The following is a 57,671-nucleotide window of genomic DNA, read 5'->3' on the forward strand; positions in this document are numbered from 1 at the left end:
GGTTGATGCGGTTGACCAGTTGCAGCATGAGCCAGCCGCCGCCCAGGCCGATGACGCCACCGATACCGAATTCGCGCAGCAGGTGAGTCAACAGGCTCCAGTGCAGGCCGGTCTGGCCGCTGGCGAGCATGTCGATCAGGGTCACGGTGAGGAACACCGCCATCGGGTCGTTGCTGCCGGATTCGATTTCCAGACTCGCCGTGACCCGTTCGTTCAGGCCTTTGCCACCCAGCAGCGAGAACACCGCCGCGGCGTCGGTGGAGCCGACAATGGCGCCGATCAGCAGGCCCTGGATCAGGTTCAGGTCGAACAGCCAGGCCGCGGCCATGCCGGTCAGCCCGGTGGTAATCAGTACCCCGACCGTGGCCAGCGACAGCGCGGGCCATAACGCCACCCGGAAGCTCGACACCCGTGTGCGCAAGCCACCGTCGAGCAGGATCACTGCCAATGCCAGGTTGCCGACCAGATAAGCCGTGGGGTAGTTGTTGAAGATGATGCCGCCGCCATCGACGCCGGCGGCCATGCCCACGGCCAGGATGATCACCAGAATCGGGATGCCGAGGCGGGACGAAAGTGAGCTCACCAGAATGCTCGCACCTACCAGCAACGCGCCGATCAAGAACAGGCTGTTGATGGTCGTCGCATTCAAAGGCAGTACTCCAGAAAGCTGAAAGACGGGCACAAACTGACCATGCAGTCTGCGTGCCAGCGATTCTAACCTGTTGAAATGTGATGCTGTCAAAAAGCTTTTTGGTTGCCTCTTACCCTTGTAGGAGCGAGCCTGCTCGCGATGGTCGTGAACGATAACGAGGGCTGCCGGAAAGCACACGGTGCCTGTGCCACCATCGCGAGCAGGCTCGCTCCTACAAAGGGCGGGCGACGAAGTGCAGGAACCAGATCGGTCAATCACAGTCTCTAAAGTTCGCGAGAAAGGTCACTCGCCAGCAAAATCAAGGCTTTGCGCCTGTTAAACCCTGGCATCCACAGTGACTTTTCTTTATCGTACGCGCCCTTTGAAAATGCCTGGAAAATCAAAATGTTGGAAGCATCCCTAAGCCAATTGGAACAACTGGTCAGCGACCTGGTGCAACAGAACCAGACTTTGCTCGGCACCAATCAGACCCTGAGCGCAGAACTGGCCCAGGCCAAGGATGAAAACGAAAGCCTGCAACTGAGCCTGATGGAACAGGAAGAGAAACAAGGCGCCACCGCCGCACGCATCCAGGCCCTGGTTGAGCGCGTGAGCGCAGGCCCTGTCAGCGCATGAGTTACGGTGCCGGAGTAAAAGTCGTCTCGATCCTGGGGGAGGACTATTCGATCAAGGCGCCGGAAGGTGAAGAGCAGACGTTGCTGGACGCGGCGTTGATGCTCAAGGCCGCCCTGACGGAAACCAAAAAGAAGTACCCTGCCCTGATCGGCGACCGCCTGTTGGTGCTGGCTGCGATGAACCTGTGTTCGCAGCAGATCGAAATGCAAAAGCAGCACAAGCTCGAACTCGACCGTTACCAAGAGCAAGTCAGCGCCACGGTTGAAGTGATTTCCAAGACGATCAATCAGGCCTGATCGGCTTTGCGCACAACCAAAGAATAAATTGTCGAACACGTTGTATACGATCGGCATGGCTGTTGCAGTGTTTCAGCCTCTTATTCTTTGGGGGTGCTCCATGCAGTTCTGGCGACGCAGTATTCAATGGCAGTTGATCCTCAGCATGGGCACCGCCCTGCTGGTCAGCGTGCTGATCGTGGTTGGCATTTATACCCTCGTGGTCAACCGCCTCGCCCAGAGCTATCTGGTCGAACAAGCGCTGCCGTCGAGCATCGAAGCGATGCGCAACGACATCGAGCGCATCCTCGTCCAACCCCTGACCGCCGCCAAGGACATCGCCAGCAACAGCATGGTGCGCGACTGGCTGGCCGAAGGTGAGAGCACTGCCCAGACCCCCGCATTTGCGCAGTATCTGGAAGGCATTCGCGCCGAGCACAAGGCCTTCACCGCGCTGATCATCGGCACCGCTTCCAATCACTACATCACCGAGAAAGGCCTGGACCGCACCCTGAGCCGTTCCAACCCCAAGGACGCCTGGTTCTACTCGTTCCTCGACAGCAACCAGCCGCGCACCCTCAATATCGACAACGACACGGCCACCGGAGAATTGGCGCTTTTCATCGACATCAAGGTGGAAAAAGCCGGAAAAGTCGTTGGCGTCGCCGGGCTCGGGCTGAGCATGAAAGAGCTGTCGGAGCTGATCCACAACTTCAGCTTCGGGGCGCGCGGCAAGGTCTATCTCGTGCGTTCCGACGGTTTGATCCAGGTGCACCCCGAGGCGCAATACAGCGGCAAGCGCACCCTGAGCGAACAGATTGGCCCGTCGGCGGCGCAAGCCGTCATGGGTCAAAAAAATGCCGCCGCCAGCAGCAGCTTCGTCCGCGATGGCGAGGACTATCTGGCATTGAGCCTGCCGTTGCGTGATCTGGGTTGGACCCTGGTGGCCGAAGTGCCACAGGCACAGATCTACGCCGAGGCGCGCCGCGCGATGTGGATGAGCAGCGGCATCGGCCTGGCGGTGGCGTTGGTGTGCCTGTTGCTGGTGGTGTTGCTGGCCCGTGGGCTGGTGCGACCGATCCGTCAGGTAACAGCCGCACTGGTAGCCATCGGTAGCGGTGGTGGCGATTTGACCCACCGATTGGACGCCAGCCGCGCCGATGAGCTTGGCGACCTGGCGCGCGGTTTCAATCGTTTCCTCGACAGCCAGCGCGACATGATTGGTGAAGTCTTGACCACCAGCGAACGCCTGCGTACGGCGGTCGGTCAGGTGGCGCGGGTGGTGGATAACACCGCCGAGCGTTCCGGGCGTCAGCAGGAGATGACCGACATGGTCGCCACTGCTGTCCATGAAATGGGCCTGACCGTGCAGGACATTGCGCAAAACGCCGGAAACGCGGCAGTGGCTTCGCAAAATGCCCGGGATGAAGCTATCCAGGCGCGGGAAGTGGTGGGCGGTTCGATTCGTCATATCGAAAGCATGTCCGATGAAATCGGCGTTGCCGCCAGCGCCGTGGGCGAGCTGGCGGATCAGGTGGCGTCGATCGATCAGGTGCTGGCGGTGATTCGCGGGATTTCCGAGCAGACCAACCTCCTGGCGCTGAATGCGGCCATCGAAGCGGCGCGGGCCGGGGACATGGGGCGTGGCTTTGCCGTGGTGGCCGACGAAGTGCGGACCCTGGCCCGACGCACACAATCGTCCACCGACGAGATCCAGCAGATGATCGGCAGCCTCAAGCAAGGAGCGGAGAACGCCGTGTCGTCGATGCACAGCGGGCAGGCGGCCACCGGAACCGGTGTCGAATCGAGCCAGCGCACCGGGGCGTCGTTGACGGCGATTACCGGGCAGGTCGAGCGCATCAGCGATATGAACCATCAGGTGGCGACGGCGACGGAAGAGCAGTCGGCGGTGACCGAGGAGATCAACCGCAACGTTCAGGGGATTTCCGATCTGGCGCGGGCGACGGCGGGGGAGGTCAGGGCTTGCCGCGAGGACTGCCAGACGTTGCAGCGGTTGGCGGATGATTTGGCGCGGCAGATGGGTGGGTTCAAGCTGGGTTGATGCATATTTTTCGCTGACGTCATCGCGAGCAGCTACACCACAAATGCAGGGTCAGAACCACTCATCCTGCATGTTCAAACACACTTCATCGCGAGCCTCAAGAATCGCCAGTTCATGGTGGCAAGCCGGAATTTCCCAGGTCAGGAAATACCGCGCCGCCTGCAACTTGCCTTTATAGAAGCTCACATCCGCCGCATTCCCCTTGGCCAACCCTTGCTCGGCACGAATCGCCTGTTCCAGCCAGCGCCAGCCAATCACGGTGTGCCCAAACACTTTCAGATACAGCGCCGAGTTCGCCAGGCTGCTGTTGACCTTGCCTTGCGCCAGGTCCGTCAGCAGGCCGATGGTCACGGTCTGCAACCGGGCCACCAACTTCTCCAAAGGCTCACGCAACGGTGAAAGCGAATCGAACGCTTGCGCACGCTCGGCGGTATCGGCAATCAGGCGGATCAACTGCTTGAGCCCGGCACCGCCGTTCTGCGCCAGCTTGCGACCCAGCAGGTCCAACGACTGAATGCCGTGGGTGCCTTCGTGGATCGGGTTCAGGCGGTTGTCGCGGTAGTACTGCTCCACCGGGTATTCGCGGGTGTAGCCATGGCCGCCGAGGATCTGGATCGCCAGTTCGTTGGCCTTCAGGCAGAACTCCGACGGCCAGGATTTGACGATCGGCGTCAGCAAATCCAGAAGCTCATGGGCCTGTTTGCGCTCGGCTTCGGTTTCAAGGGTGGTGGTGTCGTCGAACAGCCGCGCGGCGTACAGCCCGAGGTCGAAGGAGCCTTCGACGTAGGCCTTCTGGGTCAGCAACATGCGCTTGACGTCGGCGTGCTGGATGATCGCCACCGGTGCGGTGTTCGGGTCCTTGCTGTCGGGCACGCGGCCTTGTGGACGTTCGCGGGCGTATTCCAGCGAATACAGATAGCCCGCGTAGCCGAGCATCACCGCGCCCATGCCGACGCCGATCCGCGCTTCGTTCATCATCTGGAACATGTAGCTCAAGCCATGGTGCGGCTTGCCCACCAGATAACCGACGCAGTCACCGTTATCGCCGAAGTTCAGCGCGGTGGAGGTGGTACCGCGCCAGCCCATCTTGTGGAACAGGCCGGCCAGCAGCACATCGTTGCGCTTGCCCAGGCTGCCGTCATCGTTGACCAGGAACTTGGGCACGATGAACAGCGAAATGCCCTTCACTCCGGGGGGCGCATCCGGCAGCTTGGCCAGGACCATGTGCACGATGTTTTCCGACAGCGGGTGATCGCCGCCGGAGATGAAGATCTTGTTGCCCTTGAGGCGATAAGTGCCGTCGGACGCCGGCTCGGCCCGTGTACGAATATCCGACAGGGATGAGCCGGCGTGGGGCTCGGTCAGGGCCATGGTGCCGAAGAAGCGGCCGTCGATCATCGGTTGCAGGAAGCGGCGTTTCTGCTCCTCGGTGCCGAAGCTTTCGATCAGGTTCGCCGCGCCCATGGTCAGGAACGGGTACGAAGTCGATGCCGCGTTGGCCGATTGAAAGTGGGCGAAGCAGGCCTGGGACAGCAGCGTAGGAAGTTGCATGCCACCGGCGTCGAAACTGCGCGCGGCGTTGAGGAAGCCGGCCTCGAGGAAGGCGTCCACCGCCGGTTTCACTTCCGGAATCAGAATCGCCCGGCCGTCCTCATAGCGCGGCTCGTTCTCATCGCCCTTGCGGTTGTGCGGGGCGAAGAACTTCTCGGCAATGCTGCGGGCGGTGCCGAGGGCGGCATCGAAGGTTTCGCGGTTGTGCTCGGCGAAACGCTCACGCTGGGTCAGGCCCTCGGCATCGAGGACTTCATACAGCTCGAAAGCCAGATTGCGGGAACTGAGCAACGTCTCGGACATGGCGGCCTACCTTTTATTGGGATGGGCCGAGTCTAGGTGGGGGAATAGTGGTTGAACAGGATGATTGATCTGCGTGATGGTGAGGCAGAGCGACGACTTAGCGGGCGCCCCAAAACAACTGTAGGAGCGAGCCTGCTCGCGATAACGGCGGTACATCCAAAACAGATGTGACTGACAGACCGTTATCGCGAGCAGGCTCGCTCCTACAGGGTATTGCGTACCGGGCGACAATAGCGGTCGTCCGGCTTATCGGTTTTAGCCGATCGTCATCAAGCTCGCATTACCACCCGCCGCCGCGGTGTTGACGCTCAACGCCCGCTCGATCACCAGACGCTCCAGCGCAATGTTGGATTCACCTTGCGACAGGCCCTGCACACCAACGATGGCACCGGCACGCTTGGCCACCTGCTGGCAAACCGCCTGCAACTGATCGGAATGGCCGTGATGCAGAACCGCATCAAACACCACTTCGTCCTTGTTCCAGTCGGCGACCAGCTTGATGCGCGCCTGAATGTCCTTCGGCAGGCGTGCGAACAGCGCCTTGCTCAGGTCGGATTCCGGCCACACCGCCGAACCGCCGACCGCCAATACCGCCGCCAGTTGGGTCAGCAGATCGCCTTCGACTTCCGCCAGGCACAGCACGTGTTCACGCGGCAGGATCGCATAGCTGTTGCGCTCGCCGGTCGGGCCGGCCAGGACGCGGGTGATACCGCTTTGCGATTGACCGGCGAACTGCACGCACAGGGTACTCAGGTCGGCGAACTTGTTGCTGTCGGCCCAGGTTTTCAGGGCGGTCAGCGGCTTGCTCATGGCGTCACGCAGGCGAACATCCGGTGCCGCGGCAGCATCGGCGCGGGCGAAGGATTGTTCGATGGCATCCGTAGGACGCGTCGACAGCAGGCGGTACAGGTACAACGGACCACCGGCTTTCGGACCGGTACCCGACAGGCCTTCGCCGCCGAATGGCTGCACGCCGACCACGGCACCGACGATGTTGCGGTTCACATAGACGTTACCGGCGTTGACGGTGTCGATCACCTTGGCGATGGTCTCGTCGATGCGGGTGTGCACGCCCAGGGTCAGACCGTAGCCGGACGCATTGATCTGAGCGATCAACTGGTCGATGTCCTTGCGCTTGTAGCGAACCACGTGCAGCACCGGGCCGAAGATCTCCCGCTGCAGTTCGTCGAAGCTTTCCAGTTCGATCAGGGTCGGCATCACGAAAGTGCCGCGTTTGACTTCCTCGGCATCGGCGATGGCCACCTGGTACACGCTGCGGCCTTTGTCGCGCATGGCCTGGATGTGCTTCTCGATGCCGGCCTTGGCTTCGGCGTCGATCACCGGGCCGATGTCCACGGACAGGCGCTCCGGGTTGCCCAGACGGCTTTCGGCCATGGCGCCCTTGAGCATTTCGATGACGCGGTCGGCGGAGTCTTCCTGCAGGCACAGTACCCGCAGGGCCGAGCAACGCTGGCCGGCGCTGTCGAAGGCCGAAGACACGACGTCGATGACGACTTGTTCGGTCAGCGCCGAGGAGTCGACGATCATTGCGTTCTGGCCACCGGTTTCGGCGATCAGCGGGATCGGACGACCCTGGCTGTCCAGACGGCCGGCGATGTTGCGTTGCAGCAGGCGAGCGACTTCGGTGGAGCCAGTGAACATCACGCCCTTGACGCGATCGTCGCCGACCAGGCCGGCACCGACGGTTTCACCACGGCCCGGCAGCAGTTGCAGCACGCCTTCCGGAATCCCGGCTTCGAGCAGCAAACGCACGGCCTGGGCAGCCACCAGTGGCGTCTGTTCCGCAGGTTTGGCCAGTACCGGGTTACCGGCGGCCAGCGCAGCGGCGACCTGACCGCTGAAGATTGCCAGCGGGAAGTTCCACGGGCTGATGCACACCACCGGGCCCAATGGGCGGTGGGCGTCATTGGTGAAGTCGTTGCGTGCCTGCACTGCGTAGTAACGCAGGAAGTCCACGGCTTCGCGCACTTCGGCGATGGCGTTGGCGAAGGTCTTGCCGGCTTCACGGGCCAGCAGGCCCATCAGCGGCTGGATCTCGCCTTCCATCAAGTCAGCGGCACGTTCCAGGATCGCGGCGCGCTCGGCGGGCGGGGTGGCCTGCCAGATCGGTGCGGCGTTCAGGGCGCATTGAATGGCGTTGTCGACGTCATCGACCGTGGCTTCCTGCACGTGGCCGACCACATCACGCAGATCGGACGGGTTGAGCACCGGCGCAGGGGTTTCAGTGCTGGAGGCGCAACCGAGCATCGGCGCGGCTTTCCAGTTGTTGTGCGCGGTGGCGAGCAGGGCGCAGGACAGCGAGGCCAGGCGATGTTCGTTGGCCATGTCGATGCCGCTGGAGTTGGCGCGCTCGGAACCATAGAGGTCACGCGGCAGTGGAATGCGCGGGTGCGGCAGGCCGAAGCCGCCTTCCAGGGTTGCCATTTGCTCGATGCTCGCGACCGGATCGGCCACCAGTTCCTGAATCGAAATCGACTGGTCGGCAATGCGATTGACGAACGAGGTGTTCGCGCCGTTTTCCAGCAGGCGACGCACCAGGTAGGCCAGCAGGGTTTCGTGAGTACCGACCGGAGCGTACACACGGCACGGACGGTTCAGCTTGCCTTCGGAAACTTTGCCTACGACCTGTTCGTACAGCGGTTCACCCATGCCGTGCAGGCACTGGAACTCGTACTGGCCCGGGTAATAGTTCTGACCGGCGATGTGGTAGATGGCCGACAGGGTGTGGGCGTTGTGCGTGGCGAATTGCGGGTAGATGACTTCCGGCACCGACAGCAGCTTGCGTGCGCAGGCGATATAGGAAACGTCGGTGTACACCTTGCGGGTGTAGACCGGATAGCCTTCCAGTCCTTCGACCTGGGCGCGCTTGATTTCGCTGTCCCAGTACGCGCCTTTCACCAGGCGGATCATCAGGCGATGACGGCTGCGACGAGCCAGGTCGATCACGTAGTCGATCACGTACGGGCAACGCTTCTGGTAAGCCTGGATCACGAAACCGATACCGTTCCAGCCGGTCAGTTGCGGCTCGAAGCACAGGCGCTCCAGCAGATCCAGCGACAGCTCGAGGCGGTCGGCTTCTTCGGCGTCGATGTTCAGGCCGATGTCGTATTGTTTGGCCAGCAGGGTCAGCGACAGCAGGCGCGGGTACAGCTCGTCCATCACGCGCTCGTACTGGGCGCGGCTGTAACGCGGATGCAGGGCGGACAGTTTGATGGAAATGCCCGGGCCTTCATAAATCCCGCGACCGTGGGAGGCTTTGCCGATCGAGTGGATGGCTTGTTCGTACGAGGCCAGGTATTTCTGCGCGTCGTGTTCGGTCAGCGCTGCTTCACCGAGCATGTCGTAGGAGTAGCGGAAGCCTTTGGCTTCGAACTTGCTCGCGTTGGCCAGGGCTTCGGCGATGGTTTCGCCGGTAACGAACTGCTCACCCATCAGGCGCATCGCCATGTCGACGCCCTTGCGGATCATCGGCTCGCCGCTCTTGCCGATGATGCGGCTCAGGGACGAAGTCAGGCCGGCTTCGTTGTGGGTGGACACCAGCTTGCCAGTCAGCAGCAGGCCCCAGGTGGCGGCGTTGACGAACAGCGATGGGCTGTTGCCCAGGTGCGGCTGCCAGTTACCGGTGCTGATCTTGTCGCGGATCAGTGCGTCACGGGTGCCTTTGTCCGGGATGCGCAGCAGCGCTTCGGCCAGGCACATCAGTGCCACTCCTTCCTGGGACGACAGGGAGAATTCCTGCAGCAGGCCCTGAACGATACCGGCACGGCCGCCGGCGCTCTTCTGATTACGCAGTTTTTCGGCGATGGACGCGGCGAGCTTGTTGGTGGCCTCGGCCATCGGCGCCGGCAGGCGTGCCTGCTCGATCAGCATCGGCACCACTTCCGGTTCCGGGCGACGGTAGGCGGCGGTGATCGAGGCGCGCAGTACCGATTGCGGCAGGATGCTTTCGGCGAATTCGAGGAAGCACTGGTGGGCGTGATCGGCGTGGACTTCGCCGGCGTCGTCAGCAGTAGCGGTGGTCAAACCGTTCAGCTCGGTCAGGGTTGCACCACCCTCGAGTTTTTCCAGGTAATTGAAAATTGCCTGCTTGATCAGCCAGTGCGGCGTGCGATCAATCGAGGTCGCGGCAGCCTTCAGGCGCTCGCGGGTCGGGTCGTCAAGCTTGACGCCAAGGGTGGTGGTAGCCATGTTTTTTGTCCTCATGTTTGCCACGACTGCGTGGCATCAGCTGGCGGCAAGATTAGCCGTGCGCTGGCAGAGGTGCAACCGGGTGCAACCCTTTTTTGTCGGAAATTTCCGAGCTTGTTCAGGAATTAAATTCTGGTACGAAAGTACCGGTCCTGCTGGGTGCCTTTTACTTTTTGAAAACTCTAGGCGTTGAAGAAAACGCGTTAAAAAACAGTTGTTTGCGAATTAAGGCTACATAGGTGCAACTAATTCTCAATAAAAGGTTGCACCTTCTTTGCTTTGTTGACTAGCATTCGCGCCCCAAGGTGCAACCCGTCTGGATCGAGGGTGCGCCGGCTGATGGCTTTCCTGGGGAAACATCAGTCATAAATGCGCGGCGTTCCGAATCGTCTCCCAAGCATCATGGGTTGCGAGCGGTTCAGCAGCCGCCGCTACATAAAAACAAAGCCAGGGCGTCACTTAATGAGCGTAACGAATCCAACCCTGATCACCTTCGTGATCTACATCGCTGCCATGGTGCTGATCGGCTTCATGGCCTATCGCTCCACCAACAACCTCTCCGACTACATTCTGGGCGGCCGTAGCCTGGGTAGCGTCGTGACCGCGCTGTCCGCCGGTGCCTCCGACATGAGTGGCTGGTTGTTGATGGGTCTGCCGGGCGCCATCTACATGTCCGGTCTTTCCGAGAGCTGGATCGCCATCGGCCTGATCGTCGGTGCCTACCTGAACTGGTTGTTCGTCGCCGGTCGCCTGCGGGTGCAGACCGAGCACAACGGTGACGCGCTGACCCTGCCGGACTACTTCGCCAGCCGTTTCGAAGACAAAAGCGGCCTGCTGCGAATCATCTCCGCGGTCGTGATCCTGGTGTTCTTCACCATTTACTGCGCCTCCGGCATCGTGGCCGGTGCCCGTCTGTTTGAAAGCACCTTCGGCATGTCCTACGAGACGGCGCTGTGGGCCGGTGCTGCGGCGACCATTGCCTACACCTTCGTCGGCGGTTTCCTGGCAGTGAGCTGGACCGATACCGTACAAGCCACGCTGATGATTTTCGCCCTGATCCTCACGCCGATCATCGTGCTGCTGGCCACCGGCGGCGTCGACACCACCTTCCTGGCTATCGAAGCGCAGGATCCGGCCAACTTCGACATGCTCAAGGGCACCACCTTCATCGGCATCATTTCGCTGATGGGCTGGGGTCTGGGTTACTTCGGCCAACCGCACATCCTGGCGCGCTTCATGGCGGCGGATTCGGTCAAGTCGATCGCCAAGGCCCGTCGCATCTCCATGACCTGGATGATCCTGTGCCTGGGCGGCACCGTCGCTGTCGGCTTCTTCGGCATCGCCTACTTCTCGGCCAACCCGGACGTGGCCCTGCCGGTGAGCGAGAACCACGAGCGCGTGTTCATCGAGCTGGCGAAAATCCTCTTCAACCCGTGGATTGCCGGTGTCCTGCTGTCGGCCATTCTGGCCGCCGTCATGAGTACCCTGAGCTGCCAGTTGCTGGTGTGCTCCAGTGCCCTGACCGAAGACTTCTACAAGACCTTCCTGCGTAAATCCGCTTCCCAGCTGGAACTGGTCTGGGTCGGTCGCGCCATGGTGCTGCTGGTGGCCCTGGTGGCTATCGCATTGGCGGCCAATCCGGAAAACCGCGTGCTGGGTCTGGTCAGCTACGCCTGGGCCGGCTTCGGTGCCGCGTTCGGTCCGGTGGTGCTGATCTCCGTGATCTGGAAAGACATGACCCGCAATGGCGCGCTGGCCGGCATCCTGGTCGGCGCGATCACCGTGATCGTGTGGAAGCACTTCGAACTGCTGGGTCTGTACGAAATCATCCCGGGCTTCATCTTCGCCAGCCTGGCGATCTACATCGTCAGCAAGTTGGGCGCCCCGACTGCCGGCATGTTGCAGCGCTTCGCTGCTGCAGAGAGTGATTTTCGCCTGAACAAGTGATGGGTGAGCGCATACGCCGAGCCAATGCTTGAATGAAAACGGCCCGCTTCCTTTGGAAGCGGGCCGTTTTTTTATGCCTTTAGTGACCCCGTGGGAGCGAGCCTGCTCGCGATAGCGTCAGGTCAGCCGCATCGATTTTGAATGTGAGACCGTCATCGCGAGCAGGCTCGCTCCCACAGGGGGCTTGGTCAGGGAGATAAAGCCGCTCGGCCGCGAACCCCTGACTTGCCGGCCGGTAAAAGGTAAACTCGCCGGCCTTCGCAGGAGCAACCATGAATTATCGTCACGCCTTCCATGCCGGCAATCACGCCGATGTGTTCAAACACCTGACCTTGACCCGTCTCATCGCCCTGATGTCGCGCAAGGAGCAGCCGTTTGCCTATCTCGATACGCACGCCGGCATCGGCCTGTATGACCTGCAGGGCGATCAGGCCAGTCGTACCGGCGAGTACCTGGAAGGCATCGCGCGTTTATGGGATCAGCCGGATCTGCCGATCCTGACCGCCGACTACATGCAGGTGCTGCACGAGATGAACCCGGATGGTCAGTTGCGCTACTACCCGGGCTCGCCGGAACTGGCGCGACGCCTGACCCGTCCGCAGGATCGCGTGCTGATCAACGAGAAACACCCTGAGGACGGCTTGCTGCTCAAGGAAAACATGGCCGGTGATCGTCGGGTCAAGGTGCACCTGGGCGAAGGCTGGCACGTGCCGCGAGCCTTGCTGCCGGTTCCGGAAAAACGCGCGGTGATGCTGATCGATCCGCCGTTCGAAAAGCTCGATGAGATGCAGCGCTGCGCACTGGCAATGAAGGAAGCGATTGGCCGGATGCGCCAGACCGTCGCGGCGATCTGGTACCCGGTGAAGGATCAGCGAGCGTTGCGTCGTTTCTATCAGGACTTGGCCGGCACCGGTGCGCCGAAGTTGCTGCGTGTGGAGTTGCTGGTGCATCCGCTGGACACGCCGAACAGTCTGAACGGTTCCGGTCTGGCGATTGCCAATCCGCCGTGGGGGCTGGAGGAAGAATTGCGTGAGCTGCTGCCGTGGTTGTCCGAGAAGCTTGGACAGACCCAGGGTGGGTGGAAGATGGATTGGCTGATCGCCGAGAGCTGATCTGTTGCATTTGTGGCGTCTGATCGGACGCCTTCGCGGGCAAGCCCGCTCCCACAGGGTATGTGTAAGTCCTGTGGGAGCGGGCTTGCCCGCGATGCTTTTCAGGGCGTGAAAATCAGATTGGGCAGGTGACGCCGGTGCCGCCAATCCCGCAGTAGCCTTCCGGGTTCTTCGCCAGGTATTGCTGGTGATAAGCCTCGGCAAAGTACACGGTCGGTGCCTGCTCGACTTCGGTGGTGATTTCGCCGAAACCGGACTTGCTCAGTTCAGCCTGGAAGGCTTGCTTGCTGGCCAGGGCTTTATCGAGGTGCTCCGGGCTGGTGCAGTAGATCGTCGAGCGATACTGGGTGCCGATGTCGTTGCCCTGGCGCATGCCCTGGGTCGGGTTGTGCAGCTCCCAGAACATCTTCAGCAGCTCGTCGTAGCTGACTTTGTCCTTGTCATACACCACCAGCACCACTTCAGCGTGACCGGTCAGGCCCGAGCAGACTTCTTCGTAGGTCGGGTTCGGGGTGAAGCCGCCGGCGTAGCCGACCACGGTGCTGACCACGCCTTCACGCTGCCAGAACCGCCGCTCGGCGCCCCAGAAGCAACCCAGGCCGAAGATGGCGAAATCGACGTCCTGAAAGAAGGGGCCCAGCAGTGGGGTCTCTTCGAAAACGTAGTGTTTCTCGGGCAGAACCATCGGGGTTTCGCGGCCAGGCAGAGCTTGTTCTTTGGTAGGAAGCACGTTTTTGTTCACCAGAATTTCCGAGCGCAGAACCATTATCAGTCCTCAGTCAGGATGGAATGTAAATAGACAGACTATCAGTGTGCCGAATGCCGACGAGTTAAGCACTACCCCCCTGTGGGAGCGAGCCTGCTCGCGAAGGCGGTGGGCCAGCCATGGGTGATATTGATTGGACTGACGCTTTCGCGAGCAGGCTCGCTCCCACAGGGTTGAATGCAGTAATGGGTCAGGCGATCGGGCCGCGCGGGTAGCGCTTGAGCTTCTCGATCAGGTCGGAGCCCGGGATCGGTTGGTCGAACAGGTAGCCCTGGCCGACGTCACAGCGGTGGCGACGCAGGAAGGACAGCTGATCGGCGGTTTCGATGCCTTCAGCCACGACCTTGAGTTTCAGGTTGTGGGCCATGGCGATCACCGCGGAAGTGATCTCCATGTCGTCCTGGTTGTCCGGGATTTCGTGGATGAAGCTTCGATCGATCTTAATGATGTCGATCGGGAATTTTTTCAAGTAACTGAGCGACGAGTAACCGGTGCCGAAGTCGTCCATGGCCAGGGTCAGGCCCAGGCGCTTGAGTTGGTCGAGTTGCAGGTGGGTGTCTTCGGTGGCCTCGAGCAGCAGGCCTTCCGTCAGCTCAAGTTCCAGCAGGTGCGCCGGCAGGGCTTCTTCCTTGAGGATGTTGGTGATCGAGGCCACCAGATCCGGATCGGAGAACTGCTTGGGTGAGAGGTTGATCGCCACCTGCAGATTGCCCAGCCCCGCGGCAGTCAGCGCCTTGCTCATGCGACACGCCTGGCGGGCGATCCATTTGCCGATCGGAATGATCAGGCCGGTTTCTTCGGCAACGCTGATGAACTGGTCCGGACGAATCATGCCCTTTTCCGGGTGATCCCAGCGCAGCAAGGCTTCCATGCCCAGCAGGCGGCCGCTGCGCAGGCAGAGCTTGGGCTGATAGAACACATCCAGTTCGTTCTGGGTCAGGGCGCGACGCAGGTTGTTCTCGACGAACAGCTTGTAGCTGGCCTCGGCGTTCAGTGCCTCGGTGAAGACCTGCACCTGATGTTTGCCGTTGGCCTTGGCCTTGTGCAGCGCAAGGCCAGCGTTGCGCATCAGGGTCTGCGGGTCGCGGCCATGCAGCGGGGCGCAGGCCAGGCCCACGGAGCCGGTCACGCTGATCAATTGGTTGTCGACGAACATCGGTTTGTCGAGGGTGGTCAGCAGCTGGCTGGCGACCTGCTGGCCGGTGTGCAGGTCGGTGTTGTCCAGCAGTACCGCAAACTCGTTACTGGCGAACCGGGCCAGACTGCCGCTCGGGCTCAGGCTGTTGCGCAGGCGCCGGGCGAGGCTGATCAACAGCTTGTCGCCGGTCTGGTGGCCGAGGCTGTCGTTGATGCGCTTGAAGTTGTCGATGTCCACCAGCAGCAGGCTGATCGGGGTATCGCTGTCCCGGGCAAAGCGTTCATCGAGGTTGCGGATGAATGCCGGGCGGTTGCCCAGGTTGGTTAGGTTGTCGGTGTAGGCCAGGCGCTCGATGCGTTGTTGTGCGAGCTTGGTATGGGTGATGTCTTCGTAGATGCCGATGTAGTGGGTCAGTTCGCGGTTGTCGCCGTAGACCTTGGAAATCGACAGCTGGCCCCAGTAGGGTTCGAGGTTTTTGCGACGGCTCTTGAATTCGCCTTGCCAGCTGTTGCTCTTGGCCAGCGCCGAGGGCGCGTCGAACAGCAGTTCGCTGAGGTTTTCCAGCGCCGGCAGTTCCGACAGGCGCTGGCCGTGGACCTCTTCGGTGCTGTACTGGGTGATCGCGGTGAAGCTCGGGTTGACGTATTCCACCACGCCATCGCAGTTGACCAGCAGGAAGGCGTTGGCGCTTTGTTCGACCGCACGCTGGAACAGGTGCAGGGCGCTGGTGGCGGTGCGTCGGTTGTGGTTGCTGATGACCTGGGCGAACTGATCCGCCAGTTCGCCGGCAAACGCGATTTCATCCTGCTGCCAGGCGCGGGTGGCGCCGGTTTGTTCAAGGCACAGGACGCCGACCACCTGGCCATCGACACGGATGCTGGCGTCGAGCATGGCGTTGACGTCACGGGGCCGCAGGGCCTCGGCGATTTCCCGGGTCCGTGGGTCGCGCATGGCGTTGTGGGCATCAATGGCGCGGCCGGTGTGCAAGGCGTCGAGGTAGTCGGGGAAGCCGCTGACGTCGATCGGCTGCGGCAACAGGTATTCCTGGCTCGCGCGGTGGAAGGCCGAGATCGGCACCAGCATCGGGCCTTCGAGGTTCCACAGACTGGCGCAGTCGATTTCGTAGATCTCGCAGGCGCTGCGGGTGATCAGCTCGGCGGCTTCTTGCAGGGAGTTGTTGCTGGTATAGCGCTGGCGGGTCAGCAGCAGGATCAGGTCCTGCTGGGCGCGCACTCGGTCCAGGTGCTGCAGTTGCTCCTGTTGGGCACGCTGGTTGAGCTCCAGGGCGATTTGCAGGCGCGAATTCTGGGTTTCCAGATCGAGGGCGGGCAGCAGGGGGTCATCCTCGAACAAGCCGTCGATGACCAGCAGGTAGCCGCGCAACAGATGTCGATTGTGCTGTTTGTAGGCTTCGCCCAGCTCCAGCAGATTCAGCGAGCCGCTGGCCGTGTGCAGGGTGTAGCGGATCAGGTAGTGCGAGCCTTCGCTCAGTTGCAGCTGGATGGCGTCGTGCAGTTGATAGCGCGCTTCAGGCTCCATCAGGCTGGCGTAGGGCGAGCCGACCAGGGCGCACAGCTCGACGGCCGGCAAGCCGAACTGTCGTTCGCAATTGGGATCGAGAAACAGCAGCGCCCAGCTTGGTTCATTCAGCCGCTCGAAACGCAGCATGCCGAGCCGCGAGGGCACAGGCAACTGCGTCACTACCTCGGCCACCATTCGGCTGGCGGCATCGGGTTGGCTTTTCATATGAAGGAAAACTCGCTTCGAATTTGCTGAACGCGCCGGGCTCTCGCCCTCTTACTGTTGCCAGCGGCAAGGTTGCATCATTGCGCTACTGACTGACAAGAGAGATGAAGGCCAAGTGCTATAAGAATATGTCGGCAGCAATGAAGTTTTCTTCAATTAAAGGCAAAAACAAGGCTAATTAATAAAAGATCGCAGCCTTCGGCAGCTCCTACAGAGGTTATGCGTGCTTCTGAAGGAGCTGCCGAAGGCGGCGATTTTTTGTTTGTGCAAAAAAAAGCCCCGCCAACGTGGCGGGGTTGAGGTACGAGCGTGGCGCTCGGAAACTTGAAACACGGCAGGCCCTCCGGTGAGGGAGGGCCTGTCGGGGGTTACAGCAGGATGGTGCGGATGTCCGCCAGCAGGTCGCTCAGACGCTTGGTGAAGCGTGCAGCAGCGGCGCCGTTGATCACGCGGTGATCGTAGGACAGCGACAGAGGCAGCATCAGCTTCGGCTGGAAGGCTTTGCCGTCCCAGACTGGCTGCATGGTTGCCTTGGAAACACCGAGGATCGCCACTTCCGGCGCGTTGACGATCGGCGTGAAGCCGGTGCCGCCAATGTGGCCGAGGCTGGAAATGGTGAAGCAGGCGCCTTGCATCTCGTCCGACGAGAGCTTCTTGGTCCGGGCTTTTTCAGCCAGGGAAGCGGCCTCGGCGGCCAGTTGCAGCAGGCTCTTCTGGTCGACGTTCTTGATGACCGGTACCAGCAGGCCATCCGGGGTGTCGACGGCGAAGCCGATGTTCACGTATTTCTTGCGGATGATCGCCTTGCCGCTTGGTGCCAGCGAGCTGTTGAAGTCCGGCAGTTCCTTGAGCAGGTGCGCGCAGGACTTGAGCAGCAGCGGCAGGATGGTCAGCTTGACGCCGGCCTTTTCCGCGACGGCTTTCTGGGCGTTACGGAACGCTTCGAGTTCGGTGATATCCGCCGAGTCGAATTGCGTCACGTGCGGCACGTTCAGCCAGCTGCGGTGCAGGTTGGCGGCGCCGACCTGCATCAGGCGGGTCATCGGCACTTCTTCGATTTCACCGAAGCGGCTGAAGTCCACGGCCGGGATCGGCGGGATGCCCGCGCCGCCGGTTGCACCGGCAGCAGCGGCCGGCGCTTCCTTGGCCTTCTGCATCATGGCCTTGACGTAAACCTGCACGTCTTCTTTCAGGATGCGACCGTGCGGGCCGGTGGCGCCGACGGCGCTCAGCTCGACGCCGAACTCGCGGGCCAGTTGACGCACGGCAGGGCCGGCGTGAACCTTGGCGCCCGGCTTGGCAGGAGCAGCGGCCGGGGCGGCAGCAGGCGCAGGCGCCGCGGCAGCCGGTGCAGCAGCGGCTGGAGCAGGTGCGCTCGGAGCAGCAGCGGCCGGTGCCGGAGCAGCCGCCGGGGCCGCGCCCTTGACCTTCAACTTGAGGATCAAGTCGCCGGTGCCGACTTCGTCATCCAGCTTGACGGAAACGCTTTCCACCACGCCTGCGGCAGGCGATGGAATTTCCATGCTCGCCTTGTCGGATTCCAGGGTGATCAGCGACTGGTCGGCTTCGACGCTGTCGCCGGCCTTGACCAGCACTTCGATGATCTTGGCCTTGCCCGCCGAACCGATGTCCGGAACGTGGATGTCCTGAACGCTGTCTGCAACCGGTGCAGCAGGAGCGGCTGCCGGAGCAGGTGCAGCGGCAGCGGCAGGAGCAGCCGCCAGGGCTGGAGCGGCCGCAGCCGGTGCCGCAGCACCCGCCACTTCCAGGTCCAGAATCAGATCGCCAGTGCCGACTTCGTCGTTGAGCTTGACGCTGATGGCCTTGACCACGCCAGCGGCAGGCGACGGGATTTCCATGCTGGCCTTGTCGGATTCCAGGGTGATCAGCGACTGATCAGCCTCGACTTTGTCGCCGACCTTGACCTGGATCTCGATGATCTGGGCCTTGCCCGACGAACCGATGTCCGGCACGTGCACTTGCTGAACCGAAGCGGCAGCCGGAGCTGCGGCTGGCGCAGCCGGTGCAGGAGCGGCAGCCGGTGCTGCTTCTGCTTTGGCGGCAGGTGCAGCGGCAGGCGCTGGCGCCGCAGCAGCGGCACCTTCGACTTCCAGCTCCAGCAGTTCGTCGCCTTCTTTCAGGCGATCGCCCAGCTTCACTTTCAGGCTCTTGATGATACCGGCCTTCGGCGCAGGCACTTCCATGCTCGCCTTGTCCGATTCCAGGGTCAGGATGCTCTGGTCGGCTTCAATACGGTCGCCGACCTTCACAAACAGTTCAATTACTTCACCTTCACCGCTGCCGATGTCAGGTACGCGAATGAGTTCGCTCACAGAATCTCTCCTCAGCAGTCCAGTGGGTTGCGTTTTTCCGGGTCGATCCCGAACTTGGCGATGGCTTCAGACACCACCTTAGGTTCGATATCACCACGGTCAGCCAGTGCTTCAAGGGCTGCCAACACCACGAAATGACGGTCGACTTCGAAGAAATGACGCAGTTTCTTGCGGCTGTCGCTGCGGCCGAAACCGTCGGTGCCCAGGACTTTGAATTCCTTGGACGGTACCCACTGACGGATCTGCTCGGCGAACAGTTTCATGTAGTCGGTAGAGGCGATGACCGGACCCTTACGGCCGTTCAGGCACTCTTCAACGTAGCTCAGCTTGGGCTTCTGGCCCGGGTGCAGGCGGTTGCTGCGCTCGACGGCCAGGCCATCGCGACGCAGTTCGTTGAAGCTGGTAACGCTCCATACGTCAGCGCCAACGTTGAACTGCTCGCGCAGGATCTTCGCCGCTTCACGGACTTCACGCAGGATGGTGCCGGAGCCCATCAGTTGAACGTGGTGCGCCGCTTCGCGAGTGTCTTCCTCAAGCAGGTACATGCCCTTCTTGATGCCTTCCTCGGCACCGGCCGGCATGGCTGGTTGCTGGTAGGACTCGTTCATCACGGTGATGTAGTAGAAGACGTCCTGTTGCTCTTCGGTCATCTTCTTCATGCCGTCCTGGATGATCACCGCCAGCTCGTAGCCGTAGGTTGGATCATAGGTGCGGCAGTTCGGGATGGTGGCAGCCAGCAGGTGGCTGTGGCCGTCTTCGTGCTGCAGGCCTTCACCGTTGAGGGTGGTACGGCCGGCGGTGCCGCCAATCAGGAAGCCACGGGTACGGCTGTCGCCAGCGGCCCAGGCCAGGTCACCGATACGCTGGAAGCCGAACATCGAGTAGAAGATGTAGAACGGCAGCATCGGCTGGTTGTGGCTGGAGAACGAAGTACCGGCGGCGATGAAGGAGCTCATGGCGCCCGCTTCGTTGATGCCTTCCTCGAGGATCTGGCCCTTCTTGTCCTCTTTGTAGAACATCACCTGGTCTTTATCGACTGGCTCGTAGAGCTGGCCGACGGACGAGTAGATGCCCAACTGACGGAACATGCCTTCCATACCGAAGGTACGAGCTTCGTCCGGGATGATCGGAACGATGCGCGGGCCGATTTCCTTGTCCTTGACCAGTTGCGCGAGGATCCGCACGAAGGCCATGGTGGTGGAAATTTCACGGTCGCCGGAACCGTCGAGGATAGCCTTGAGGGTATCCAGTGGCGGCGTCGGGATGTTGAAGCTCTTGGCGCGACGCTGTGGCACGAAACCGCCCAGGGCGGAGCGACGCTCGCTCAGGTAACGGGCTTCGGCGCTGTTCGGCTCCGGCTTGAAGAACGGCAGGTTTTCCAGTTCTTCGTCCTTGACCGGGATGTCGAAGCGGTCGCGGAACAACTTCAGGCTGTCGACGTCGACTTTCTTGGTGTTGTGCGCGGTGTTTTTCGCTTCGCCGGCACCGGTGCCATAACCCTTGATGGTCTTGGCCAGGATGACGGTCGGTTGTTCCTTGTGGTTGACCGCTTCGTGGTACGCCGCGTAGACCTTGTACGGGTCGTGGCCGCCACGGTTGAGTTTCCAGATCTCGTCGTCGGACAGGTCTGCAACCATCGCCTTCAGTTCTGGCGTGTTGAAGAAGTGTTCACGCACGAACGCGCCGTCTTTGGCCTTGTAGTTCTGGTACTCGCCGTCGATGACTTCGTCCATGCGGCGTTGCAGGATGCCGTCGACGTCCTTGGCCAGCAGTGGGTCCCAGAAACGGCCCCAGATGACTTTGGTCACGTTCCACTGGGCACCGCGGAACACGCCTTCGAGTTCCTGGATGATCTTGCCGTTGCCGCGAACCGGGCCGTCGAGGCGCTGCAGGTTGCAGTTGATGACGAAGATCAGGTTGTCGAGCTTCTCGCGGCCAGCCAGCGAGATCGCGCCCAGGGATTCCGGCTCGTCGCACTCGCCGTCGCCCAGGAAGCACCAGACTTTCTGTTTGCCTGGCTGGATGAAGCCGCGGGCTTCCAGGTACTTCATGAAGCGTGCCTGGTAGATCGCCTGGATCGGGCCCAGACCCATGGATACGGTCGGGAACTGCCAGAAGTCAGGCATCAGCCAAGGGTGCGGGTAGGACGACAGGCCCTGACCGTCCACTTCCTGGCGGAAGTTGTTCATCTGCTCTTCGCTGATGCGGCCTTCCATGAATGCACGGGCGTACACGCCTGGGGAGGTGTGGCCCTGGAAGTAGATCAGGTCGCCGCCGTGTTCTTCGGTCGGAGCCTGGAAGAAGTAGTTGAAGCCGATGTCATACAGGGTCGCACTGGAGGCGAAGCTGGAGATGTGACCACCCAGGTCAGAATCTTTCAGGTTCGTACGCATTACCATGGCCATCGCGTTCCAGCGTACCAGCGAGCGAATGCGGCGTTCCATGAACAGGTCGCCAGGCATGCGTGCTTCGTGGGTAACGGGGATGGTGTTGCGGTAAGGCGTGGTGATGGCGTAAGGCAATTGCGAGCCGCTGCGGGTCGCGAGTTCGCCCATACGGGTCATCAGATAGTGAGCACGGTCTTCGCCTTCTTTGTCGAGAACCGATTCCAGGGCGTCCAGCCATTCCTGGGTTTCGACGGGATCGAGGTCTTGCATGGCTTGCTCCAGGGCGGAAAGGCTACCAGAATCGGTTGCCTGAGTTAGCGACTGGCCTTGTGGGCAGACGTTATGAATTCTTGGATTGCCGAGAGGTAGGATCCGGCGGCGTGTAGTTTTACTACAAATCTTCGGGCATTTCAGCTATCCGAATGTATATACGAGTAGTAAAACTACAGATGATTGGCTTGTGGCCTCCGACTACGTTGTGAGAATAATCGTTAAGGTTGGTCTTTTTCCAATCAGAAAAGGTGGAAGTTTGATGCTGGCTGCCAAAAACAAAGAAATTTCAGCTATTTCTCACTTTTGTTCGACAGTCCTTTTGGTAGTGCATTCGTGCAAAACACTACATCTGGTTCATTACACGCCGATCAAGGATAGACCATGAGCCTTCCTTTGCTTGCTCAACTGCCCCCTGTCCTGCTGCCGTTTGTCACCCGCGCCGAGCAGTCTTTTCGCACCGCCGTCGAGGCTCTGGATGATGATCACGGCCTGTCCCAATGGACGCCCGAGCGCTGGGCGCAATTTGCCCGCGTGACCGCCGCCAGCGACTTCGTGACCGAACAATCCGTGCGTGATCCAGTGATGCTGCTGGAGCTGGTGCGCTGCGGAGAACTGGATCGTGCCTATGCCCCTGGCGAGCTGTGCGCGCAAATCGCGGCGGTGGCCAGCGTTGCCGAAACCGATGACCTGCTGGGTCGTGCCTTGCGCCGGCAGCGCGCCCGTCACCAAGTGCGAATCATCTGGCGCGACCTCACTCGCCAGGCGGACCTGATCCAGACCTGCCGCGACCTGTCGGACATGGCCGATGCCAGCATCGATCAGGCCTATCAATGGTTGTACACGCGGCATTGCCAGCAATTCGGCGTGCCCACCGGCCACCGCAGCGGTGAGCCCCAGCAAATGGTTGTGCTCGGCATGGGCAAGCTGGGCGCGGTGGAGCTCAATCTGTCGTCGGACATCGACCTGATCTTCGCCTACCCCGAAGGCGGCGAAACCGTCGGTGCAAAACGTCCGCTGGATAACCAGGAATTTTTCATCCGTCTCGGACAGCGCCTGATCAAGGCGCTGGACCCGATGACCGTCGACGGTTTCGTGTTCCGCGTCGACATGCGCCTGCGGCCCTATGGTTCGTCAGGCTCGCTGGTCCTGAGTTTCAACGCGCTGGAGCAGTACTACCAGGATCAGGGGCGCGACTGGGAGCGCTACGCGATGATCAAGTCGCGGGTCGTGGCCGGTGATCAGGTGGCCGGCGCGCAGTTGCAGGACATGCTGCGACCTTTCGTGTACCGGCGTTATCTGGACTTCTCGGCGATCGAAGCGCTGCGCACCATGAAGCAGCTGATCCAGCAGGAAGTGCGGCGCAAAGGCATGGCCGACAATATCAAGCTGGGCTCCGGCGGCATCCGTGAAGTGGAGTTTATCGCCCAGGCCTTCCAGCTGATTCACGGTGGTCGCGACCTGAGCCTGCAGCAACGTCCGCTGTTGAAGGTGCTGAGCACCCTTGAAGGCCAGGGCTACCTGCCGCCGGCGGTGGTCAGCGAGCTGCGCGAAGGCTATGAATTCTTGCGTTACACCGAACACGCGATCCAAACCATTGCCGACCGCCAGACCCAGATGCTGCCCGATGGCGCCGAGGATCAGGCGCGTATTGCCTTTATGCTGGGCTTTGACGACTGGGCGGCCTTTAATGAAAAGCTGATGTTCTGGCGCGATCGCATCGCCTGGCACTTCGCTCAGGTGATCGCCGATCCCGACGAAGAGCAGGGCGCCGAGAGTGAAGTGGTGGTCGGTGGTGAGTGGCTGCCGTTGTGGGAAGAAGCCCAGGACGAAGAAGCCGCTTGCCGGCAATTGCAGGAGGGCGGGTTCCGCGATGCCCCGAAAGCACTGAAGGCGCTGGCCAACCTGCGCAGTAGCCCACAGTTGCGTGCCATGCAACGTTTGGGGCGCGAACGCCTCGATGCCTTTATTCCTCGCTTGCTGGCTCAGGCGGTTGAACACGCCAATCCGGATCTGGTGCTGGAGCGTGTGCTGCCACTGGTGGAAGCCGTGGCGCGTCGTTCGGCTTATCTGGTGCTGCTGACCGAAAACCCCGGTGCCCTTCGACGCTTGCTGACCTTGTGTGCGGCCAGCCCGTGGATCGCTGAACAGATCACGCGTTTTCCGTTGCTGCTCGATGAATTGCTCAACGAAGGGCGATTGTTCAAGCCACCCTTGGCGCCAGAACTGGCCGCCGAGTTGCGCGAACGACTGACGCGGATTCCCGAGGACGACCTCGAGCAGCAAATGGAAGCATTGCGCCATTTCAAGCTGGCGCATCGTCTGCGGGTCGCGGCTTCTGAAATCGCCGGTCACCTGCCGCTGATGAAAGTCAGCGACTACCTGACCTGGCTCGCCGAAGCGATTCTGGAGCAAGTGCTGGCCTTGGCCTGGCGCCAGACCGTGGCCAAGTACGGCACGCCGCTGCGCACCGACGGCACGTTGTGCGATCCCGGCTTCATCATTGTCGGTTATGGGAAAGTCGGCGGGCTGGAACTGGGGCATGGTTCGGATCTGGATCTGGTGTTCATCCATGATGGCGACCCGCAGGCGGAAACCGACGGACCGAAACCCATCGATGGTGCGCAATTTTTCACCCGGCTCGGGCAGCGGATCATTCACTTGCTCACGGCCCAGACCAACTCCGGCCAGCTGTATGAAGTGGATATGCGTCTGCGACCGTCCGGTGCATCGGGTCTGCTGGTGAGTTCGCTGGGCGCGTTTGCCCGTTATCAGGAAGGCGAAGCCTGGACCTGGGAGCATCAGGCACTGGTGCGCGCGCGGGTACTGGTGGGCAGTGAAGATGTCGGCCAGGCGTTCGAGCAGGTACGGGCGGCAATCCTGGGCAAGGTTCGCGATCTGCCCAAGCTGCGCCAGGAAGTGAGTGAGATGCGCGCCAAGATGCGTGACAACCTGGGGAGCAAGGGTACGGCGGCCGGAACCGGGGCAAATGCCTTCGACGCCGCGGCGCCGTTCGATCTCAAGCAGGACGCCGGTGGTATCGTCGATATTGAATTTATGGTGCAATACGCGGCCCTGGCGTGGTCGCAAACACACCCGCCATTGCTGCGCTGGACCGACAATATCCGCATTCTGGAAGAGCTGGAGCACGAAGGGCTGATGCCTGCCGTAGATGCCAGTCTGTTGCGTGAAGCCTATAAGGCCTACCGCTCCGCCGCCCACCGGCAGGCCTTGCAGAAGGACCCGGGGGTGATACCGGGCGATCAGTTTGCGGACGAACGGCGACAGGTCATGCGGATCTGGCGCGAGCTGGGGTTGTAGGAGCGAGCATGCTCGCGATGGTCGGTAACGATTACTCGGCTAATCTGATACCCCGCGGCGCTCTCAGGTTCATCGCGAGCATGCTCGCTCCTACAGGTGTTTTGTAGAATTATCGAGGCGGGGAGGCGTATGCCTCCCCGGTTCGTTTATGGAAGCCACATGAATATTCTGATCGTTGGGCCCAGTTGGGTCGGTGACATGGTGATGGCGCAGACACTGTTCCAGTGCCTCAAGCAGCGCCACCCGCAATGCGAAATCGACGTGCTGGCTCCCGAGTGGAGCCGGCCGATTCTTGAGCGCATGCCCGAAGTCCGCCAGGCCTTGAGCTTTCCGCTCGGCCACGGCGTGCTGGAACTGGCCACGCGCCGGCGCATCGGCAAATCCCTGGCCGGCCGGTACGACCAGGCGATCCTGCTGCCCAATTCCCTGAAGTCGGCGCTGGTACCGTTTTTCGCCGGCATCCCCAAGCGCACCGGCTGGCGTGGCGAGTTCCGCTACGGCCTGCTCAACGATGTGCGCACGCTGGATAAGGAACGCTACCCGCTGATGATCGAGCGTTTCATGGCCCTGGCCTACGAGCCTGGCGTGGAATTGCCCAAGCCATACCCGCGCCCGAGCCTGCGGATCGATCCGGAGACCCGCGAAGCGGCGCTGGCCAAGTTCGGTCTGGAACTCGATCGGCCGGTGTTGGCGCTGTGCCCCGGCGCCGAATTCGGCGAGTCCAAGCGCTGGCCGTCCGAGCACTACGCCAAGGTCGCCGAGGCGAAGATCCGCGAAGGCTGGCAAGTCTGGCTGTTCGGTTCGAAAAACGATCATGCCGTGGGCGAAGACATTCGCTCGCGCTTGATCCCCGGCTTGCGTGAAGAGTCGGTCAACCTCAGTGGCGGTACCTCGCTGGCCGAGGCGATTGACCTGCTGTCCTGCGCCGACTCGGTAGTGTCCAACGACTCCGGCCTGATGCACGTTGCCGCCGCGCTGAGCCGTCCGCTGGTGGCGGTCTACGGTTCGACCTCGCCGGGTTTCACGCCGCCGCTGGCCGAGCATGTCGAGATCGTGCGCCTGGGCATCGAATGCAGCCCTTGCTTCGATCGCACCTGCCGATTCGGTCATTACAACTGCCTGCGCCAGCTGATGCCGCAAGCGGTGAACGAAGCCTTGCAGCGTTTGCAGGGCACTGTGGTCGAGGTTCAATAGTTTGCGGGTACTGCTGATCAAGACTTCATCGCTGGGCGACGTGATTCATGCGTTGCCGGCGTTGACCGACGCGGCGCGGGCAATTCCCGGCATCACCTTCGACTGGGTGGTGGAAGAAGGCTTCGCCGAAATCCCTACCTGGCACCCTGCCGTGGGCAAGGTGATTCCGGTGGCGATCCGCCGCTGGCGCAAGAACATCTGGCAAACCATCAAAAGCGGCGAGTGGAAGCGCTTCAAGCAAAGCCTTCGTGCCACGAAATACGATCTGGTCATCGATGCCCAGGGCTTGCTCAAAAGCGCCTTGTTGACGCGTTACGTCAAGGCCCCGGTTGCCGGATTGGACAAGGATTCCGCCCGTGAACCGATTGCCGCGCGATTCTATTCCCGTCGCCTGGCCGTGGCCCGTGGGCAGCACGCGGTGGAACGGGTGCGTCAGCTGTTTGCCGTGGCGCTGGGGTATGACTTGCCCAAGGGCCTGGGCGACTACGGCCTGAGCGTCGAGCGCCTGGTGGAGTTGCCGCGCAAGAATCCGTACGTGCTGTTCCTGCACGGCACCACCTGGGACACCAAGCACTGGCCCGAAGCCTATTGGCGCGAACTGGCCGAGCGCGTGGGTTATCTGGGGGTCGGGGTGAAGCTGCCATGGGGCAATGCGGTCGAGAAGGCCCGCGCCGAGCGTATTGCCAAGGGCATGCAACACGTCGAAGTGCTGCCGAAGCTGAATCTGGCCGGTGTCGGCAAGGTGCTGGCTGGCGCCGCAGCCTGCGTGGCGGTGGACACCGGCCTCGGCCATCTGGCCGCCGCGCTGGACGTGCCGACGCTGTCGCTGTTCGGTCCGACCAATCCCGGCCTGACCGGTGCCTATGGCAAGTCGCAGATTCACCTGGCCAGCGATTTCCCCTGCGCGCCCTGCCTGCAAAAGAAATGCACCTATCAACCGACGCCTGAAGATACCCGTCGGTTTGACCTCAAGCGCGAGTGGCCCCTGTGCTTCACCCGCCTGAATCCCGAGCGTGTCGCGACCCGACTGAGCACGTTGTTACTGGCTGAGGAGCTGCGCTGATGCAATTGGCATTCGTCCTTTATAAGTATTTCCCCTTTGGCGGCTTGCAGCGCGATTTCATGCGAATCGCCCTGGAGTGCCAGAAGCGCGGGCACCAGATTCGTGTCTACACCTTGATCTGGGAAGGCGACGTGCCGCCGGGTTTCGAGGTGCTGGTGGCGCCGGTCAAGGCATTCTTCAACCATCGACGCAATGAAAAGCTCAGCGAGTGGATGGAAGCGGACCTGGCCAAACGCCCGGTCGACCGCCTGATCGGCTTCAACAAGATGCCGGGGCTGGACGTCTATTACGCCGCCGACGGCTGCTTCGAGGACAAGGCGCAAAACCTGCGCAATTCGCTCTACCGCCGCTGGGGTCGCTATCGCCACTTCGCCGAGTACGAGCGGGCGGTGTTCGCCAGGGACGCCAAGACCGAAGTGCTGATGATTTCCGAAGTGCAGCAGCCACTGTTCATCAAGCACTACGACACGCCTGTCGAGCGCTTCCATTTGCTGCCGCCGGGTATCGCCCAGGACCGGCGTCGACCGGCGGATGCGGACGAGATCCGTGCCGGGTTTCGTGCCGAATTCAACCTCAAGGACGATGAGCTGCTATTGGTGCAGATCGGCTCCGGATTCAAGACAAAGGGCGTGGATCGCAGCCTGAAGGCGCTTGCGGCCTTGCCCGCCGACCTGAAGAAGCGCACCCGGCTGTTTGTAATCGGCCAGGATGACCCCAAATTGTTCCAGATGCAGAGCGCCACACTGGGGCTGGGCGATAACGTGACCTTCCTCAAGGGACGCAGCGATATTCCGCGTTTCCTGCTTGGTGCCGATCTGTTGATCCACCCGGCGTACAACGAAAATACCGGCACCGTGCTGCTTGAAGCGCTGGTGGCCGGTTTGCCGGTGCTGGTCAGCGCCGTTTGCGGTTACGCCCATTACATTGCCGAGGCCGATGCCGGCCTGGTGCTGGACGAACCGTTCGATCAGGCGCAACTGACGCAGTACCTGACCGGCATGTTGAACGACGCACACGCGAGGGCGGCCTGGAGCCGCAACGGTCTGGCCTATGCCGAGACGGCCGACCTCTACAGCATGCCGCAGCACGCGGCTGATGTGATTCTGGCGGAGCACGCTTAAATGAAGTTGATGCTGGCTGAACCGTTCAAGAGCCTTTGGGCTGGGCGCGATGCGTTCACCGAAGTCGAAGGCTTGCAGGGCGAGGTTTATCGGGAGCTGGAAGCGCGTCGGACCTTGCGCACTGAAGTGAACGGCAACGGTTTCTTTGTGAAGATCCACCGTGGCATTGGCTGGGGCGAGATCTTCAAGAACCTGCTCACCGCCAAGCTGCCGGTGCTCGGCGCGGGTCAGGAATGGAAGGCCATCCAGCGCTTGCAGGAAGTCGGCGTACCGACCATGACCGCCGTCGCTTACGGCGAAAAGGGCAGCAATCCGGCGGACCAGCATTCGTTCATCGTCACTGAAGAGCTGGCGCCGACCGTCAGCCTCGAAGACTTCAGTATCAACTGGGTCAAGCAGCCACCGGAGCCCCGGCTCAAGCGCGCGCTGATCGCCGAAGTGGCTCGCATGACCGGCATGATGCACCGCGCCGGGGTCAACCACCGCGACTGCTACATCTGCCACTTTCTGCTGCACACCGACAAACCGGTGACGGCTGATGACTTCAAGCTTTCGGTGATCGATCTGCACCGCGCCCAGACCCGCCCGGCCATCACCTCGCGCTGGCGCAACAAGGATCTGGCGGCGCTGTATTTTTCGGCCCTGGATATCGGCCTGACTCGTCGCGACAAACTGCGCTTTCTCAAAGGCTACTTCCAGCAGCCGCTGCGGCAGATTCTCCGTGAGGAAGCCAGGCTGCTGGGCTGGCTCGAAGGCAAGGCCAACAAGCTCTACGATCGCAAGCAGCGATACGGGGATGCGCTCTGATGGCGGGTTGGAACCTGGAGCCGGCTTTCAGCGATCTGGCAGAGTGTTTCGGCAGCCTGGACGCGGTGTTTGCGCTCGAGGGCGAACGCCTGACCCGCGACCCGCTGTCCGAGGTGATCCGCGTGCAGCGCGATGGCGTCAATTACTACGTCAAACGCTACGTGGGCGCGGGCAAGGGCTTGCGTCGCTACTTGGGCAAACCCCGGGTGAAAATGGAATGGCAGAACCTCAAGCGCTTCGCCAAATGGGGTATTCCCACCGCTGAGGTGGTGGCCTGGGGGCTGGAACGGCGTGGTGCGGCCTATGATCGCGGGGCGCTGATCACCCGTGAACTGCCGCACACCGAGGACCTGTCCGCGCTGGCCGAGCGCCACGACCCGAAGCTGACGGATCGCGCCTGGGTCGACAGGGTAAGTCGTCAGTTGGCCAGCCATACCCGGACCATGCATGAGCATCGTTTTACTCACAATGATTTGAAGTGGCGCAACCTGTTGATCGACGACCAGGCCAGACTGTTCCTGATCGATTGCCCCAACGGTGATTTCTGGAGCGGCTTCTGGCTCAAGTACCGCATCACCAAGGATCTGGCGTGTCTGGACAAGGTGGCCAAATACCAATTGTCGGCCACCCAGCGCCTGCGCTTTTACCTGCAATACCGCCAACGGGAACGGCTCAATGCCGCCGACAAGAAACGGATCCGGCACGTGGTGAGATTTTTCGAGGGACGCGAATGACTGATTTTCTGGCCGCTGAAGACCGTGCGCTGCTTGAGCGCCATGGTCTTGGCACGTTCGACGCGCTCTGGGCCCGGCAGCTCGATGCCGTGGACGAGCCCAACACCGGACGTGGTGGTTGGAGCAGCGTGTTTCGACTGGATCTGGAGGGCCAGGGGTTCTACCTCAAGCGTCAGAGCAACTACCGGACACGCACCTTGCACGCCCCTTTTGGCGAGCCGAGTTTTGCCCGTGAGTTTCGCAACATCAGCCGCTATGAAAAGCTCGGTATTCCGGCGCTGAAGGCCGTGTTCTTTGGTGTGCGCAAGGTCGATGGCGAGGTGCGGGCGATTCTCATGACCCGCGCCCTGGACGGCTGGGATGATCTGGACTCGCTGCTGCAGCGCTGGTCGGACCTCGGTGAAGCGCAACATATCGCGATACTTCAAGCCTGCGGAAAACTGGCGCAGCGCCTGCACGGCCAGCGTCAGGTGCATGGCTGTTTTTACCCCAAGCATATTTTTCTCTGCGCCACCGCTGACGGCTACCAGGCGCAACTGATCGATCTGGAAAAGACCCGGCCGCTGCTGTTCGGTCAACGGGATCGGGTCAAGGACCTGGAGCCGTTGCTGCGTCGAGCACCGGAGTGGAGCGATGCGCAGCTGCGCATTTTTCTGGCCGCCTATCTGGATCAGCCACAGGACAGCACGCTGATCGATAGCTGGCTGACTCGCCTGACCGCGCGACGCAGCCACAAGGAGAAGCGCTGATGCGTTTGTCCGAACTGAAAAATGCCGGTCGCAGCCCGGCCTTGCCACTGAGCCTTTCGCTTGCCGATGCCGCAGGTCCCGCAGACTTGCAGCTGCTGACCCTGCTGCGGGTATTGCCGGGGCAGCGTTATGTCGGCGCCGGTATTTGGCGCGGCCGTCCGGTGTTGGCCAAATTGCTGGTTGGCGGCAAGGCGGCGCGGCACTTTCAGCGCGAGCTGGACGGTGTGCGCCAGCTGGCGGCACAAGGCTTGACCACGCCGCTGTTGCTGGCGGACGGGCTCAAGGACGGCGAGGGCGGTTGGCTGCTGTTCGAATTTCTGGAAGGTGCGACAAGCCTGGGCGATGCCTGGAAGCAGGTCGAACACTTGCCGGCGCTGGCCGATGAGCAAGCGGCGGTACTGGCCGAAGCCTTGGGCGCCATCGGGCAAATGCACCGCAAAGGCCTGTGGCAGGAAGATTTGCACCTGGACAACCTGCTGCGCCAAGGCAGTCGACTGTACTTGATTGACGGCGCCGGGATCCGCGCGGAAACCCCTGGCCAGCCGCTGTCTCGGCAGAAAGTCCTGGAAAACCTCGGGGTGTTTTTCGCCCAATTGCCCAAGACACTGGAGCCATTCACCGAAGAGTTGCTGGTGTACTACCTGCTGAGCAACGGCGAGCACGCCTTGCCCATGGAAGCCTTGCAGAAGCAGATTGACAAGGTGCGCAGCTGGCGCCTGAAGGATTATCTGATCAAGGTCGGGCGCGAATGCACGCTGTTCAGCGTCCAGCGCGGTGCGTTCGGCCTGCGCGCCATCCGCCGCGAGGAAGAAGCTTCGATGCTGCCCGTGCTGGCTCAGGCCGACGCGTTGCTTGATCAGGGCCACTTGTACAAGACAGGCGGTGCGGCAAGTGTCGGCAAGGTCGAGGTGGACGGTCGTACGCTGGTGATCAAGCGCTACAACATCAAGGGTTTCGCCCACTGGCTCAAGCGTTTCTGGCGCCCGAGCCGCGCCTGGCATTCCTGGCGCGAAGGCAATCGCCTCGCATTTCTCGGCATTGCCACGCCCAAGCCTCTGGCACTGCTGGAAAAGCGCTTTTTCTGGCTGCGCAGCCGCGCTTACCTGATCACCGAACATCTGCCGGGGCCGGACATCATCGAGCGCTTCGCGCCTTATGTTGAAAGTGGTGAAGCGCCCGAGGCGGAGTTGACGGCACTGGATTGGCTATTTGCCGAACTGATACGCGAGCGCATCAGTCACGGCGATTTCAAGGGGCACAACCTGTTCTGGCAGGAGGATCGCTGGGCGCTGATCGATCTGGATTCGATGTGTCAACACGGTTCACTCGGCAGCTTTGCCCCAGCGTATGCGCGGGATCGGGCGCGGTTCATGCGTAACTGGCCTGAAAGCAGTGCGCTGTATCGGGTTATAGATCAGCGTTTGCCCAAGGATATCTCCGGCGCTGGTTGAATCGGACCTTCGGTCCTATCGCGAGCAGGCTCGCTCCTACAGTGTTCTGTGGCGTTCACAGCGTGTGTGTACGACGCAAATCCCTGTGGGAGCGAGCTTGCTCGCGATAAGGCAAGAACAGACACTCGAGATCAGGAGGCAGGCTTCATGAGCTGTCCTGCCCGGTCTCGAGACGTCATGAACCTTGTCCAGATCGCGCTTGCCGCTTGCAACTAGCGGCTTGAAGCTGCTTTTAAGCTATAATCCCGCCCTTTAGCTGCCCCACGCTCCCGGCGAGGGCACATCATTTTTGAGGCGCCTCGGCGCCTGCACGCAGACTAAAGAGGCTAGACCCCTGTGGCATTGACGATTCTTGGCCTGTCCGGCGCCCTTAGCCATGATCCTTCCGCAGCCTTGTACATCGACGGCAAGCTGGTCGCGGCGGCTGAAGAAGAGCGCTTCGTACGCGATAAACATGCAAAGAACCGCATGCCCTACGAATCGGCGAAGTTCTGCCTGGAGCAGGCCGGCATCAAGCCTTCCGACGTAGACGTGGTCGCGATTCCGTTCGCCCCGATCAGCATTTTCGGCAAGGCCCGCTGGCAGTACGCCAAGCGTTACTGGTACGCCCCGGACCGCGCGCTCGACGCGATCCTGATGGGCAACCGTCGCTACAAGCGCTATCGCAACAAGATCGTCTGGTGCCTGGAGCAACTGGGCTTCGATCCGAAGAAGATCAAGATCGAGCCGGTCGAGCACCATCTGGCCCACGCCTCCAGCGCCTATCACTGCTCCGGTTTCAAAGAGAAAACCGCGATCCTCGGAATCGACGGCAAGGGCGAATACGCCACGACCTTCTTCGGTTATGGCGAAAACGGCAAGATCCACAAGATCAAGGAATTCTTCGATCCGGACTCCCTGGGCGGCCTCTACGGCGCGATCACCGAGTTCCTCGGTTTCGATATGCTCGACGGTGAGTTCAAGGTGATGGGCATGGCGCCGTACGGCGACGCCAGCAAATACGATTTCTCGCGTCTGGCTTCGTTCGAAAATGGCGAGCTGGTGATCAACACCGACTACGCCAACGTCATCGGCCTGCGTCGCTACAAAGAGAAGGGCAAGGGTTACTACTTCTCGCCGAAGCTGATCGAGTGGCTGGGACCGAAGCGCGAAGGTGACATCGCCGACGAGCCGTACATTCACTACGCCGCCAGCATTCAAGCGCTGTTCGAAAAAATTGCGCTGCAGATGATCGATCACTACCTGGGCGACGTGCTCAAGGAAACCGGCAAGCTGGCCTACGCCGGTGGCTGTGCGTTGAACGTCAAGCTGAACCAGAAAATCATCGCCCGCGACGACGTCAAGGAGCTGTTCGTGCAGCCTGCTTCCGGTGACGCCGGTACGGCTGTGGGCGCGGCGGCCTATGTGTCCAACGCCCGTGGCGTGCCGGTCGAGAAGATGGAACACGTCTATCTCGGCCCGTCGTACAGCAACGAAGACGTGATCGCGGCCTGTGCCCGTCACGAGAACAAGCCCACCTGGCGCAAGCTCGACAACATGCCGGAGCAGATCGCCAGGATCATGGTCGACGGCAACCCGGTGGCCTGGTTCCAGGGCCGCATGGAGTTCGGTCCGCGCGCGCTGGGCGGTCGTTCGATCATCGGTTGCCCGAGCGTGGCCGGCGTGGCTGATCGCATCAACCATCAGATCAAGTTCCGCGAGCGCTGGAGGCCTTTCTGCCCGTCGATGCTCGACACCGTTGCGCCACAGATGATCAAGATCGATCACCCGGCACCGTTCATGACCTTCACCTTCGAAGTGGCGGAAGAGTGGAAGACCCGCGTGCCGGAAGTCGTCCATGAAGACGGCACCTCGCGGGCCCAGGTGCTCAAGCGCGAATACAACCCGCGCTACTACGACATGATGAAGGCGCTGGAAGTCCTGACCGGCAATGGCGTATCGCTGAACACCTCGCTCAACCGTCGTGGCGAGCCGATGATCTGCTCGCCGACGGATGCGTTGAACATGTTCTTCGGTTCCGATCTGCAGTACCTGATCATGGAAGACATCCTGGTCGTCAAAGAGGGCGCGAACGCCTATGACACGCTCGGCTGAACGCCATGTGCTGCAGTTCTGCCACGGCTATGACGGGCCGTTCCTGGACTGCGCACGGCAGTACGCCAGCCTGTTCACGGGGACCGGCTATCGCGTGACCACGGTGTTTCTGACCGGGGTCGCCGATGCCGAGGTCGCCGCGGGTTGCGCCTCCGATGAAGTGTTGTTCATGGAATACAGCTCCAAGGCCATTCGTGGCCTGAAGCTGGGCGCCATCGGCGATCTGCGCAAGATCGCCGCTTCACGCAATTTCAGTTTCTGCATCGCCCATCGCTTCAAGCCGATCTACATCGCCTTGCTCGGCACTTCGCTGCCGGTGATTGGCGTGCATCACGCGTTTGACGATTACAAACGCGGTTCGCGCAAACTGTTCGCGCAGATTTTCCGCAAGCGCCTGAGCCTGCTCGGTGTCTCCGATGCCGTGCGAGATGACATGCGCCGTTGCCTGCCGAAGTGGCCAGCGGCGCGGATCCAGACGCTGTACAACCGTATCGACGTGCCGGCATTGCAGGCCAGCCAGGTGTCGGCGAGCGAGGCTCGGGAAACCCTGGGCCTGGCGCCGGATGCCTGGATTGTCGGCAATGTCGGGCGGCTGCATCCGGACAAGGACCAGGCCACGCTGCTGGACGGGTTCGCCGCGGCATTGCCGGGTTTGCCGGCCAACAGCCAGCTGGTGATTCTCGGCAAGGGCCGGCTGGAGGAGGATCTCAAGGCCCAGGCTCGTGAACTGGGCATCGGCGATCGTGTGCTGTTCCTCGGTCAGGTCCCTGACGCGCGACGTTACTTCCGTGCTTTCGATGTGTTTGCCCTGAGTTCCGACCACGAGCCGTTCGGGATGGTATTGCTCGAAGCCATGGCCGCCGGTGTGCCGTTGCTGGCCACGGCCTGTGGCGGGGCGAAGGAAGTGGTCGAAGGCGTCGGCATTCTTTTCCCGCTGGGCGATGCCGAACACCTGGCTCAAGGGCTGCAGCATCTGGCCGTGATGGATGATCGGCAGCGCCAGCAATGCGCCCAGTTGATGCTCGACCGCTTGCACGAGCGTTTCTCCGACCGCGCGGTGCGTGATGCTTTCTGGCATCTGCCGCACGTTATCGAACTGGCACCGAGGGGCTGATGCTCAACCGATTTCAAGGCTGGCGCGAACGCGGCTGGTCAGTGGCCGATGCTTCGACCTATGCCCAAACCTGGCAGCGTTATGGCGGCAGTGTCGCGACTCATCCCCTGGTGATCGAACGGCTCGCAGAGCTGGCCGGCATCCCGGTGCGCTATCTGGCCTGGGAGCAAGACGGCGAAATCAAGGCGGCGATTCCAACCTGGGGTCGCGACCTTGCCCTGTCCAAGGACGTGCTCAAACGTAATGGGAAAAAGGGCCTTTTCGATCTTGGCAATGCCGAGATCATCCTGCCCGCTGCTGAGAATGCCCAGGCGCCGCTGCGTCATCGCGGTCGCTATTTGTCGGCGCTGAACGAGAGCCGTTTCGACGGTATCCGGTTGCAGACCGAACAACTGGCGATGGCCCGCACGCCGGAAGAGCTGTCGAAGAAATTTCGCTACAACCAGCGCCGTGAACTCAGGTTGCTGGAAGAGGCGGGGGGCGTGGTTCGACCGGTCTCCGATTTCTCCGCGGCCGAGCTGGCGGCGATTTACTGCGATCTGTTCAAGCGTCGCTGGGGCTTTCCGGCGACGGGCGCCGCGCGCATGGCCGAGGTCGTCGAACTGTTGCGCGAGCTGCTGATCGGTTCGGTGATTTTCCTCAACGATGCGCCGATTGCGATCCAGCTGGTGTATCGCGTCGAGGCGCCGCAGTGGATCAGCGTCGAGTACATCAACGGCGGGGTCGACCCTGAAACCCGCGAGTTCAGCCCCGGCAGCGTGCTGAGCTTTCTCAACACCCAGTCGGCCTGGGAACATGCCCGGGCGCTGGACAAACCCTTGCGCTTTTCCTTCGGCCGCGCCGACCGGGAATACAAGGATCGCTGGTGCAACCCTGTGCCGGTCTACACCGTATGAGTCAGCCCATGAGCCGCAAACAACAATTGCTCAAGCGCCATCGACGCAACAAACGCATCGCTTTGTTGATCGCCCTGGCGCTGTTGATCGTCTGCGGTGTCTGGGTGGCCTGGTGGTTGCCGCTGGTGCTGGCGGTACTGGGCTGGATTGCCCATGAGGCCTGGTTCGCCGACCATCTGTTCTATTCGCCGAAAGACGATTATCAGTACAACTTCCCACCCTATACGCCGCAGCCCAAGGTTCATCTGAACGGTGACCACCTGCGCCTGGACGATGGGGTGATGCTGGTCGACGACGCCACGCTGGTGTTGGCTCTGCGGATCAAAAGTACCTGGCTTGGACGCTTTCTCGATCCGGTGGTGGAGTTGTCCGGTGGCGAGAACCCGGACCGTCAGACTTTCGAGCGTGGCGTCAACGGCCTGCGTTATCTGAACCTCAGTGGACAGGCGCAGGTACTGTCACGCGGGGAGCTGAGGCTGCGCGGGCGTTTCTGCAAGCTGTTTGGCGAGCCCGTGCTGTGGGCGATCGAGCATCCTGATTACCGTCGGCAGCGGGTGATGGTCATTGCGCCCCATGCCGATGATGCCGAGCTGGCGGCCTACGGCTTGTACAGCCAGGCGGACGAGGTGTGGATCGTCACCCTCACCGCCGGTGAAATCGAAGCCGAGCACTATCAGCACATGGGGCTGGGCAAAGTCGAGGCGGCGCGGCTCAAAGGGCGCTTGCGGGCCTGGGACAGCATCGCCGTGCCGCGCTGGGCCGGGGTGGCCGAAGCGCATTGTGTGCAGCTGGGTTATTTCTGCCTTCAATTGGCGGTAATGCAAGCCTCGCCCGCGCAACCGGTGGGTTCTCGCGAAGCGGATTTGAACGACACTCGATTGTTCCGCCAGTTGAACCCTTTCACCCTGCCTGGCGATGTCGACGGCGCGCCGACCTGGAACAATTTGCTGGCTGATCTGAGGGCATTGTTGTTAAAGGCGCAACCGGAAGTGATCGTGCTGCCGCATCCGACCCTCGACCCTCATCCCGATCACATTTGTGCTCAGCAAGCGGTGCTGGAAGCCCTGAAAGGGCTTGAATGGCAGCCGACCCTGCTGGGGTACGCCAATCACCTGCACGACAACGATCGCTGGCCAATGGGTGACAGTGGCACCGGCATTACGCTGGCGCCTGTGTTCGATCCGATGGCTTCGCTACACCCCTGGTGCCTGTCGCTGACTGAGGCACAGCAGCATGACAAGGCCATGGCCTTGGGCATGATGCACGACCTGCAGCCCCGGCCACCTTTCAAGCGCCGCTTGCGCAGAGGGCTGCAGCGGCTGTTGGCAGGGCGCTCCGGTTCGCCTTACGGCGAGAATGAGTTTTTTCGCAAGGCTGTACGTCGCCACGAACTGTTCTGGCGTTTGTAAGGTGTTTCGGGCCTGAAATGCGCCCGCTTCAAGCGGTGGATCATTTCAGGTGTTGCTCGGTTGGCCTGTTGCGGCAAGGAAGACAATGAAAGTTTTATTTCTGGTGCAGAAAGAACAGCGGGCCATTCTGGACCGTCTGTATGACGGCGTGGCGGCACACTGTGAATGTGACCTGCGGTGGCTGAGCAGCGATGAGCAGCGCAACCTGCGGCGCTATTTCCGGCGTGAAGTCGACGTGTCACGGTATGACCGGATCGTGTTTTTCCTGCGCTTCAAGCAAGAAATTCGCCAGGTCGCCTTCATTCGCACCATCCCCAACCTGGTGATTCTCGAACACGACGCTTACCAGAACTACATCCCTTGCAAATATACCGGCAAATTCAGCGCGCATTACCGCCGCCTGCCGTGGGCACGGGTGATCAGCTCCGGTTTCGTGGTCACCGAACGCCTGCGCCAGGAGGGTTTCGATGCGGTGTTCGTGCCCAAGGGATACGACCAGACCCAACTGGAAGATCAGGGACGCGAGCGGGATATTGAACTGGCTTTCGTGGGCAGCACCAACAGTGTCGCCTACAGCGGTCGCAAGGCACTGCTCGACGAATTGGGGCAGGTGGAACCGCTGGTGGTGACACGCACCAAATCCGGCGAAGAGTATCGCGACACCCTCAACCGCATTCGCTTTTTCGTCAGTGCCGATGTCGGCATGGGCGAATTCATGATCAAGAATTTCGAAGCCATGGCCTGTGGCTGCGTATTGCTGGCCTACGATCAGGGGGCGGCGGAAAGTCAGGCCCTGGGCTTGCAGGACATGCACAACGTGGTGTTTTACCAGAGCATTGCGCAGCTTCAAGAGAAACTGGCCATCTTGCGCAACGATACGGAACTGGCGCAGCGAATCGCGCGCAATGGTCGCGAGCTGGCGGTGAGCCAGTTCAGTTTTGCCCGCATCGGCCAGCGTATCGTCGAGGAACTTGAACCCGCTTTGCGCCCGCGAGCGCCCTTGAGTCTGCTGGAAAAAATCCGCCTGAAACTGGGCATTTGACAAGATCTGTCCAGCACTTGATATTGCTGCGACTCTAAAAACAGTTACTGAGAATCAAGTGCGTTTTTCCAACGAAAGTGACATTACATTTGTAGTCACAAGCTGTGGCCGCCTGGACCTGCTCAAGATCACACTCGAGAGTTTCGATCGGTTCAATACGGCGCCCATTCGTGAAGTGTTCATCACTGAAGATGCGGGTGACGAAGGCGTGCATGCGGTTATCCCTGCTCATTGGAAGGATCACTGCACGGTGTTCGTCAATCGGCCGAAACTGGGCCAACTGGCCTCGATCGACCTGGCGTACGAACACACCAAAACCTCGTATGTTTTCCATTGCGAAGATGACTGGGAATTCTATCGGCCGGGGTTCGTGGAAGACTCCATGGCCGTTCTGGAGGTGCGTCCCGAGATCCTGCAGGTATGGCTGCGCAGCTATAACCATGATCTGCGTGTCCATAGCCCCTACATCCGTCTGGGGGCGCGGGAAATCGTTGGTGGAGTTGCCTGCTATCCGTTGATCTCCGACAAGCCGGAGTGGCAGGGATTTTCGTTGAACCCCGGGTTGCGCCGGATGAAGGAATACCGGATGTGCGCGCCATTTACCGGCTACAGTGGAGAGAAGGCGCTGTCACTGCGATACGCAGAGCTGAATTTGACAGCCCTGACGCTCGAAGCGGATGCGGTCATGCACACCGGCTTCGGTCTCCACGTGCAAACGTCGGTAGAGCGTCAACGCAAGGCACGCCGCAACCGGCGCGATCAGATCAAGTTCTTATTGGCTTTGGCGTTGGGAGTCTGCATTGGCTGGTTCATCCACTAGAAACGCCGCAGCTTTTATCCGTAGAGCCCTGCACGGGCTTTTCTGCCTATGAGTATTCTCAACGTGATGTGGGCTGGCGGTGCTCCGTTCGCCTCTACTCATAAAGTGCATCAACTGATTCTTGCCCAGGCTTCGCCTTCCGTGCCGGTCAGCACCTGGCTGCTTCAGGGCAGCGCATCCGAATGCAGGGTAACTGTCGGAGAAGTTCGTGAGTGGGGGTTGTCCTCCGCACGGTTGAAGGGACGGCATTTCTGGCGATTGGCCAGGCCGTTGATGCGGGCAAGGTTCAAGAAGGCCCTCAAGGACAGTGATGCACGCCTGTTGCTGCTCGATGGCCTCGGTGTTGCGCGCACGATCGTACCGCTTCTGGACGTATTGCCGCAGGCGCGTGCGGTGGTGATTTTCCATGGCTCGACTCGACTGCACCCCGCCGATCGTGCGCTCATTCAACGGACTCCAACCTCCCGGCTGACATTGGCAGCGGTGTCGAACACCCTGGCGGAAAAGTTGAGTGCAGACCTGCAAATGCCGGTCGTGACATTGAGAAGTGCATTTGATCCTGTTGCTTTCCGATCCGCGTTGCTTGATCGGGAGCAGGCGCGTTCCCGATTGGGATTGCCGGCGGACGATACACCTGTGCTGGGTGCGGTAGGGCGACTGGTTGCAGGAAAGGGTTTTGCTTGTCTCATAGATGCGTTTGCCGCTGCGTTGCGTGAGCGGCCGAATCTTAGGTTGGTGATTGTTGGCGAAGGAGCGGAGCGAGCAGCGCTGCAAACGCAGATCGATGCTCAGGGATTGCGAGGCAAAATCTTTATGCCGGGCCACCTGAGTGACGCTGCGCAGCTTTATCGGGCATTCGACTGGGTCGCCATTCCTTCCCTGAGCGAAGGTCTGGGGCTGATCATGCAAGAGGCGGTCATGGCTGGCGTTCCCGTATTGTCCAGTGGCCTGGACGTATTTCGGGAGCAACTGGGCACCTCTGGCTGGTATGCGCCGGTGGGTGATGTGAGCGGTTGGCACGCCGCCATCGTGCGAGCGTTCGATACCATCGCTCAACCGGTCGCGGCCCAACAGTATCAGGCGCTGGCTCCGGAACGGGCCTGGCAGAGTTTCAGCCAGACCGCCCGTTCATTGCTCCTGTGACGACAGCAACGCCTGTTCGAGTGCCTGCATGGGAAAGCTCTCGCCGAGATTTTCCCGGGCGATGTAACGGGCGAAGTGCTGCAGGTTGCGTTTGACCAAATGCCGGGGCAGCGGCCCTCGAAGAAATCGCATGTCCGCCACGTCGATAAGGCCCATGCGGTGCTCGGGTGTCACCACGATGTTGCCCAGATGCAATGACCGAAAGTAAATCCCCGACTCATGAAGACTGCGTATCAGGCCGACCAGATCCGGAAGGGCCTGCTTCCAGTTGAAACCTTCCTTGCTGGCTATCTGACGCAACGTTTGTCCTGGCAACGGCTGGTAAAGCACAGCTGTCATGCCCGGTGCCTGCAGCCGATAGAATTCCAGCACCTGCAAGGTCGGCACTCCGAGCTTTTGCAGTTCGATGGCATTATCGATGAAGCGTTTTGAGTAGGGGCGAAACAGGGCCGATGAAAAAAATCGCTTGCGGCGGAACAGTTTCAGAATATTCCCGTCCGGCAGCAGGTAGACTTTCGGCCCGTAGCTGTCGGCCTCGAGCACTCTGGCGCCGTCAACCATTTGATTTAAAGCGGCTTGTGGGAGCCGAGAACATTGCATCGTGAAAAGCCTTGTTGGAAGCACGGGGCGCGGTAACGGGCAATGATGCCGAAAAGTTTCAGCTTTAACCATGCCAGTCAGGTAGGTGAACTCTTTCAGGAGCAATTTGATGCACGAAAAACGCTGGGCGCAGACATGGATGTCGATAGGGTTGCTGTGGTTCCTGTTGGCTATCGCTGTTGCACCTACCAATAAAATCTATCAACAGGGGTTGGCTGTATTCCTCTGGGTGCCGGCCCTGGTGTTCGCCTGGTCTGCGCGGGCCCGTGTGAAGGAAGTGATCTACGAGCAGCGCTCGATCTATTTGCCACTTCTCGGGCTGCTGGTGTGGGCACTCATCAGTCTTGCATGGTCCACCGAGCAGGATTTGACTCGTGAACCCAAGCGTTTGTTGTACATCGTCGTGTTCCTGTTGTTCTTTCCGGTTTTCGCCAATGCTCGGCCCGATCGCGTGATTCGCATCATGCAGTGGGGGGGGATTGGATTGGCGGCGGCAACGGTCGTCGCCATCGTCAAGTTCTACGTGATGATAGGCAACGCCTGGAGCACGCGGGCAGAAGGCCTGGGCGAGTTGTCGCATCCGATTCTTGGGGGGTATGTCATCGGACTTTCGGCGGTGTGGCTTTTACTTTGGTCACCCCGCACCGGCTTGCTGCAAGCGGTCTGGGCGGTAGCTTTGGCGGTGCTTGGTGCATTTGTATTGCTCAGCCAGAGCCGTGGCGCTGGCCTGGCACTGTTTTTCACGGTACTTGCCATGCCGCTATGGTGCCGCGACCACCGCAGTCGTGTGGTCGCCGCGGCCGCATTGATCGTGGCTTTCCTGGCTTTCTGGTTTTTTGAATCCTTTGTCATGGCGCGCGGGGTGTCCTATCGCCCGCAGATCCTGATGGCCAGCCTGCACATGATCGCGGAGCACCCTTGGGGTGGCTTGGGACTGGGCAGTAATTACAGGGTGTTCGCCGCGGGTGAGTCCTTCGATCATGCGCATAACCTGTTCTCCCATATCACCATCCTGCTCGGCATACCGGGCTTGCTATTGTGGTGCGGGGTTTGGCTTGGTGTACTGCGCGAGGCCTGGAAGGCCCGGGAGACACTGTACGGCAAGGGAATCATTGGCATCTGGCTGTTTTCAACCCTGGCCATGCAGTTCGACGCCGCCAGCATGAGTGGCACGCCGAGAGCCGAGTGGTTCATCAGCTGGCTGCCCATTGGCCTGGCCAGTGTTTTGGTATGGGCACGGGTTAACCCCGGTGCTTGTGATAAAATTTCGCGTTCTTCCTAATCAGTGAGCCCTACGATGAGTGATGCACCGCCTGACGCGGGACAGGATTCCAGCCTGAAAATCTATCTTCGGCTGTTGGGGTATGTAAAACCCTATGTTGGCCTTTTCCTGCTGAGTATCGTGGGTTTCGTCATTTTTGCTTCCACGCAGCCGATGCTGGCCGGGATTCTCAAGTATTTCGTCGATGGCTTGAGCAACCCTGAAGCGGCGCTCTTCCCGAACGTCCCTTATCTGAAAGACTTGCAGCTGCTGATGGCCGTGCCCTTGCTGATCATCCTGATCGCTGCATGGCAGGGCCTGGGTTCGTTCCTGGGCAACTATTACCTGGCGAAGGTTTCGCTGGGACTGGTTCATGACCTGCGTGTCGAGTTGTTCAACAAGCTGCTGGTACTGCCCAATCGCTATTTCGATACCCACAATTCCGGGCACTTGATCTCGCGTATCACCTTCAACGTGACCATGGTGACCGGTGCAGCAACGGACGCCATCAAGGTAGTGTTCCGCGAAGGTCTGACCGTCGTATTCCTGTTCGTCTATCTGGTGTGGATGAACTGGAAGCTGACCCTGGTGATGCTGGCAATCCTGCCGTTGATCGCTTTGATGGTGGGCAAAACCAGCAAGAAATTCCGCAAGCAGAGCAAGAAGATTCAAGTGGCCATGGGCGACGTGACGCATGTCGCTTCCGAGACCATCCAGGGCTATCGCGTGGTGCGCAGTTTCGGCGGCGAGAGCTATGAAAAGCAGCGTTTTGCCGCCGCCAGCCAAGGTAATACCGACAAGCAACTGCGCATGACCAAGACCGGTGCGGTCTATACACCCATGCTGCAGTTGGTGATCTATACCGCGATGGCCGTGTTGATGTTCCTGGTGCTGTTCCTGCGCGGTGATGCCACCGCCGGTGATCTGGTGGCCTACATCACCGCCGCTGGCTTGCTGCCCAAGCCGATTCGGCAGTTGTCGGAAGTCAGTTCGACCATTCAGAGAGGCGTTGCCGGTGCCGAGAGCATTTTCGAGCAGCTGGACGTCGAGCCCGAAATCGACAACGGTACCGTCGAGCGTGAGCGTATCAACGGCCATCTGGAAGTTCGCAACCTGAGCTTCTCCTACCCTGGAACCGATCGCGAGGTTCTGAAGAACATCAGCTTCTCGGCGTCGCCGGGGCAAATGATTGCCCTGGTCGGTCGCTCGGGTAGCGGCAAGTCGACCCTGGCCAGCCTGATTCCGCGTTTCTATCATCACGATATTGGCGAAATCATGCTCGACGACGTCGAAATCGAAGATTATCGACTGCGCAATCTGCGCCGGCACGTGGCACAGGTCACGCAGCATGTGACCCTGTTCAACGACACCATCGCCAATAACATCGCCTACGGTGACCTGGCTGGCGCACCGCGCGCCGACATCGAAAAAGCCGCCACCGATGCCTACGCGATGGACTTCATTTCGCAAATGCCCGACGGCCTCGATACTCAGGTTGGGGAAAACGGCGTGCTGCTGTCCGGTGGCCAGCGTCAGCGCCTGGCCATTGCCCGGGCTCTCTTGAAGAATGCACCGCTTTTGATTCTGGATGAGGCCACCTCGGCACTGGATACCGAGTCCGAGCGTCACATCCAGGCAGCACTGGACCAGGTCATGAAGGGGCGTACCACGCTGGTCATCGCCCACCGTTTGTCGACTATCGAAAAGGCCGACCTGATTCTGGTGATGGACCAGGGTCAGATCGTCGAACGAGGCTCCCACGCACAGTTGTTGGCGCAAAACGGCTACTACTCGCGCCTGCATGCAATGGGGCTGGATGCTCCGGCGCAAGACATCGCCTGATCACCGATTACAGGGTGGGCCTGGCTCACCCTGTTAAGTCCCAGACGCGCAATGCGCCTGGGGATTTGTATCCAGATCCTTACGCATGCTGACTAAACCTGAATAAATCTGCGCAGTGCTCTTGTTAAGGTTCCTGAACGAACTTTGACTTCAATCGAGAGGGCCAACCCTTTCGCGCGGGTGCTGGAATGTTGCAACGTTATCTCTGGAAGCTGCTGCCCAAGACGCAACGGCAATTCCTGTTGGGCCGATTGTCAGTGGTGGATCGGCAGGTAGTGAACAAGTCGATGTCGGCGAATGTGCGTTTCCCCCGGCCCTTCAAACAGCGCTCCTGCTTGTTTATCCACGTTCCAAAATGCGCCGGCAGCAGTGTCTGTGTCGCATTGTTCGATGGCTGGACCCCGGGTCACTTGCCGCTGTATTGGTACGAACAACAGTTTCCCGAGCAGTTTTCCAGCAGTTTCAAGTTCGCCTTCGTCCGCGATCCGCTGGAAAGGGCGTATTCGGCCTACGCCTACCTGCGAGGCAATGCCCTGAGCCTGCGGGACCATCCTGCTCAAAGGCTGGTCAGGCAGTACCGTGACTTCGACGATTTTGTCGGCCGCTGGCTGCACCCCGAGACGATCCAGCGGCAGCTGCATTTTGCTCCGCAGACAGACTTCCTGACTGACACCATGGGGCATCTGGCTCTCGATTTCGTCGGCTACCAGGAGCATCTGCGACGAGATTTCAATCTGGTCTGCGAACAGTTGGAGCTGGGGGCGGTGTTGCCCCACGTCAATGGCTCGCAACAACGTCGTTCAGTGGCCGCCCGTGATTTTTGCACCCTGCGTACCCGTCGCCTGATCCGGCGTGCCTACCAGCGCGACTACGAGATGCTCGGGTATGAATGAGAGGCCTGCGATACCGAGCTCAGTGGCTTTTCTGCTCAAATAATGAGCAGAAACTCAAGCCATACCCTCCCGTTGCAGCCGTCACACTAGCCAATGCCTACCCTGTGCTAATATCGCGCCCCTGTTCATTTTGTATGTGGGTTGCTCCATGAAGTTGTCCATGCCGCGATTCGATCAAGCCCCTGTCTTGGTGGTCGGCGATGTCATGCTCGACCGTTACTGGCATGGTGGTACCTCACGGATTTCCCCTGAGGCACCCGTACCGGTCGTCAAGGTCGATCACATCGAGGACCGCCCCGGCGGTGCCGCCAACGTTGCGTTGAACATTGCCGCCCTTGGCGCGCCGGCCTCGCTGGTGGGTGTCACCGGCGACGATGAAGCCGCCGATAGTCTTGCCAATAGCCTCAAGGGTGCCGGTGTACGGGCGCTGTTCCAGCGCGTTGCGCACCAGCCGACCATCGTCAAGCTGCGGGTCATGAGCCGTCACCAGCAATTGCTGCGAATCGACTTCGAAGAACCCTTCGCCACCGATGCGATCGAGCTGGCGAACCAGGTCGACGATCTGCTTGAAGGCATCAAGGTGCTGGTGTTGTCCGACTACGGCAAAGGCGCGTTGAAAAATCATCAGGTCCTGATCCAGGCCGCCCGTGCCCGTGGCATTCCGGTATTGGCCGACCCCAAGGGCAAGGATTTTTCCATCTATCGGGGTGCGAGTCTGATCACGCCGAACCTCAGCGAGTTCGAAACCATCGTCGGTCGTTGTGCCGATGAGCACGAATTGGTGAACAAGGGCGCGCAGTTGATGCACGACCTGGAGCTCGGTGCCTTGCTGGTGACCCGTGGCGAGCACGGCATGACCCTGCTGCGTCCGGATCATCCGGCATTGCACCTGCCGGCTCGTGCCCGTGAAGTGTTCGACGTGACCGGTGCCGGTGACACGGTAATTTCCACCCTGGCCGCAGCGATTGCCGCAGGCGAGGAGTTGCCTCACGCGGTCGGCCTGGCCAACCTGGCGGCCGGCATCGTGGTCGGCAAGCTCGGTACGGCCGCGATCAGCGCGCCGGAATTGCGCCGTGCCATTCAGCGCGAAGAAGGTTCCGAGCGCGGTGTGCTGGGGCTCGAACAGCTGCTGCTGGCGGTCGACGATGCCCGTGCGCACAACGAGCGAATCGTCTTCACCAACGGCTGCTTCGACATTCTGCATGCCGGGCACGTGACCTACCTCGAGCAGGCGCGGGCACAGGGCGATCGCTTGATCGTGGCGATCAATGACGATGCGTCGGTCACCCGCCTGAAAGGACCGGGACGCCCGATCAACAGTGTCGACCGACGCATGGCCGTGCTGGCAGGGCTGGGGGCGGTGGACTGGGTGATCAGCTTCCCCGAAGGCACCCCGGAAAACCTGCTGCGCGAGGTCAAGCCCGATGTGCTGGTCAAGGGCGGGGACTACGGGATCGACCAGGTGGTCGGCGCGGACATCGTGAAGGCTTACGGCGGCACGGTGAAAGTGTTGGGTCTGGTCGAGAACAGCTCCACCACGGCCATCGTCGAGAAGATCCGCAAGTCCGAGTGACACCCTGTACATGCAGGAGCGAGCATGCTCGCGATGAACTCAATCGCACCGCATTCATTCAGGTGAAATGCGGTGCCGAAGATGTTCTTCGCGAGCATGCTCGCTCCTGCAGAGGCTGAGTTCTTAATTAAGAACTGACTTTCTTTCGTGGCACCATCTTCTTCAACAACTGTTTCGCCTTCCCACCCAGCAACGCCAGCCCCGAATTTTTCCCCGGCGGCGTCAAACCCTGCTGTCGTACCCAATCCTTCCAGCGAATCCGCTCCTCCTTGACCAGCCAGCCTTCCTGCCGGGCAAAGCTTTCGGCCAGGTACAGCCCGCGGGTGCTCGCCGGGTACAGTTGATCCTTCCTCAAGGTGTAGAGCTCGGCCAGAGGATGGCCGTCCTGCAAGGGCATCAGGTACAGGTCAGGGCGCTTGCGATCCAGGCGGGCCACCAGTTGATCGCCCTCCAGGCGCTCGTCGACATGGAACAGGCTCAGGGACTTGGCTTCCCTCGGCACGTCCAGGCGCAAATCGTAGATCAGTTGCAAGGAGGCCGTGGGCAGGTGCACATAGGCCCGCGGGCGTTCGATCAACTGCAGGTTGGCGCAACGAACCGGGCGTGCCGATCCCGACAGCGGCGAGAGGCGAAAGGGTAGCGCTTCGCGGTAGTGCAGCGCCGACGAATAGGGCGCTGGCAACCAGGTGTCGTTGAAGCGACCGTTGAGCCAGCCTTCCGGCGTTTCCAGCAGGCATTCTTCGGCGATCTCCTGAATGGCCGTATGCAGCGGCAGGTTCAGTTCATGGGCCGGCACGTACCCGGAGATCAGCTTGAGCACCACATCGCCACGGTCCTGCCGACGCTGGCGAACCAGCACCCAGTAATCGCGATTCTGCCAATGCAGGGTCAGTCGCACCGACACCCCGAGGTTGGCCAGTTCGAGGGCAAAGCGCTGGTTGTCGGCAACCGTCACCGGGCGACGACGCTGCAGGATCTGGGAGAAATTCAGCGGCCTCCCGACGCTCTGGTAACTCAGGCCTTCGGGAGTCGCTTCGACGAATAGCGGCAGGGTCTTGAAGTTGCTCGGGTTCTTTCTGATGAGCGTACGCGGCATGTCGGCTCCTGCTTCAGGCCGCGCAGGGCGGCGTCAGTGGCTACGTAGGACCTGGGCTACGGTCGAGACATTATGGGCGAGGTGCAGCGGATTGATGGTCCCGACAATAGCACTGGCAACGCCCGGATGTTCGAACAACAATTCGAAACTCGCGCGCACCGGGTCCACGCCCGGACTTAAACAAACATGGCCGCTGGCGAGGGCTTTTTTTACCAGAATGGCTTTGCCGTGTGCAGCAGCATAGTCAATGACGGGCTTTTCGTTTTGATCGTTCAGATTGTAGGTAACCATCGCGCAGTCACCTTGCTCCAGGGCCTTCAACCCGCCTTCGACGGTCTTGCCGGAAAAGCCGAAACCACGAATCTTGCCTTCGGCCTTGAGCGCAGCGAGGGTTGCGTAAACCTCGCAGTCGTTGAGGATCGCCATGTCGTTGCCGTCGGAGTGCACCAGCACCAGATCGATGAAGTCTGTCTCCAGGCGTTGCAGGCTGCGCTCCACTGACAGTCGGGTGTGGGCGGCGTTGAAGTCGTGGCGGGATTGACCGTCGGCAAACTCTTCGCCGACCTTGCTGACAATCACCCAGTCCTGACGCTGCCCGCGCAGCAGTGGGCCGAGGCGTTCTTCGCTGCGACCATAGGCCGGTGCGGTGTCGATCAGGTTGATGCCCAGGTCGCGGGTGAGCTTGAGCAGCATCCGCGCTTCATCATCGTCGGGGATCTTGAAGCCATTGGGGTACTTCACCCCTTGGTCGCGGCCAAGCTTCACCGTGCCCAGGCCCAGCGGCGAAACCAGAAGGCCGGTGCTGCCCAAGGGGCGATGCAGGTCGTGCAGGGTCGCCTGGCTCATGGCAGCAGTTGCTCCCAGGCCGGGACGCCCATCGGTGGTTTAGGCAGGGGTGGCAGCTCGGTTACGGGGCCGGGTTGGATGCCGTCGCGTTCAAGGCTGGCGATTACCCGGTCGGCAAAGTCCGGTGCCAGCGCCAGTTTGGTGGGCCAGCCCACCAGCAGTCGGCCCTCTTCGGCGAGGAAGGCGTTGTCGGGGCGGGTCAGCCCCGATTGCAGCGGCTCGGCGCGATCCACACGCAAGGTGGCCCATTGCGCGGTGCTGAGGTCGATCCACGGCAATAGCTGGCCGAGTTCTTTCTGCGCAGTGGCGATCTGCTCGGCGGGCTCGCGGTTCACGCCGTCGGTTTCGGCGATATCACCCCCCATGTACCAGACCCACTGACCATCGGCGGCCGGATGGGTCGTTACGGTGAGGCGCGGCTTGGTGCCGCCACCCAGGCAGTGGGCGTACAGCGGTTTGAGGCCCGGGCCCTTGGCGATGATCATGTGCAGTGGGCGGCGCTGCATGGCCGGGTGGGTCAGACCGAGGGCTTCAAGCAGGGATGCCGTGCCGGCGCCAGCACTCAGGACGATGCGTTGCGCGCGAATTTCTCGCTCGTCGATCTTGAGCCCGACCAGTACGCCACTGTCCAGCAGCGGTTCGATCTTCTGACCGGCGAGCAAGCCATCGCCCGCCAGATCGGCCAGGCGCTGGATCAGGCTTGGCACGTCGATCACCAACTCGGCCAGGCGATAGACCTTGCCCTTGAAACGCTTGTCTTGCAGGGCAGGAGGCAGTTGATCGCCCTTGACCTGATCGACGCGTCCGCGCACGGCCTTGCTGGCGAAGAAGCTGGTGAGATTGCCGGCGATAGTGCCGGGGGACCACAGGTAATGGGCTTCGGACAGCAGGCGCACGCCGGACAGATCCAGCTCGCCGTTGCCGGCCATGGCCTCACGCCAGCGGCGAGGCATGTCGGCGATGGCTTCCGAGGCGCCGGTGAGGGCGCCGTGCAGTGCGTACTTGGCACCGCCGTGAATGATGCCCTGGGACTTGATGCTCTGCCCGCCGCCCAGGGTGGCGTTTTCCACCAGTACGGTCGAAAAGCCCTGGCGGCGCAGACGCGCATTCAGCCAGAGGCCGGCGACACCAGCGCCGACAATCAGAACGTCGGTGGAAATAACGGATGGCATGCGGCGACCTCGAGTGTTCAAGACAAGGGCGCAGTATACAGACTCGAAGATTGGAGGGGCTGCTGCACCTGTGGGAGCGAGCTTGCTCGCGATAGCGATAAGTCAGTCAACATTGATGTTGAAGCCAATACCGTCATCGCGAGCAGGCTCGCTCCCACAAGGGATGGTGCCTGGGTATTAGTGGCCGGCAGTTTTGGAGAACAGTTGGATGACAACAACCCCCAGCACAATTAACCCCATCCCCAGAACCGCCGGCACATCCAGCTTCTGCCCATACAGAAACAGCGCGGCAACGCTGACCATCACGATGCCCATGCCGGCCCACACGGCGTAAGCCACGCCCACGGGTACGCTGCGCACCACCAGGGTGAGCATCCAGAAGGCAATGCCATACCCGAGAATGACCAGAATCAACGGCAGCGGGGTGCTGATGCCTTTGACGGCTTTCATCGAAACAGTGGCAATCACTTCGGCGCAGATGGCTATGGCCAGGTAGTAGTAAGCGGTCATGGTTCAATCCTCGTGTGAAGTGTTGCTCTCTGAGGTCGGCATTCTAGAGATTCTCCAGATGCGGTAAAGTCATTACCTATCTGTTCTGAAGATGGGTTGATCATGAACATTCAATGGAATCTGGAGCAGCTGCGCTTGTTTGTGAGCGTAGCGGAGCAGCGTTCGTTTTCCGCTGTGGCGCGGGAGCAGCGCAAGGCGCAGTCAGCGGTCAGCAGTGCGATCGCGCTGCTGGAGGAGGATCTGGGGGTGAGTCTGTTCGACCGCAGCAGTGGCCGCCAGCCGAAACTCACCGAAGCCGGCACGGCCCTACTGGAAGAAGCCCGGGAAGTGCTGCGTCAGTGCGAGCGCCTCAATGGCCGTGCACTGGCGATGATGCGCGGGCAAGAGGCGCGCCTGCGGCTGGCCCAGGACGAGGCGATGCCTTATCAGCCAATCATCGAAAGCTTCGAGGCGCTGGCCGAGCGCTTTCCGAGTCTTGAAGTGCAATTGACCAGCGCCGCCCAGGGCGAAGTGGCGCGCAAACTGGTGGAGCGCCGTGCCGATCTGGGCTTGCTGTTCTTTCACGACCAGATCCCGGAAGCCCTGGAGCGACGAGTGCTCGGCAGTGTGGAAATGGTCACGGTCTGCGGCGCCGGTCATCCGTTGGCGAAACAGGCGCAGGTCAATTGCCAGCAACTGGCCCAGCATCGTCAATTGCTGATGTCGACCCAATCGAGCATTTATCCCGGCAGCGAGCCGGCCAGTCCGGAAGTCTGGCGGGCGGACAGTTTTTACGTCATGGCCGAATGGCTGGTGCGTGGCCTGGGCTGGGCCTGGCTGCCGCGTCATGTGGTGCAATACCCGACCTATCAGGACCAGATGGTCGAGTTGAACAGCGAGTGGACGCCGCCGGCACTGGTGGTGGAACTGGTCTGGCGTCGCGATGAGCCACTGGGTCCCGCAGCGCGCTGGCTGGCCGAACGTTTTGCCGTGCATTTGCAGGCGATCGGCGAAAAAACCGATAAACTCCGCCGCCATGAATAGAACTCTCTACACCGTGCTGTTTTACCTGGGGCTGCCATTGGTGGCGATTCGACTGTGGCTGCGGGCGCGCAAGGCGCCGGCCTATGCCAAACGCATCGGTGAGCGCTTCTCCTACGGGATGCCGGTGATGAACCCCGGTGGCATTTGGGTGCATGCGGTGTCGGTGGGCGAGAGCATTGCCGCCGCGCCTATGATTCGCGCCCTGTTGCAACGTTATCCACAGCTGCCGATCACCGTCACCTGCATGACCCCGACCGGTTCGGAGCGCATCCAGGCGCTGTTCGCCAATGAGCCGCGCATCCAGCACTGCTATCTGCCTTATGACTTGCCGTGCGCGGCGAAACGTTTCCTCGACCGGGTCCGGCCTAAACTCGCGGTGATCATGGAAACCGAGCTGTGGCCCAACCACATCCACCAGTGCGCCAAACGCGGGATTCCCGTGGCCCTGGCCAATGCACGACTGTCGGAACGCTCGGCCAGGGGCTATGGCCGCTTCGCTAAATTGACCGGACCGATGCTCGCCGAAATGAGCTTGTTCGCGGTGCAGACCGAAGCCGAGGCGCAGCGATTCCGTGACTTGGGCGCGCGGACGGAAACCGTGGAAGTCACCGGTTCGATCAAGTTTGATCTGACCATCGACCCGCAATTGTTGCAGCGTGCCGCCGAGCTGCGTGGGCAATGGCAGGCGCAAGAGCGCCCGGTGTGGATCGCCGCCAGTACCCACGACGGCGAAGACGAGGTGGTGCTGGCGGCCCATCGTCGGCTGCTGGCGAGCCATCCCGATGCCTTGCTGATCCTGGTGCCGCGCCATCCCGAGCGCTTCAATCCGGTGTTCGAATTGTGCCGCCAGCAAGGGTTTGCCACGGTCAGGCGTTCCAGCGGCGAGCCGGTTACCGCCGGCACTTCGGTGTTGCTGGGCGACACCATGGGCGAGCTGCTGTTTCTCTACGCGCTGGCCGACAGTGCCTTCGTCGGTGGCAGCCTGGTGCCCAATGGCGGGCATAACCTGCTGGAGCCGGCGGCGCTGGCCAAACCGGTGCTCGCAGGTCCGCACCTGTTCAACTTCCTCGAAATTGCCGCGCAGTTACGCAGCGCCGGGGCGTTGCAGGAGGTGGAAGATGCCGAGGGGTTGGCCCTGGCGGTGCAGCGTCTGTTCGAGTTACCGCGCGATGCACAGCGGATGGCGGAGGCGGGGCTGAAGGTGATGCGTACCAATCAGGGCGCGTTGCAGCGGTTGCTGGATGGGTTGGGGCGGTTGATCGAGCGGTAGGGATTGGCGGCGTACACAAATCCTGTAGGAGCAAGGCTTGCCCGCGATGGCGTCCTTGAGATCGCTATCGCGAGCAAGCTTTGCTCCTACAGGTTTTTCTTAAGGTCTGGCTTTGAGCTGCTCAGCCGCAGCCTTGGCCAGGTCCGGCGGCAGGAAGTCCTTGTCCGGGTTGTAATCGGGCTTGAGCCAGCGCGCCAGATCCTGCAGATCCCCAGGGTTCAACGTCCCGGCTTGTTGTTTCAATTTCAGATTGTCGAGGATGTAGTCGTAGCGGGTGTTGTTGTAGTCCCGCACGGAGGTGTACAGCGAACGCTGCGCATCCAGCACGTCGACAATGTTTCGTGTCCCCACCTGGTAGCCGATCTCGGTCGCTTCCACCGCGCTCTGGTTGGAGATGATCGACTGCTTGCGCGCCTGGACCTGTTCGACGTCGGTATTCACCGCGCGGTGCAGGTCGCGGGTGTTTTCCACGATGGACCGGCGCAGGGATTCGCGTTGCTGCTCGGTCTGATCCAGTTGGGCATACGACTGACGCACCTGGGAATTGATCAGGCCACCGCTGTAGATCGGAATGTTCAGTTGCAGCCCCACCGACGTTTGCTCGACGGGACCACCGTACGGTACCGGGAAGCCATTGGGGTTACTGAAGCCCAGTGCGTCGTTGTCGCCCTTCTCGTATTTGGCCACCGCATCGACCGTCGGCGCATGCCCGGCCTTGCGTTGCTTGAGGGTTTGCTCGGCGGCGCTGACCGCGTAATTGCTGGCCAACAGATTGAGGTTCTGCTGAGCAGCCGTTTCGACCCAGGCCTTGGCGTCGTTCGGCGCGGGCGGCAGGATCGGCAGACTGTGCTTGATGCCCTGGATCGAGTTGTAGCGACGGTTGGTCAGGGTGACCAACGCTTCGAACGCATCATCCACCTGACGCTGCGCCACGATGCGGTTGGCCCGCGCGGTGTCATAGCTGGCCTGTGAGTTCAGCACGTCGGTCTTGTCCGACAGGCCGACATCGAAGCGTTCATTGGACTGATCGAGCTGACGCTTGAACGCGGCTTCCTCGGCCTTGGTCGAGGCCAGGTTGTCCTGACTGCGCAGCACGTTGAAATAGGTGTCGGCGGTTTGCAGGATCAGGTTCTGTTGAGTCGCCGAAAGCTGCAGCGCAGCCTGCTCGTTAACGTCCTTGGCCGCCTGGAACTGGAACCAGCGATCGGCGCGGAACAGCGGTTGCGCCAGGGTGGCCTGGTACGAGTGGGCGTCACGGTTGGCGGTGGCCGAAGGCTGATCGAGCTTGGTGCGCACGGCAGTCACATCGGCGCCGCCCGACAGGTTGGGCAGCAGGCCGGCGCGGGCCTGGGGCACGACTTCTTTCTGCGCGCCGTATTGGGCAATGGCGGCCGCGAGGTCGGCGTTGTTGTCCACCGCTTCCTGATAAACGCTGACCAGGTCGGTCTTGGTCGATAAGGGCGCTTCTGCTGCCCAGGCCATTCCATTGGACGCACAAGACACGGCAACGGCCAGTGAGAGTTTGCGCAGCATTCGGCGATCCCTAGAAAATTACACTGATAATTTGAGCGCCAAGGCTAAGGCGCGGCACCTGCAGCGTCAATGCAAGGCAGGGCCGTTGCGAGTGTAGTTGCGCACACGTTTGGCAACAATCCTGTAATTGCGCCATTCATCACGGTGTTTATCGCGGTGTTGGCGTTCTTTGCCAGTTATGTCTAGACTGGCCACGTTCTTGTCGGGGTGCCTTGCTATGAGGCTGAGATCGAATAATTTCGGATCCCGTTGAACCTGATCAGGTTAGCGCCTGCGTAGGGAACAAGATTTCTCGTCACCCGGCGAGTCCTCTTGTGCTTCGTCCGGGATGTTGTTCGACAATCGAACACCCCTCGAGCACTGAGCACAGCACCCATTGGCTGGATGTATTCGCTGGTGGGTCGCGTCCATTCGTTACAGGTTCGCTCCGACAAAATTCCACTGCCTGGATGCTGTCTGGAGAGCCTGTGATGACCACAAAAGCAAAAATCGCCACCAACCTGAGTGACTCGGCCAAGGTCGATCAGCAGTCGGTTCAGCCGTTTACCCGCTCGAAAAAAATCTACGTTCAGGGCAGCCGTCCCGACATCCTCGTGCCGATGCGCGAAATCAGCCTCGACGTGACGCCGACCGACTTCGGCGGCGAGGTCAACGCACCGGTCACGGTCTACGACACTTCCGGCCCGTACACCGACCCCAACGTCATCATCGACGTGCGCAAAGGCCTGGCCGACGTGCGTTCGCCATGGATCGAAGCCCGTGGCGACACCGAACGCCTGAGCGGTCTGAGCTCGAATTTCGGCCAGGAACGCCTCGCCGATCCGGAACTGACCAAGCTGCGGTTTGCCCACGTCAACAACCCGCGTCGCGCCAAGGCCGGCGCCAACGTCACCCAGATGCACTACGCCCGCCAAGGCATCATCACCGCCGAGATGGAATACGTCGCCATCCGCGAAAACATGAAGCTGGAAGTGGCCCGCGCCGCCGGCCTGCTGGATCAGCAACACGCCGGTCACAGCTTCGGCGCCAGCGTGCCGAAAATCATCACCCCCGAATTCGTCCGTGACGAGATCGCCCGCGGCCGCGCGATCATTCCGGCCAACATCAACCACACCGAACTGGAACCGATGATCATCGGCCGTAACTTCCTGGTGAAGATCAACGGCAACATCGGCAACAGCGCCCTGGGTTCGTCCATCGAAGAAGAAGTGGCGAAACTGACCTGGGGCATTCGCTGGGGTTCGGACACGGTCATGGACCTGTCCACCGGCAAGCACATTCACGAAACCCGCGAGTGGATCATCCGCAACTCGCCGGTGCCGATTGGCACTGTGCCGATCTACCAGGCCCTGGAAAAGGTTAATGGCGTCGCCGAGGATCTGACCTGGGAGCTGTTCCGCGACACGTTGATCGAACAGGCCGAGCAGGGCGTCGACTATTTCACCATCCACGCCGGCGTATTGCTGCGCTACGTACCGATGACCGCCAAGCGCGTGACCGGCATCGTTTCCCGAGGTGGTTCGATCATGGCCAAGTGGTGCCTGGCGCATCACAAGGAAAACTTCCTCTACACCCATTTCGAAGACATCTGCGAAATCATGAAGGCCTATGACGTCAGCTTCTCGCTGGGCGATGGCCTGCGTCCGGGATCGATTGCCGATGCCAACGACGAAGCGCAGTTCGGCGAGCTGGAGACCCTCGGCGAGCTGACCAAGATTGCCTGGAAGCATGATGTGCAGTGCATGATCGAAGGCCCGGGCCACGTGCCGATGCAGTTGATCAAGGAGAACATGGACAAGCAGCTGGAGTGCTGCGACGAAGCGCCGTTCTACACCCTCGGCCCACTGACGACCGACATTGCGCCGGGCTACGACCACATCACCTCCGGCATCGGTGCGGCAATGATCGGCTGGTTCGGTTGCGCCATGCTCTGCTACGTGACGCCGAAGGAACACCTGGGCTTGCCGAACAAGGATGACGTGAAGACCGGGATCATCACCTACAAGATCGCCGCCCATGCCGCCGATCTGGCCAAAGGGCATCCGGGCGCGCAGATCCGCGACAATGCCCTGAGCAAGGCGCGCTTCGAATTCCGTTGGGAAGACCAGTTCAACCTGGGCCTGGATCCGGACACCGCCCGTTCGTATCACGATGAAACCCTGCCGAAGGATTCGGCCAAGGTCGCGCACTTCTGTTCCATGTGCGGGCCGAAATTCTGCTCGATGAAAATCACCCAGGAAGTGCGTGAGTACGCGGCCAACCAGCGGATCGAAGCGGTGGACGTGGACGTCGCCCAGGGCATGGCCGAACAGGCCGAGCGCTTCAAGCAGGAAGGCAGTCAGCTGTACCAGAAAGTTTGATCTGACCTGAAAAGGCGGGGCCTGAAAGGGCCTCTTCGCGAGCAGGCTCGCTCCCACATGGGAATGCAATCTCCTGTGGGAGCGAGCCTGCTCGCGAAGGCGATCTACACAACAACAAATGTCCCTCTGAGATAACACCCTTGAGCATTCAACCCAGCACGTATTCACCCGATATCGCAGTGCCAACCGAAAAACGTGTGTTCGGCGGCCGCGATCTGTTTTCCCTGTGGTTCTCCCTTGGCATCGGCCTGATGGTCCTGCAGACCGGTGCCTTGCTCGCACCCGGCCTTGGCCTGTCCGGATCGTTGCTGGCGATTTTCCTCGGCACGCTGGTCGGCGTTCTGTTGCTGGCCGCGGTCGGCGTGATCGGCAGCGACACCGGCCTGTCGTCGATGGCCGCGCTCAAGCTCAGCCTCGGTGCCAAGGGCGCGAGCCTGCCGGCGGTGCTGAACCTGCTGCAACTGATCGGTTGGGGCTCGTTCGAAATCATCGTCATGCGCGACGCCGCCAGTCTGTTGGGCGCCCGTGCCTTCAGCGAAGGCAGTCTGCTGTCCAATCCAATGCTGTGGACGTTGTTCTTCGGTGCATTGGCGACCCTGCTCGCCGTCAGCGGTCCGTTGACGTTCGTGCGGCAGATCCTGCGCAAGTGGGGCATCTGGCTGCTGTTGGCCGCCTGCACCTGGCTGACCTGGAACCTGTTTGCCAAGGCTGACCTGGCCGCGTTGTGGGCCCAGGCCGGTGACGGCTCGATGCCGTTCGCCGTGGGTTTCGACATCGCCATCGCCATGCCGCTGTCGTGGCTACCGCTGATTGCCGACTACTCGCGTTTCGGCAAGCGCGCGAAAAACGTCTTCGGTGGCACCGCCATCGGCTTCTTTATCGGCAATTTCTGGCTGATGAGCCTGGGTGTGGCCTACACCCTGGCGTTCGCGCCGAGTGGTGAAGTCAATGCCTTGCTGTTGGCCCTGGCCGGTGCGGGCCTCGGGATTCCGCTGCTGCTGATTCTGCTCGATGAGTCGGAAAACGCCTTTGCCGATATTCACTCGGCGGCGGTGTCCAGCGGGATTCTGTTGCGCATGAAGGTCGAGCACCTGGCGCTGGCGATTGGCGTGGTCTGCACCTTGATCGCTTTGCTGGCGCCTTTGGCTCAGTACCAGAACTTCCTGCTGTTGATCGGTTCGGTGTTTGCGCCGCTGTTCGGCGTGGTGCTGGTGGATCACTTCATCCTGCGCAAGCGCAGTGGCCAGGTGGCGTCAGCCGCATTGCGCTGGCCGGCGCTGCTCGCCTGGCTGGGCGGGATCAGCACCTATCATCTGTTGGCCAACCTGTACCCGGACGTCGGTGCAACCCTGCCGGCGCTGGTCCTGG

41 protein-coding genes and 1 riboswitch (2 of these 42 cut by a window edge) are annotated in these 57,671 nt (G+C 61.1%); of the genes, 28 read left to right on the forward strand and 13 right to left on the reverse strand.

Features of this window, described 5'->3' with window-relative positions; all coding sequences use genetic code 11:
- On the reverse strand, nucleotides 1–649 hold the 5' end (the start) of the coding sequence (locus DKY63_RS21925; protein ID WP_110966002.1) for a potassium/proton antiporter. The gene continues 1,094 nt to the left of window position 1, outside the view; only the first 649 of its 1,743 coding nucleotides appear in the window; it begins with the start codon at nucleotides 647–649; its stop codon lies beyond the left edge, outside the window.
- Between the two features lie 387 nt (nucleotides 650–1,036).
- On the opposite strand from DKY63_RS21925, the gene DKY63_RS21930 reads away from it, so the two are divergent.
- From DKY63_RS21930 to DKY63_RS21940, 3 genes are all read left to right on the forward strand, one after another.
- On the forward strand, nucleotides 1,037–1,267 hold the full coding sequence (locus tag DKY63_RS21930; protein ID WP_008149645.1) for a hypothetical protein: 231 nt from the start codon (nucleotides 1,037–1,039) through the stop codon (nucleotides 1,265–1,267).
- Nucleotides 1,264–1,563, forward strand: a complete 300-nt coding sequence (locus DKY63_RS21935; RefSeq protein WP_110966003.1) for a cell division protein ZapA — start codon at nucleotides 1,264–1,266, stop codon at nucleotides 1,561–1,563. The genes DKY63_RS21930 and DKY63_RS21935 overlap by 4 nt, the downstream gene beginning before the upstream one ends.
- A gap of 100 nt (nucleotides 1,564–1,663) precedes the next feature.
- A complete protein-coding gene (locus tag DKY63_RS21940) occupies nucleotides 1,664–3,604 on the forward strand; it encodes a methyl-accepting chemotaxis protein (protein ID WP_110966004.1) in 1,941 nt (646 codons plus the stop codon).
- Between the two features lie 51 nt (nucleotides 3,605–3,655).
- On the opposite strand, the gene DKY63_RS21945 is transcribed toward DKY63_RS21940, so the two are convergent.
- The gene (locus tag DKY63_RS21945; protein ID WP_110966005.1) at nucleotides 3,656–5,458 is read right to left on the reverse strand and encodes an acyl-CoA dehydrogenase; all 1,803 of its coding nucleotides are present in this window, start codon (nucleotides 5,456–5,458) and stop codon (nucleotides 3,656–3,658) included.
- A gap of 255 nt (nucleotides 5,459–5,713) precedes the next feature.
- Entirely contained in the window at nucleotides 5,714–9,667 is a 3,954-nt protein-coding gene (gene putA, locus DKY63_RS21950; RefSeq protein WP_110966006.1) for a trifunctional transcriptional regulator/proline dehydrogenase/L-glutamate gamma-semialdehyde dehydrogenase, read from the reverse strand.
- Between the two features lie 462 nt (nucleotides 9,668–10,129).
- On the opposite strand from putA, the gene putP reads away from it, so the two are divergent.
- Complete coding sequence (gene putP, locus DKY63_RS21955; RefSeq protein WP_110966007.1) at nucleotides 10,130–11,614, forward strand: sodium/proline symporter PutP; 1,485 nt, start codon at nucleotides 10,130–10,132, stop codon at nucleotides 11,612–11,614.
- A 272-nt stretch (nucleotides 11,615–11,886) separates the two neighbouring features.
- Nucleotides 11,887–12,726 (forward strand): 23S rRNA (adenine(2030)-N(6))-methyltransferase RlmJ, encoded by an 840-nt coding sequence (locus DKY63_RS21965; protein ID WP_110966009.1) that lies wholly within the window; start codon nucleotides 11,887–11,889, stop codon nucleotides 12,724–12,726.
- 115 nt (nucleotides 12,727–12,841) lie between these two features.
- Here the strand turns inward: DKY63_RS21965 and msrA are convergent, their stop codons facing one another.
- From msrA to aceE, 4 genes are all read right to left on the reverse strand, one after another.
- Nucleotides 12,842–13,492 (reverse strand): peptide-methionine (S)-S-oxide reductase MsrA, encoded by a 651-nt coding sequence (gene msrA, locus DKY63_RS21970; RefSeq protein ID WP_110966010.1) that lies wholly within the window; start codon nucleotides 13,490–13,492, stop codon nucleotides 12,842–12,844.
- A 190-nt stretch (nucleotides 13,493–13,682) separates the two neighbouring features.
- The gene (locus tag DKY63_RS21975) at nucleotides 13,683–16,376 is read right to left on the reverse strand and encodes a sensor domain-containing phosphodiesterase (protein WP_110966011.1); all 2,694 of its coding nucleotides are present in this window, start codon (nucleotides 16,374–16,376) and stop codon (nucleotides 13,683–13,685) included.
- A 368-nt stretch (nucleotides 16,377–16,744) separates the two neighbouring features.
- A complete protein-coding gene (gene aceF, locus DKY63_RS21980) occupies nucleotides 16,745–18,709 on the reverse strand; it encodes a dihydrolipoyllysine-residue acetyltransferase (protein ID WP_110966012.1) in 1,965 nt (654 codons plus the stop codon).
- Nucleotides 18,710–18,720: 11 nt separating this feature from the next.
- Nucleotides 18,721–21,366: a pyruvate dehydrogenase (acetyl-transferring), homodimeric type gene (aceE, locus tag DKY63_RS21985; RefSeq protein WP_110966013.1), complete on the reverse strand. Its 2,646-nt coding sequence runs from the start codon at nucleotides 21,364–21,366 to the stop codon at nucleotides 18,721–18,723.
- Nucleotides 21,367–21,750: 384 nt separating this feature from the next.
- Here aceE and glnE point away from each other — a divergent pair, with 384 nt between their 5' ends.
- The 15 genes from glnE (at nucleotide 21,751) to DKY63_RS22060 (ending at nucleotide 40,324) form a co-directional block, all read left to right on the forward strand.
- Entirely contained in the window at nucleotides 21,751–24,687 is a 2,937-nt protein-coding gene (gene glnE / locus DKY63_RS21990; protein WP_110966014.1) for a bifunctional [glutamate--ammonia ligase]-adenylyl-L-tyrosine phosphorylase/[glutamate--ammonia-ligase] adenylyltransferase, read from the forward strand.
- 159 nt (nucleotides 24,688–24,846) lie between these two features.
- Nucleotides 24,847–25,881 (forward strand): lipopolysaccharide heptosyltransferase II, encoded by a 1,035-nt coding sequence (gene waaF, locus DKY63_RS21995; protein WP_110966015.1) that lies wholly within the window; start codon nucleotides 24,847–24,849, stop codon nucleotides 25,879–25,881.
- A 1-nt stretch (nucleotide 25,882) separates the two neighbouring features.
- Nucleotides 25,883–26,944 carry a lipopolysaccharide heptosyltransferase I gene (gene waaC / locus DKY63_RS22000; protein ID WP_110966016.1) on the forward strand — a complete coding sequence of 354 codons (1,062 nt, stop codon included), beginning with the start codon at nucleotides 25,883–25,885 and terminating at the stop codon, nucleotides 26,942–26,944.
- Nucleotides 26,944–28,065: a glycosyltransferase family 4 protein gene (locus DKY63_RS22005; RefSeq protein WP_110966017.1), complete on the forward strand. Its 1,122-nt coding sequence runs from the start codon at nucleotides 26,944–26,946 to the stop codon at nucleotides 28,063–28,065. The genes waaC and DKY63_RS22005 overlap by 1 nt, the downstream gene beginning before the upstream one ends.
- Nucleotides 28,066–28,872, forward strand: a complete 807-nt coding sequence (gene rfaP, locus DKY63_RS22010; RefSeq protein WP_110966018.1) for a lipopolysaccharide core heptose(I) kinase RfaP — start codon at nucleotides 28,066–28,068, stop codon at nucleotides 28,870–28,872.
- Nucleotides 28,872–29,606: a lipopolysaccharide kinase InaA family protein gene (locus DKY63_RS22015; RefSeq protein WP_110966019.1), complete on the forward strand. Its 735-nt coding sequence runs from the start codon at nucleotides 28,872–28,874 to the stop codon at nucleotides 29,604–29,606. The genes rfaP and DKY63_RS22015 overlap by 1 nt, the downstream gene beginning before the upstream one ends.
- Complete coding sequence (locus DKY63_RS22020) at nucleotides 29,603–30,355, forward strand: lipopolysaccharide kinase InaA family protein (RefSeq protein WP_110966020.1); 753 nt, start codon at nucleotides 29,603–29,605, stop codon at nucleotides 30,353–30,355. The genes DKY63_RS22015 and DKY63_RS22020 overlap by 4 nt, the downstream gene beginning before the upstream one ends.
- A complete protein-coding gene (locus tag DKY63_RS22025; protein WP_110966021.1) occupies nucleotides 30,355–31,806 on the forward strand; it encodes a lipopolysaccharide kinase InaA family protein in 1,452 nt (483 codons plus the stop codon). The genes DKY63_RS22020 and DKY63_RS22025 overlap by 1 nt, the downstream gene beginning before the upstream one ends.
- Before the next feature lie 336 nt (nucleotides 31,807–32,142).
- Entirely contained in the window at nucleotides 32,143–33,900 is a 1,758-nt protein-coding gene (locus DKY63_RS22030) for a carbamoyltransferase family protein (RefSeq protein WP_110966022.1), read from the forward strand.
- Complete coding sequence (locus DKY63_RS22035) at nucleotides 33,884–35,014, forward strand: glycosyltransferase (protein WP_110966023.1); 1,131 nt, start codon at nucleotides 33,884–33,886, stop codon at nucleotides 35,012–35,014. The genes DKY63_RS22030 and DKY63_RS22035 overlap by 17 nt, the downstream gene beginning before the upstream one ends.
- Nucleotides 35,014–35,910, forward strand: coding sequence for an antimicrobial resistance protein Mig-14 (locus tag DKY63_RS22040; RefSeq protein WP_110966024.1), 897 nt, complete (start codon nucleotides 35,014–35,016; stop codon nucleotides 35,908–35,910). Before DKY63_RS22035 ends, DKY63_RS22040 begins: the two co-directional genes overlap by 1 nt.
- 8 nt (nucleotides 35,911–35,918) lie before the next feature.
- Nucleotides 35,919–37,319, forward strand: coding sequence for a PIG-L deacetylase family protein (locus tag DKY63_RS22045; RefSeq protein ID WP_110966025.1), 1,401 nt, complete (start codon nucleotides 35,919–35,921; stop codon nucleotides 37,317–37,319).
- An 85-nt stretch (nucleotides 37,320–37,404) separates the two neighbouring features.
- Nucleotides 37,405–38,361, forward strand: coding sequence for a glycosyltransferase (locus tag DKY63_RS22050; RefSeq protein WP_110966026.1), 957 nt, complete (start codon nucleotides 37,405–37,407; stop codon nucleotides 38,359–38,361).
- 58 nt (nucleotides 38,362–38,419) lie between these two features.
- Nucleotides 38,420–39,181: a glycosyltransferase family 2 protein gene (locus DKY63_RS22055; protein WP_110966027.1), complete on the forward strand. Its 762-nt coding sequence runs from the start codon at nucleotides 38,420–38,422 to the stop codon at nucleotides 39,179–39,181.
- Nucleotides 39,182–39,229: 48 nt separating this feature from the next.
- Nucleotides 39,230–40,324: a glycosyltransferase gene (locus DKY63_RS22060; RefSeq protein WP_110966028.1), complete on the forward strand. Its 1,095-nt coding sequence runs from the start codon at nucleotides 39,230–39,232 to the stop codon at nucleotides 40,322–40,324.
- Here DKY63_RS22060 and DKY63_RS22065 read toward each other — a convergent pair.
- On the reverse strand, nucleotides 40,310–40,924 hold the full coding sequence (locus DKY63_RS22065; protein WP_110966029.1) for a toluene tolerance protein: 615 nt from the start codon (nucleotides 40,922–40,924) through the stop codon (nucleotides 40,310–40,312). The genes DKY63_RS22060 and DKY63_RS22065 overlap by 15 nt on opposite strands.
- Nucleotides 40,925–41,033: 109 nt before the next feature.
- On the opposite strand from DKY63_RS22065, the gene DKY63_RS22070 reads away from it, so the two are divergent.
- From DKY63_RS22070 to hldE, 4 genes are all read left to right on the forward strand, one after another.
- Nucleotides 41,034–42,206, forward strand: a complete 1,173-nt coding sequence (locus tag DKY63_RS22070) for an O-antigen ligase family protein (protein ID WP_110966030.1) — start codon at nucleotides 41,034–41,036, stop codon at nucleotides 42,204–42,206.
- Between the two features lie 15 nt (nucleotides 42,207–42,221).
- Complete coding sequence (msbA, locus tag DKY63_RS22075; RefSeq protein ID WP_110966031.1) at nucleotides 42,222–44,027, forward strand: lipid A export permease/ATP-binding protein MsbA; 1,806 nt, start codon at nucleotides 42,222–42,224, stop codon at nucleotides 44,025–44,027.
- 188 nt (nucleotides 44,028–44,215) lie between these two features.
- Nucleotides 44,216–44,920, forward strand: a complete 705-nt coding sequence (locus tag DKY63_RS22080; RefSeq protein WP_110966032.1) for a sulfotransferase family 2 domain-containing protein — start codon at nucleotides 44,216–44,218, stop codon at nucleotides 44,918–44,920.
- A 148-nt stretch (nucleotides 44,921–45,068) separates the two neighbouring features.
- Nucleotides 45,069–46,493 (forward strand): bifunctional D-glycero-beta-D-manno-heptose-7-phosphate kinase/D-glycero-beta-D-manno-heptose 1-phosphate adenylyltransferase HldE, encoded by a 1,425-nt coding sequence (gene hldE, locus DKY63_RS22085; RefSeq protein WP_110966033.1) that lies wholly within the window; start codon nucleotides 45,069–45,071, stop codon nucleotides 46,491–46,493.
- 127 nt (nucleotides 46,494–46,620) lie between these two features.
- Here hldE and DKY63_RS22090 read toward each other — a convergent pair whose 3' ends face one another.
- The 4 genes from DKY63_RS22090 to DKY63_RS22110 all read right to left on the reverse strand — a co-directional run bounded on the left by DKY63_RS22090 (nucleotide 46,621) and on the right by DKY63_RS22110 (nucleotide 50,117).
- Nucleotides 46,621–47,589: a metal ABC transporter ATPase gene (locus tag DKY63_RS22090; RefSeq protein WP_110966034.1), complete on the reverse strand. Its 969-nt coding sequence runs from the start codon at nucleotides 47,587–47,589 to the stop codon at nucleotides 46,621–46,623.
- A gap of 33 nt (nucleotides 47,590–47,622) precedes the next feature.
- A complete protein-coding gene (locus tag DKY63_RS22095) occupies nucleotides 47,623–48,435 on the reverse strand; it encodes an aldo/keto reductase (protein WP_110966035.1) in 813 nt (270 codons plus the stop codon).
- Entirely contained in the window at nucleotides 48,432–49,607 is a 1,176-nt protein-coding gene (locus DKY63_RS22100; RefSeq protein ID WP_110966036.1) for an NAD(P)/FAD-dependent oxidoreductase, read from the reverse strand. The genes DKY63_RS22095 and DKY63_RS22100 overlap by 4 nt, the downstream gene beginning before the upstream one ends.
- A 177-nt stretch (nucleotides 49,608–49,784) precedes the next feature.
- Nucleotides 49,785–50,117 (reverse strand): DMT family transporter, encoded by a 333-nt coding sequence (locus DKY63_RS22110; protein ID WP_110966038.1) that lies wholly within the window; start codon nucleotides 50,115–50,117, stop codon nucleotides 49,785–49,787.
- Between the two features lie 102 nt (nucleotides 50,118–50,219).
- Between DKY63_RS22110 and DKY63_RS22115 the strand changes: the two genes are divergently transcribed.
- Together DKY63_RS22115 and waaA are read left to right on the forward strand one after the other, a co-directional pair.
- Nucleotides 50,220–51,140, forward strand: a complete 921-nt coding sequence (locus tag DKY63_RS22115) for a LysR family transcriptional regulator (protein ID WP_110966039.1) — start codon at nucleotides 50,220–50,222, stop codon at nucleotides 51,138–51,140.
- Nucleotides 51,133–52,410: a lipid IV(A) 3-deoxy-D-manno-octulosonic acid transferase gene (gene waaA / locus DKY63_RS22120; RefSeq protein WP_110966040.1), complete on the forward strand. Its 1,278-nt coding sequence runs from the start codon at nucleotides 51,133–51,135 to the stop codon at nucleotides 52,408–52,410. Before DKY63_RS22115 ends, waaA begins: the two co-directional genes overlap by 8 nt.
- Before the next feature lie 99 nt (nucleotides 52,411–52,509).
- Here the strand turns inward: waaA and DKY63_RS22125 are convergent, their stop codons facing one another.
- Nucleotides 52,510–53,943, reverse strand: coding sequence for a TolC family outer membrane protein (locus DKY63_RS22125; RefSeq protein WP_110966041.1), 1,434 nt, complete (start codon nucleotides 53,941–53,943; stop codon nucleotides 52,510–52,512).
- Between the two features lie 193 nt (nucleotides 53,944–54,136).
- Nucleotides 54,137–54,242: riboswitch (TPP riboswitch) on the forward strand.
- A 171-nt stretch (nucleotides 54,243–54,413) separates the two neighbouring features.
- Here DKY63_RS22125 and thiC point away from each other — a divergent pair.
- Both thiC and cytX read left to right on the forward strand, forming a co-directional pair.
- On the forward strand, nucleotides 54,414–56,303 hold the full coding sequence (gene thiC, locus DKY63_RS22130; protein ID WP_110966042.1) for a phosphomethylpyrimidine synthase ThiC: 1,890 nt from the start codon (nucleotides 54,414–54,416) through the stop codon (nucleotides 56,301–56,303).
- Nucleotides 56,304–56,443: 140 nt separating this feature from the next.
- Nucleotides 56,444–57,671 carry the 5' portion of a putative hydroxymethylpyrimidine transporter CytX gene (gene cytX / locus DKY63_RS22135; RefSeq protein WP_110966043.1) on the forward strand. The gene runs 65 nt beyond the window's last position, so the window shows 1,228 of its 1,293 coding nt (coding positions 1–1,228); its start codon is at nucleotides 56,444–56,446; the stop codon falls past the right edge of the window.

It is taken from the genome of Pseudomonas putida, from assembly GCF_003228315.1.
GTDB lineage: Bacteria > Pseudomonadota > Gammaproteobacteria > Pseudomonadales > Pseudomonadaceae > Aquipseudomonas > Aquipseudomonas putida_S.

What these genes read in the sequence shown, in the direction of transcription:
- DKY63_RS21940 (WP_110966004.1), top strand. Translation starts at nt 1,664, where the DNA reads ATGCAGTTCTGGCGACGCAGTATTCAATGGCAGTTGATCCTCAGCATG.
- DKY63_RS21965 (WP_110966009.1), top strand. Translation starts at nt 11,887, where the DNA reads ATGAATTATCGTCACGCCTTCCATGCCGGCAATCACGCCGATGTGTTC.
- DKY63_RS22060 (WP_110966028.1), top strand. Translation starts at nt 39,230, where the DNA reads ATGAGTATTCTCAACGTGATGTGGGCTGGCGGTGCTCCGTTCGCCTCT.
- glnE (WP_110966014.1), top strand. Translation starts at nt 21,751, where the DNA reads ATGAGCCTTCCTTTGCTTGCTCAACTGCCCCCTGTCCTGCTGCCGTTT.
- DKY63_RS22100 (WP_110966036.1), bottom strand. Translation starts at nt 49,607, where the DNA reads ATGCCATCCGTTATTTCCACCGACGTTCTGATTGTCGGCGCTGGTGTC.
- DKY63_RS22035 (WP_110966023.1), top strand. Translation starts at nt 33,884, where the DNA reads ATGACACGCTCGGCTGAACGCCATGTGCTGCAGTTCTGCCACGGCTAT.
- DKY63_RS21975 (WP_110966011.1), bottom strand. Translation starts at nt 16,376, where the DNA reads ATGAAAAGCCAACCCGATGCCGCCAGCCGAATGGTGGCCGAGGTAGTG.
- thiC (WP_110966042.1), top strand. Translation starts at nt 54,414, where the DNA reads ATGACCACAAAAGCAAAAATCGCCACCAACCTGAGTGACTCGGCCAAG.
- waaA (WP_110966040.1), top strand. Translation starts at nt 51,133, where the DNA reads ATGAATAGAACTCTCTACACCGTGCTGTTTTACCTGGGGCTGCCATTG.
- DKY63_RS21945 (WP_110966005.1), bottom strand. Translation starts at nt 5,458, where the DNA reads ATGTCCGAGACGTTGCTCAGTTCCCGCAATCTGGCTTTCGAGCTGTAT.
- DKY63_RS22110 (WP_110966038.1), bottom strand. Translation starts at nt 50,117, where the DNA reads ATGACCGCTTACTACTACCTGGCCATAGCCATCTGCGCCGAAGTGATT.
- msbA (WP_110966031.1), top strand. Translation starts at nt 42,222, where the DNA reads ATGAGTGATGCACCGCCTGACGCGGGACAGGATTCCAGCCTGAAAATC.
- aceE (WP_110966013.1), bottom strand. Translation starts at nt 21,366, where the DNA reads ATGCAAGACCTCGATCCCGTCGAAACCCAGGAATGGCTGGACGCCCTG.
- DKY63_RS22125 (WP_110966041.1), bottom strand. Translation starts at nt 53,943, where the DNA reads ATGCTGCGCAAACTCTCACTGGCCGTTGCCGTGTCTTGTGCGTCCAAT.
- DKY63_RS22015 (WP_110966019.1), top strand. Translation starts at nt 28,872, where the DNA reads ATGGCGGGTTGGAACCTGGAGCCGGCTTTCAGCGATCTGGCAGAGTGT.
- DKY63_RS22070 (WP_110966030.1), top strand. Translation starts at nt 41,034, where the DNA reads ATGCACGAAAAACGCTGGGCGCAGACATGGATGTCGATAGGGTTGCTG.
- DKY63_RS22020 (WP_110966020.1), top strand. Translation starts at nt 29,603, where the DNA reads ATGACTGATTTTCTGGCCGCTGAAGACCGTGCGCTGCTTGAGCGCCAT.
- putP (WP_110966007.1), top strand. Translation starts at nt 10,130, where the DNA reads ATGAGCGTAACGAATCCAACCCTGATCACCTTCGTGATCTACATCGCT.
- DKY63_RS21930 (WP_008149645.1), top strand. Translation starts at nt 1,037, where the DNA reads ATGTTGGAAGCATCCCTAAGCCAATTGGAACAACTGGTCAGCGACCTG.
- DKY63_RS22065 (WP_110966029.1), bottom strand. Translation starts at nt 40,924, where the DNA reads ATGCAATGTTCTCGGCTCCCACAAGCCGCTTTAAATCAAATGGTTGAC.
- DKY63_RS22095 (WP_110966035.1), bottom strand. Translation starts at nt 48,435, where the DNA reads ATGAGCCAGGCGACCCTGCACGACCTGCATCGCCCCTTGGGCAGCACC.
- DKY63_RS22115 (WP_110966039.1), top strand. Translation starts at nt 50,220, where the DNA reads ATGAACATTCAATGGAATCTGGAGCAGCTGCGCTTGTTTGTGAGCGTA.
- DKY63_RS22025 (WP_110966021.1), top strand. Translation starts at nt 30,355, where the DNA reads ATGCGTTTGTCCGAACTGAAAAATGCCGGTCGCAGCCCGGCCTTGCCA.
- DKY63_RS22050 (WP_110966026.1), top strand. Translation starts at nt 37,405, where the DNA reads ATGAAAGTTTTATTTCTGGTGCAGAAAGAACAGCGGGCCATTCTGGAC.
- rfaP (WP_110966018.1), top strand. Translation starts at nt 28,066, where the DNA reads ATGAAGTTGATGCTGGCTGAACCGTTCAAGAGCCTTTGGGCTGGGCGC.
- msrA (WP_110966010.1), bottom strand. Translation starts at nt 13,492, where the DNA reads ATGGTTCTGCGCTCGGAAATTCTGGTGAACAAAAACGTGCTTCCTACC.
- waaF (WP_110966015.1), top strand. Translation starts at nt 24,847, where the DNA reads ATGAATATTCTGATCGTTGGGCCCAGTTGGGTCGGTGACATGGTGATG.
- putA (WP_110966006.1), bottom strand. Translation starts at nt 9,667, where the DNA reads ATGGCTACCACCACCCTTGGCGTCAAGCTTGACGACCCGACCCGCGAG.
- hldE (WP_110966033.1), top strand. Translation starts at nt 45,069, where the DNA reads ATGAAGTTGTCCATGCCGCGATTCGATCAAGCCCCTGTCTTGGTGGTC.
- DKY63_RS22080 (WP_110966032.1), top strand. Translation starts at nt 44,216, where the DNA reads ATGTTGCAACGTTATCTCTGGAAGCTGCTGCCCAAGACGCAACGGCAA.
- DKY63_RS22040 (WP_110966024.1), top strand. Translation starts at nt 35,014, where the DNA reads ATGCTCAACCGATTTCAAGGCTGGCGCGAACGCGGCTGGTCAGTGGCC.
- DKY63_RS22005 (WP_110966017.1), top strand. Translation starts at nt 26,944, where the DNA reads ATGCAATTGGCATTCGTCCTTTATAAGTATTTCCCCTTTGGCGGCTTG.
- DKY63_RS21935 (WP_110966003.1), top strand. Translation starts at nt 1,264, where the DNA reads ATGAGTTACGGTGCCGGAGTAAAAGTCGTCTCGATCCTGGGGGAGGAC.
- DKY63_RS22045 (WP_110966025.1), top strand. Translation starts at nt 35,919, where the DNA reads ATGAGCCGCAAACAACAATTGCTCAAGCGCCATCGACGCAACAAACGC.
- DKY63_RS22090 (WP_110966034.1), bottom strand. Translation starts at nt 47,589, where the DNA reads ATGCCGCGTACGCTCATCAGAAAGAACCCGAGCAACTTCAAGACCCTG.